This is a genomic window from Microbispora bryophytorum (genome assembly GCF_043197435.1).
In the GTDB taxonomy this organism is placed as follows: domain Bacteria; phylum Actinomycetota; class Actinomycetes; order Streptosporangiales; family Streptosporangiaceae; genus Microbispora; species Microbispora bryophytorum.
In genome coordinates this window covers 226,854-280,611 of the sequence record NZ_JBICTF010000007.1, presented here as the reverse complement: position 1 = coordinate 280,611, position 53,758 = coordinate 226,854, and the positions used below count along the sequence as shown (strand labels likewise).

Here is a 53,758-nt window from a genome sequence, read left to right as displayed (position 1 = left end):
GCTCAAGGTCCACCCGTCGAACTTCCGGGTCGAGGGCTTCACCGGCTCCGTCGAGGTGGCCGAGCTGACCGGGCTGGGCGTGCCCGTGGTCGTCGACATCGGCTCGGGGCTGCTCGACCGCGATCCCCTCCTGCCCGAGGAGCCCGACGCCGGGAGCGTGCTGCGGGCCGGCGCCGATCTGGTCAGCGCGAGCGGCGACAAGCTGCTCGGCGGCCCGCAGGCGGGCCTGCTGCTCGGCCGCCGCGACCTGGTCGAACGGCTCAGGCGGCACCCGCTCGCGCGGGCGCTGCGCGTGGACAAGCTGACGCTCGCCGCGATCGAGGCGACGCTGCGCGGCCCGGAGCCCCCCGTACGGCAGGCTCTCCACGCCGATCCGATCCTTCTCGGTGAGCGGGCCGAGGCGCTGGCCAAGGCGCTGTGCCAGGCGGGCGTGGACGCGGCGGCCGTGTCCACGGAGGCGACCGTGGGCGGGGGCGGAGCTCCCGGAGTGCGCCTGCCGAGCGTGGCTGTGAGCCTGCCGGAGCGGCTGGCCGCACCGCTGCGGCGGGGTGAGCCGCCGGTCGTCGGCCGGGTCGAGGGGGGCCGCCTGCTGCTGGACCTGCGCGCCGTGCCGCAGGACCGGGACGGTGAGGTCCTCGCGGCCGTCCTGACGGCGACCCCCTGATGGCCCCGCGCATGCACGTCGTGGCCACGGCCGGACACGTCGACCACGGCAAGTCGACCCTGGTGCGGGCGCTGACCGGGATGGAGCCCGACCGGCTGGAGGAGGAGCGGCGGCGCGGCCTCACGATCGAGCTGGGCTACGCCTGGACGACGCTGCCCTCCGGGGAGCGGGTGGCGTTCGTCGACGTGCCCGGCCACGAGCGGTTCCTCGGCACGATGCTCGCCGGGGTCGGCCCGGTGCCCGCCGTGATGTTCGTCGTCGCCGCCGACGAGGGGTGGATGCCCCAGTCGGAGGAGCATCTGGTCGCGCTGCGCACCCTCGGCGTACGGCACGGCCTGCTCGCCGTCACCCGCGCGGACCTCGCCGACCCCGCCCCTGCCCTGGAGGACGCGCGCGACCGGCTGGCGGAGGCCGGGCTGGGCGACGTGGAGGCCCTGGCGGTGAGCGGGCGCACCGGCGAGGGCCTCGACGGGCTGCGCGCCGCGCTCGACCGGCTGGTGGCGGCGCTGCCCGCGCCCGATCCGCGGGCACCGGTGCGGCTGTGGATCGACCGGGCGTTCAGCGTGCGCGGCAGCGGCACCGTCGTGACCGGCACCCTGCCCGCCGGCCGCGTCGAGGTGGGAGACGAGCTGGAGCTGGACGGCGAGCCGGTGCGGGTGCGCGCCCTGGAGTCGCTCAAGGAGCACGTCGAGTCGGTCGCCGGGGTCGCGCGGGTGGCGCTCAACCTGCGCGGGCGGATCGTGCCGCGCCGCGGGCACGCCCTCGTCACGCCCGGTGCCTGGACGGCGACGAGCCTGGCCGACGTGCGCGTGACGATGGCGGTGGGCGCCCGCGGGCCGCTGCCCGCGCGGCTCACCGCGCACATCGGGTCGGCGTCGGTGCCGTGCGAGGTGCGCCCGCTCGGCACCGAGGCCGAGGGGGCGGCGGCCCGGCTGCGCCTGGCCCGGCCGCTTCCCCTGCACCTGGGAGACGCGCTGCTGCTGCTGGACCCCGGCCGAGACCCGGGCCGAGACCCCGGCCGAGACCCCGGCCGAGACCCGGGCCGGGGCCGGGGCGAGCCGCGGGTGCTCGCGCGGGCGACGGTGCTCGACGTGCGGCCCCCCGAGCTGCGCCGCCGGGGAGCGGCCAGGGAACGGGCGAAGGCGCTGGCGGAGGCGTCCGCGGACGCGGCCTCCCTCCTGCGCACGCACCTGCTGCTGCGCGAGGCCGACCTGGCCGCGATGGGCTGCCCGCCCGGGGGACCGCCGGTGGCCGGAGACTGGCACGCCGATCCCGATCACTGGTCGGCGCTGTCCGCCCGGCTCCCCGAGGTCGTACGGCGGTACGCGGCCGATCACCCCTGGAGCCCGGCATGCCGGTGGAGGCCGTCCGCCACGAGCTGGACCTGCCCGACCGCAGGCTCGTGGCGGCGCTCGTACGGCCGCCGCTGACGGTGGCCGACGGGCGGATCACCACGATGGGCCGCGCCCCGGCCGGGACCGCGGGGCTGCCCGCTCCGGTCGCCGGGGCGGTGCGGTCCCTGCTGGACGACCTCGCCAAGGCCCCGTTCCAGGCGTCGGAGGCCGGGCGGCTGGCTGCGCTGGGGCTCGGGCCGCGCGAGCTCGCCGCCGCCGTACGGGCCGGGGCGCTGCTGCGCGTGACCGAGGGCGTGGTCCTCGCGCCGGGCGCCGACGCGCGGGCGGCGGCGCTGCTGGCCCGGCTGCCGCAGCCGTTCACGGTCAGCCAGGCGAGGAGCGCGCTCGGCACGAGCCGCCGGGTCGCGGTGCCGCTGCTGGAGCACCTCGACCGCAAGGGCCTCACCGAGCGGGTGGACGAGGTCCACCGCCGGTCACTGTGAGGCGACGTCGCGCTTTCCGGCGGCGGGGTTGCCGGGGCCGACACCGAAGCTGATGATCCGCTGCTGACGCACGCGGCGGCCGTCACGCCCGCAGCTCACCCCCGAGGGGTGAGGAGGGGTAGCCGGGGACCCCGCCGCGGACCTTCCACGGCTCGTGGACGAGGCCGCCGGGCAGCGACGCGAGCTCGGGGACGTAACGCCGCACATACTCGCCCTCGGGGTCGAACTTCTTGGCCTGCCGCAGTGGGTTGAGCATGCGGTAGGGCCGGGTGTCGTTGCCCGTCCCGGCGACCCACTGCCAGTTGCCGCAGTTGTTCGGCATGTCGCCGTCGAGCAGCCACTCGGCGAAGTGCTCCAGCCCGGCCCGCCAGTCGATCCCGAGCCGCTTGGTCAGATAGGAGCCGGTGACCAGGCGCAACCGGTTGTGCATCCAGCCCTCGGCGAGAAGCTGGCGCATGCCCGCGTCCACGACGGGAACCCCGGTGAGGCCCTCCCGCCAGGCGGCCTCGGCCTCCTCGTCGCGCCGCCACTCCACGTTTCTGGGCCGGTAGTCGCGCCGGCCCATCTCGGGGAAGGCGTTCACGACCTGGTAGTGGAAGTCGCGCCAGCACAGCTGCCTGACGTACTCCTCGCCGCCCGGCCGTTCGCAGGCGCGCTGCACCACCTCCAGGGGCGACAGGCAGCCGAAGTGGAGGTAGGCGCTGAGCATCGAGGTGCGCCCCGCCATCCGGTCGCGGGTCTCGGCGTAGGAGGCCAGGCCGTCGCCCACCCACCGCTCCAGCCGCCGCCGTGCCTCGCTCTCCCCGCCCCGCACGATCCCGTACGGCTCGGGGGACGCCTCGGGCAGGACGCCCGGATCGATGCCGGGCGGCAGGCACAGGCGGCGGGGCGCGCCGAGGACCGGCCGTCTCGCGGTGGCCGACCAGGCCCGCCAGTAGGGCGAGAAGACCCGGTAGTGGCTCCCGCCGCCGGGCCGCAGCGCGCCGGGGGGCACCACGGTCACGCCGGGGAAGAGGCGGAACTCCAGGCGGTGGGCCCGGCACTCCGCCGCCAGGCGCCGCTCCCGCCGCCGCGCCAGCGGGCTGACGTCCTCACTCGCCCAGATCGCCGACGCGCCCGCCTCCGCGGCGACCCGTACGGCGTGGGCCACCGGGTCGCCGTGCCGTACGACGAGGTCCCCGCCGAGTGCGCGCAGGGACGACCGCAGGTCGTGAAGGGACGCGCGGAGGAAGTCGCGGCGGTGCCTGGCCCCGATCGCGGGGTCGAACACGAACAGCGGAACGACGTGCCGGGCCACGGCGCACGCCTCGGACAGCGCTGGTTGATCACGAATTCGCAGGTCCCGGTTGAACAGCACGACGACGGTCTCCACGCGTACCTCTTCGCCGTCGATCACGCCGGTGGTTGCGGCTCCCGAGTAAATCAGGAGATCGTCTCGTCATACGGCGGAGGCTGCTTCACGCCGAGACGGGTCGTGCGCATGCTGTAATGCCGAAAAGGCATGAAACGCTGATTATTCCCCGGAAATATGAAGGCTATTCGCATCGGATGTGGCGAACGGATGGCGGGCGAAAGGCGGGCAGGGAAGCACGCCCGTCGCCGGTTGTGTCCGGTGCGCGAAAAGAGAATGAAATGCCAGGCCACCCGCCCTGTAGGGCGGTTAGATCGAGCATGATCCGCAAGTTCTCCAGACAAGTCCGGAGACGGTAACGGTGCTGCGACTGGGCCCCTTTCGGATGACCATATCGGTGTTATTTGCGGCTTATCCTCAACTCATGATTTCTCTGGTTCTTTTCCTTCCCAACACATCGCAGTCAGTCTAAGATCTCGTTCTATGTATCGGTATGCATCAAGATTTCCTGTTAGGCAAGTGCACTGCCTAAGTCGCAGGGATGCTCTGGCCGAACATGACGCCGTCGTCATCCCCACTCCGATCCGGTGCGCATGAACCCGCCCATCGGGGATGTGACGCTCGACCCCGGCCGGGGGATGGCATGGGTGGACGAGCACGGCGCCCACCTCGTCGACTACGCCTCCGGTCACCTCGACTCCGGCCCCATGCTCGCGGCGGTGATCGCGGCGCTGGAGTCGTGTGCCGCCCGCGAACGGCCCGGGAACGTTTCAGACCGGGCCTGGCTGCTGTCCGCGCTGCGCCGTGAGGTCGCCACCGGCCCGGGGCGGGGGTTCCTGCCCGGACCCGGTACCGGCGGGCCCGACCACCTCGCGGTGCGGCGCGCGTGGCGCCTGGCCGACCCCTTGGGCGCGGAGACGCTGCTCCTGCTCTACCGCCACGAACTCCCACTTCGGGATCTCGTGTACGTGCTCGCCCTGCCGTTGAAGGAGGCCGGCCGGCTCATCGCGCGTACCCAGGATGTGGTGGAGATCCTTGTGAGCGGACTGGACGGTCTCGCCCGGGGCCGGCCGATCTGCCCGGAGATCGGCCCGCTGGCCGCCGCCGTCTTCCCGGACGAGCGCGGCGAGGCGGCCGACTTCGGCGCCGCCCGTACGGCGCTGCTGCGGCACATCGTGACCTGCGTGGTGTGCAAGCGGCCCATCAACATCCGATACACCGTTCCGCAGATCCTTTCCCGACCTCCGGTCGCCGACCTCACGGCCGAGACCAGGCAGCGACTCCTGGACGCCCTGAGCAGGGAACGGTCCGCCCCGGCGGAGCGGGCGGGGCACCGGCCTCCCCTGTCGTTCGGCATGCCGCTGTCCGCTCCCGTGGACACGGCTCCTCCCGTGGACGTGGCGCCCGCTCCTGCTGTTCCCGCGCCGGCGTTCCCCGCGTCTCCGGCCGCCCCGCCGCCGGTGCCGCCCGGCCGATCGCCGGCCGTGTCCCATGAGGAGTCCCGTCCGCCGTTCCGGGAGGACGGGAAGGACAGGCAGGACACGAGACCCGGCCACCTGGTCCCGCCCGCACAGCCGGAGGCGCCGCGTCCCGCCGGCACTGTGGGGGGCACTGCGGCCGGTGCTGCGGGAGGCACTGCGGGAGGCACCGTGGGAGGCACTGCGGCCGGTGCTGCGGCGGGTACGGCGGGCACTGCGGCGGGCACTGCGGCGGGCACCGTTGCGGGTGCTTCGGCGGGCACCCTTGCGGATGCTTCGGCGGGCACGGTGGCGGGTACTGCGGCCGACACTGCGGCCGGCACCGTTGCGGGTGCTGCGGCCGGTGCTCAAGCGGCCGCTCAGGCCGGTGCTCTGGCGGGTGCCGGGCCCGAACTGCCGGAGCGCCCGGTGCGGGCCATCTCCCAGGAGGACACCCAGCCGAGCCTGCCGTGGACGCCGGGAGCGTTGAAGTCACGCGGCGCGCAACGGCCCAATCCGTTCCCCAGGGCGTCGGGCACGACCGGCTCACCGGGGTCGCGGGGCGCGACCGCGTCACCGGGGTCGCGGGGTGCGGACTCGACTGGTCCAGGCGGTCCAGGCGGTCCAGGTGGTCCAGGTGGTCCAGGCGGTCCAGGCGGCCAAGGCGGCCAAGGCGGCCAAGGCGGCTCGGCCCGCTACTCGGAAGCGGCAGGGGCGGAGCGAGGGGCGTACCCGGCTTCCGGAGAGGGCGCCGCGCTACCGCCGGGGCAGGACACGCCTCTCTACAACGCGCTGCTCTCGCAGATCAGGGCCAGGGAGGCCCTGGCGCACGCCGCCGAAGCGGTCCCCGCCCCCGCACTCGCTTACGTCGCCGATGCCGACGCTGTCGCCGACACGGCGGGGGAGATGGACCTCACCCACAGGGCGCCCGCCGGTGCGCAGATCAGGATCGTCGAGGTCCTGGCCCGGGTCGGCTCGCTGCTGCGGGCGACCGCCCTCCGGATCGTCATCGTCGTCATCGCGGGGGCGGCGGGGACCGTGACGGGAATCAACCTTCTCGCTCCTGCCCCCCAGTCCCACAAGGGGTCGCTGGAGGCGAGCGTCGCCCAGGCCTCCGCCGATCCGGCGGGAACGGGGACGGGCGCGAACTCCTCGGCGGCCGGCCAGACGGACGGCGCTGCGGCGGGCGAGGGCACCACGAGCACGGTCTCGGGCGCGCCGCAGGCCACGGTGACCGCGACCGCCGCAGGGGCCGCCACCGCCGGGGGCGCCGCGCAGTCCGGCGGGCAACAGGGCACCGCGGCTGGCGACACCGCGGACGGGGGCACTGCGGACGGGGGAGCCGCGAAGCCCGGCGGACAGGGCGCCGCTCCGGACACCTCCACATCTCCCGGCGCCTTCCTGATGGGGGCCTGGGGTGTGCAGGCGCCGTCCGTCGTCACACTCGACGCGTTCGGGAGGGGGACCCTCACTCTCTCGACGACCTCCGGAAAACCCGTGAAATGGCGGATATCGGCTCCCGGCCTGATGGTCGAGCCGTCCAGTGGAACGCTCAAGCCCGGGCACACCGACGTGCTCACCGTGCGCGCGTTGCGCGTCCGCTACTGGTGCGGGGTCCCCTCGCCCGTGACGGCGTCGCTCGAACTGCACGCCCCGAAAGGCAAAGGCACCGCCACCGTGCGATGGAGCACCTGCTGACCGCCTCCGTTTCCTCCCGTCCTCGGTGAAAGGACCCCCATGACCGAGATTCGCACTTCGGTGCCGACTCCCGCCGAGCAGTTCCCGGAGAGTGTGCCTCTCACGGCAGAACATCTGTTGACGAACCGCCGCATAGAGCCCACCGGCGGATGGCGGCGGCTCGTCTACCAGCTCTCCGGCGGCCGGATCATCCCCTCGGAGTCGGCGGCGGAGCTGGAACGGCGCACGCTGATCGCCCAGGCCCAGACGCCCGTCGCCAGCGGTCACCACAGGATCGCCGTCATGAGCCTGAAAGGCGGGGTGGGGAAGACCACGACGACGGCGGCGCTGGGCAACACCCTGGCCTCGCTGCGCGGCGACCGGGTGATCGCCATCGACGCCAACCCCGACAGGGGAACGCTCGGCATCAAGGTCAAGTCGGAGACCGCGGCGACGATCCGGACTCTGCTGGCCGAGGCGCCGCACATCGTCCGGTACGCCGACGCCCGCGCGTTCACCTCGCAGTCGTCCGCCCGGCTGGAGGTGCTCGCGTCCGACACCGACCCGGCCGTCAGCGAGGCCTTCGACGCCGAGGACTACCGTACGGTCGCCAATCTGATCGAGCGTTACTACTCGATCTGCATCACCGACTGCGGCACCGGGCTCCTGCACGGCGCCATGGGCGCCACGCTGGAGCTCGCCGACCAGATCGTGCTGGTCACCATGGTCGCCGTGGACGGCGCGAGCTCGGCCGCCGCGACCCTCGACTGGCTCACCGCCCACGGCCACGGCCACCTCGTCAAGAACGCCATCGTCGTGCTGAACGCGGTCGAGCCGAAGTCGCACGTGGACGTCGACCTGCTCGAACGCCACTTCGCCGGCCGCTGCCGCATGGTGGTGCGGGTGCCGTTCGACCCGCATCTCAAGGAAGGCGCGGAGGTCGACCTGGCCCGGCTGCGGCCCACCACCCGCGGCGCGTACCTGCGCCTCGCCGCGGCTGCCGGGCAGGCGTTCACGCAGCGGACGGACCGGAGCAAGTAGTGGGACCGGTCATCCCCGATCCGGCGCTCGACTGGGACCTGGGACCGCCGCGACGGTGGGATCCCCGGCACCTGGTCGTCGCCGTCGCGGGAGTCGTCACCGTCATCGCCGTCGCGGTGATCGTGCTGCAGACCCGGCACGCGGAGGCGCCGTCCATGCCGGCGCGCGTCGTCGCGCCGTCTGTCGCGCTGGCGGCGCCGACCGGTCACGAGGGCGACGGAGGCTATCCGGTCGGCTTCCCCCAGACCGAGATCGGGGCGGCGTCCGCCGCAGCCGCCGCCCTGGAGGCCGCCTGGACGCTCGACGTCGGCCAGGCGGAACAGGCGGCCGCGCTGTACGCCCCGCCGGACCAGCGTGAGGCGGCACGCGAGGGTGCTCGCGACGCCGTACGCGGCTGGCGGGAGACCCTCGGCCTTCCCCCCGAAGGCCGGCTTCCCGCCGGGGCGGCCCTGCGGACGCAGACGATCGGCGTCCAGTGGAAGGTCCGCTCCGAGAACCAGGTGCAGGTCGCCGTCCTGGTGCAGGTGACGGCGACCACGGGCGCCGGTGCCACCGGCCCCGTCTACTCCAGCCCCTACGCCATGAGCCTGCTGATGGCGTGGAAACCCGATATGCGCGGTGCGGACAAGGGCGACTGGGTGAACATCCCCGACCCGACGCCCCCGTCCGTGCCCGCAGCCGCTCTCCCAGGGACGCCCGAGTTCGCCGCGGCGGGCTGGAAGTCCCTCATCGGTCCCCGGCCCACTCCCTAGATCGAGGAAGAGCCTCATGACCCCCCGAATGTCCTCCCGGCGCGCCACCCTGGTCTCCGGCCTGCTCCTGGCCGCGGTATCCGCGACCGGTGGTGCCGTCGTCGCACAGCCCTGGGCCGCCGTGGCCGAGCCCGGCCGGGACGCCCCCCCACCGATAGACGGCGCCGCCCCCCTGGCCGCGCCCACCTCCGACGAGCCCGGCCACCTCTCGTCGTCCTCGTCTGATTCGGCGCCGGCTTCCTCGTCGGGCGGCTCCGGCGGCGTGCGTGACCGCGCGCGCGACGACGTTCGTGACGACGCGCGCGACGCCGCCCCTGACAGACAGACCTCGGTCGAGGCCGGCTCGGGTTCCTCCGGCGGCTCGTCCGACGTGGCCCACGACTCCTCCGACGCCCCGCACCGCTCCTCGCGTGGTTCCGATGGAACGTCGGATGCGGAGCGGAGCTCGTCAAACGGTCCGGGCGATTCGTCCGGCGCGGCGCACGACGACTCCTCCGAGCACACCGCGGACAGATCCGACGACACCACGATCCCGCCGCGCCGTGCCGCCGACGAGCCCGACGGTGCCAGGAACGCGTCGCGCGGCGCCGGGGGCGCGGCGGATGACGCCGCCCCTGACAGACGGACGACGGTCAAGGCCCACGCGGGTGCCTCCGGCGGCTCGTCCGATGCGGCCCGTGACTCCTCCCGTAGCTCTGACGGCTCGTCGGAGAGGTCGCACGAGTCCGCCGGATCCTCCTCCGGCTCGTCCCGCCGCACCCAGGGCACCGGTTCGGGCGGCACCTCCACCCGCGACAGGACGGCCCACGCGTCGCGTGATCAGGACCGCCAGGGCCGAAGCTCCGCTACAGGCGGCCGGGTGACTCGTGAGACCCGTGGACAGGGCCACCGGTCAGGGCGGACCAATGCCGACCGGCCGGCCGGCACCTCACGGCACACCGGCAACAGCCGCGCCGAGAGCTCCGCCCCGCCGCGTCCGGCCACTCCGCCTCCAGCCACTCCGCCTCCGGCCACTCCCGGTGGTACGGCGACGCCGCCGGTGTCCTCGCCGCCGGCTCCCCAGCGGCCCGTCCCCACCGCGAGCAGTGGTCCCATGATGAGGGCCCTGTCCGCGCCGGGGGCGCTGAGCAAGCCGGAGCCGAACGGCGGGCCGAGCGCGGCGGCGGCTCCGACGCCGACGGCGGGCGGTGCCACCGCGACTCCCGGCCCGACCGGACAGAGCAGCCAGACCGGCCAGGCCGGACAGAGAAGCCAGGCCGGACAGGCTGGTCAGGCCGGACAGGCTGGTCAGGGAGCGTCGGCGCCGACCGCGAGCAGCGCGCCCACCGCGACGGCGACGCAGAAGGCGGCGGCGCGAGACGCCGCTCCTGCGACTCCCGCACCCACCGCGAGCGGCGCGAGCGCGCCCAAGGCGGCCAGCGCGAGCCCGATACCGCAGGCCAGCCCCCAGGTGACCGTCTCGGTGGGTGTCTCGCCCACCCCGGGATCCACGGCGAGCACGCAGCCAAGCTCCACAGCCACAGACAAGCCGACCGACAAGCCGACCGACAAGCCGACCGATAAGCCGACGGACAAGCCGACCGACAAGCCGACCGATAAGCCGACGGACAAGCCGACCTCGAAGCCGCAGCCCACGGACAAGCCGACGCCGAGCGACAAGCCGACGCAGCAGCCTCCGGCGCCCAAGCCCAGCGCGACCGTCACCTCGACCGCGCTTCCCGCCGCCGATCCGCCCGCCGTCCCGCAGGCGGGCGGTACGCCGCCGACAGGGACGGCCCCTCCGCCCGTGACGCCCACGTCTCCGACGGTTCCCACGGTTCCCACGGCTCCCACCGGTGCCGCGTCCGTGCCGACGTCCTCGGGCAGCCCGGTGTGGGGGATTCCCGCGCCGTCGCTCACCGGCCCGTCCGGGACGGCGCCGCTTTCCGCGGGCGGGCAGCCGCCTACCGCGCCGATCGTGATCCCGGGGTATCTGCCGCTGCCGCCGCTGGTCGCCGAGGCGCACGACCGATGCGGGGACGACGGCACGGCCGGCTGCTGGAGCCTGGCGCCCTGGCGGAGCCGTACGTCCGGGCACTCCCACGAGTTCGGCGGCGGGCAGACGAGCGACACGGCGACGCCACGGTGGGCCTTCGCCCCGCCGAGTGCGAAGTCGGGTGTGCCCAGCCCGTCGGGCGTGCCCGGCGCGTTCAGCGCGCCGTTCGCCGGGTTCGCACTCGCGGCGGAGGAATCCGGCGCGGGCCGGGCCGGATGCTGGGCCTTCAGCCCCTCCGCCCACTGCGCGAGATGGGAATGACCGTGCGCCGTTGACCACGTGTTATGCCGTCGTCGTCCCGGGCAGGCTGCACCACATGGAGCACATGGCGGAGGACCCGGCCACGACGACGGCGGTCACGGTGACGCCCTGCGAGGACGGCCCGCTGCTGGTGCGCGGGCCGTTCACGCTCATGACGCAGGACGGCCGGCGCATCGATCCCGGCCGGGCCACGGTGGCGCTGTGCCGCTGCGGCCGGTCCTCGGCCAAGCCGTTCTGCGACGGCTCTCACAAGGCGGCCGGCTTCCAGGCGACGAGCGAGCCCGATCCGTCCGGCTGACGAGGCCCGGCCGTCGCCTGGGAAGGCCCGGCCCGGAAGGGCCGGACGTTCACAGCGCCCGGAGGCGGACACAGTGCCCGGCGGCGGATCTGGCGCGTCGAGTGCGCGGCGACCCGCAGGCGCCGCCCCGCGTACGGCACGCCGCCGCGCGCGAACCTGGCGGCCAGGGCCGCCCAGCTGCAGGTGGCGCGTTCGAGCACCCAGACCGGTGCGAACAGGCTGGTCGCGGCGGGGAAGATCCGGCGGCCTCCGGCGCGGCGGCGTCCGATCTCCGCCAGGCCGACCGCCGCCACCGCGCCCGCCGCGACCAACTCCGGCCGGCGTCGCCACAGAGCCGCGCCCACGCATGGGAGGACGGCGAGGAAGGCCGCCATCCGTACGGGTTGCGCCAGGTCGTCGTACGCCTGCCGGACCCGCTGGGACCAGAACCGGCGGGCGCCGGGTGGCAGGCGCCGGACATACAGGTCGAGCGGGCGGACTTCCCGGCCGCCGTGGGCACGGACCGTGCGGATGAGCTCCAGGTTCTCGAACAGCACGTCGCCGTCGTAGCCGCCCATCTTCTCGAACGTCGACCGGCGTACGCCGAAAGTCCCCGGATAGTCCGCCCCGAGGAGGCCGCGGTTGAGCAGGGTGCGGGCGCTGTCCCAGCGGGCGTGCCAGGGGAGCGGGTGGAAGTGGTTCTGCGGGCGGACGAGGTCGGCGTGGCCGAGCAGGGCGTGGACCCGGGCGAGCCCACCGGCGTCGTAACGCACGTCGTCGTCGGCGATCACGACGTGCTCGCTCCGGGCGCGGCGCATGCCGGTGAGCACGCCCGCCACCTTGCCGTTCGCGACCGTCAGGTCGTCGTCGGGCCGTACGTGCTCGGCGATGCCGCGCCACAGGCGCGCGTGCCTTTCGAACAGCGGCGACGGCGAGCCGTCGACCACCACGATCCGGGCGTGCCGGGACAGGCCGCGCAGGTAGCCGGTCAGCTCCGCCAGCCCGGCGTCGTCGTGCCAGCGCAGCGGCAGCACGTAGTCGATCCGCGCCGCGCCGGGGCCGGACGCGGTGGCAGGGCCGGGCGCGGTGGCAGGGCCCGGCGATGTGACGGCGCCCGGCCTTGTGACGGGGCCCGGCTCGGGCGGGCGGCGGCCGTGCGTGGTCATCGAGTCGTCACCTCGGCGTCGGCCCGCCACAGGGAGGTACGCCCCTCCCGCCACCGGCCCAGCAGGTGCTCCGCGAAGAGCCGGTCGAGGGTCAGCGCACAGGCGGCGCCGTACAGGATGTCGCCGGTCATGGCGGGGTGTTGCGCGGCGAACGCGCCGCACATGTCGTGCACGGCGATCTGCTCGTGTACGGCGTCGGCCTGCACGTGCTCGTCGTAGTAGCGGCGCGCGCCGGCGTCGCCGCCCAGCCGCCGCAGGCCCTGGCTGTAGCGGCGGTTGGGGAGCGACGAGGTCATCTCGAAGGCCGCGAGGTGCCCGAGGAGCGCGGCCCGGTGATGGCGGTGCAGCCCGAACAGCGACATGACGTTGCTGATCGCCAGCGTCACACCGGGGACGCTGCCCAGGTAGGCGCCGTAGGAGTCGTCGAGGCCGAGCCCCCGCATGGTCGCGCGGAACAGCTCGGCGTGCATGCGCTCCGGCCTGCCCCCGCCGTACTCGTCCGACTGGATCTCCACCAGCGCGGCCTTCGGCCGCCCGAGCAGGCGCGGGATGCCCCACGTGTGGGGGTCGGCCTCCTTGAGCTGGTAGATCGACCGGTGGACCACGAACTCGCGGAACTGCGCGGCGTCGCCTCTCCCGCGCAGGTAGGCCGACAGGGAGGGGCCGTCGTCGGCCGCCACCAGCGCCGCCAGGGCCCGGGGCACCTCCCGCGGCTGCGGAGCGGGCGGGCGGGGCACGCGCCGGGCCAGCCACCCCTCGAACCACGTCTCCAGGCGCTCCCGCAGGGCCAGCACCGACGGGTTCCACTCCCAGCGGTCGTCGACGCCGTCGAAGCCCTGGTAGTGCAGCTCGTAGCAGACGAACAGCGCGAGCTGCGCGTCCTCCTCGCTGCCGGATGAGCCGTCGCACGGGTCGCACGGGTCGTCGCACGGGTCGCCGGATGGGCCGCCGGATGGGCTGCACGGGCCGCCGTACGGATCGGCGGGCGGCGGGTCGAAAGCGTGCGGCGGCCGGACCAGCTCCGCGAAGAGCCGGTCGGTGAGCGGGCCTCTGGGCGCGGGCAACTGCATCAGCTCTCCATCGAGCGGTAGACGGACACGTGGGCACGGCTGTCGTCGGTGAAGGCGGCGCCGGACCAGTCGGCCCAGCGGTGCTCGCGCGCCATCCCCGCGAGGCGGGCCATGAGGTCCAGCTCGCACGGCCAGGCGTAGCGGTGGTTGGCCGGCAGCAGCCGAAGGCCGTCCGCGGTCATCCGCAGTTTCGTCGTGTGCATGAACTGCTCGGCCGGGCACAGCCGGGCGGCCTCGGCGACGACCTCGTCCTCGCCGACGGTCAGCAGTCGCAGCGACGTCCGGTCGCGGAAGATCGCGGGGTCCGGCACCCACGCCTCGATCACGAAGCGCCCCCCGGGCCGCAGGTGGGCCGCCGCGTTGTGGAAGCACCGCACCTGGGCCTCCTGCGAGGGCAGCGCGAAGACGGTGTTGAAGGCCAGCAGGACGAGCGCGAACCTCCCCTCCACCCGAACCTCGGAGAAGTCGCCTACCGTGACCGGAATGCGGTCACCGCCGGGCTTGTCGCGCAGGACCGCCACCATGTCGGGCGACCCGTCGACACCCGCCACGGCCAGGCCGCGGGCGGCGAGGGGGAGCGCCAGCCTGCCGGTGCCGATCCCGAACTCCAGGACGGGCCCTCCCTCGGCCAGCCGGAAGACGCGCTCGACCGCCGGGCCGGTCGGCAGGTGCTCCACCATCTCGTCGTAGACGTCGGCGATCGTCTGCCCGTACGCGGACGCATCGAACTCCCCCATACGCTCCCCCCAACACGACCGGCACGCGCTGTGGGCCTGCCGGTCGGGCCGTCACGCACCCAGGTCGCGGGCGATCGTGTCGAGCCGGTCCGCGAGCTCGCCGAGCCGCCGGTCGTCCACCGGGCCGTCGCCCAGCAGGCTCTCCAGGTCACGCCGGCCGACGATCACGACGCCCTCGGCGCGCGACTCCGGCACGACCTCACACCGCCCGCCCACCAGCACCAGCGTCGCGTCGGGCGACGGCGACTCCAGCAGCGCCCGGACCTCGTCACGGCCGACGACACTCATGACATCCCCTTCCGCCCCGATCGGTCCCCTCCGCCTACCCGGGCGACCTGGCCGTACACGCTCGCGCTCACGGTGCGTCGGTGGGCAGCAGCGTGCCGAGGGGCCCCAGGTCGAGGTTGAGGTCGGCCGGTGAGACGTCGAATCGCTCGCACAACTCGGTCATGGCCTCTTCCAGGCGCATCAGCGTCAGGCCGAGCGTCTCGACCTGCTCGTCGGACAGGTCGCCCTGGTCCATCCGCCGGATGGCCTGCCGTTCCACGAGCTGGCGCACCAGCTCGACGAGCGTCAGCACGAGACGGCTCAGGTCGCGCCGCACCGCCTCCGGGTCGGTGTTCATCCGCCAGGGGCTGCCCCTGCCGGCTTCCGCGCCCTGCTCCCACCGGTCCTGCTCCCACCGGTCTTTCTCCCGCCGGTCCTGCTCCCGCAGATCCGGGCCGCCCGCCTCGGTCTCCACGCCCATCCGCCAGGGCCCTGCCGCGGTGTCCCGCGGAGCGCTCCTGGCCTCACCACCGCTCATCGCCACCCTCCCTCCTGCCGTGGGCGCGATCGTCCGGTGCCCGCCCGCCCTCCGCGTACGGCTCGCCGAGCGGGTCGAACGGCTCGGTGCCGTGTACGGAGCCGAGCAGCGCCCGCAGGGAGATACGGACGAGGTCGATGTCGGCGATCGACAGCACGATGTCGCCGGTGATCACAACGCCGCCGGCGAGCAGCCGGTCGAGCAGGTCGACGAGCGCCACACGTTCGGGCGGCAGGCGGCCCTCGGCGGCGAGGGTCCCGCCCCGCGGCCGCTCCGGCAGGTATGCCGGGGTCCCGCCGGGCGTCATCGCAGGCCCCCGGCGCGGCCCGCCCCGAGGTCGATCGAGGTGAAGGAGTAGGGCGCCCACGGGCCCGTGAGCTCGACGTCCAGGAACCGGTCGCGGTAGCCGCCGAGCACCGCGGCGAACTCCTCCTCGCGGGCCGGATCCACCAGGTAGGCGCCGTTGAGCACCATCGACTCGCTCCGCCCGGACAGCTGGGGGTCCTGCGGGCGGTGGCGGCGGCTCGCCACGGCGACCTGTCCCAGCTCGGCGTGCAGGAGCTCGGCCCGCTCGGCCGCCGCGCGCCACAGGTCCTCCCTGTCGCGCAGGCTCTCCTTCTTCCGGCGCAGGTACGCCAGGCCGGGGCTCTCGCCACCGGAGGCGCCGGCGCTGGCGGTGGTCGTGGCGGCGGTGGCGGCGGGCGCGGGAGAGGGGGGCGGCGTGTCCCGGCGCAGGTAGGCCTTGACGCCCCACTCCCGCCGTCCCGCGACATGCGACAGGATCTCCGCGAAGTCGTCGTGCCGCCGGTCGAGGAGATCGCGGACCTGCTCCTCGCCGGTGTAGACGGTCACGAGGCGCACGGGTGCGGCCGGCCCGGCCGCCGCCAGCGCCTCGACGACCCGGTGGTGGGCGCGCGCGACCCCCTCCACCCATTCGAGGTCCTCCAGCGAGCGGCGCAGCGGTTCCTCGCCGAACCGGTCGAGGGGCACGTCGCTGACGTGGGCCACCAGCCCGCCGTGGGAGATGGTCCGCATGGGGCCGTCCATGACGCCGCGCAGGTCCCGAGGGGGCTCCCCTCCGGGCGTCACCGCGTACAGGTAGACCCCCTGGCCGGGGCCGCCCGGAGCGGCGGTCTCAGGGGTCGCGCGCGGGTCGTCAGGGGGCGCCTTCTGCGGCGGGGCGGCGGGAGCGGCGAGGCGACTCCCGCTCACGGCCGGGTGGCTCCCGCTCACGGCGGGGTGGTTCTCACTCACGGCGGGGTGCTTGTCATTCACGGCCGGGCTCCGTTTCGCCGAGGCGGCCGAGCCGCCGGGCGCGGTCCTCGGCCTGGCGGTCACCCCGTCGCTCGTGCGCGTGGTCGCCCGGGCGTTCTCCGGCGCGCTCGCCCGGTTCGAGTTCGGTCCGCTCCTCCCAGGCGAGCAGGCGCTCCTCGACCGCGTTCAGGCGGTCGCGGAGCCGGCGGTTCTCCTCGGCCAGTTCGCGGTCCCTGCCGCTGAGCCACGGGTCGCGCTCCCACCAGTCGATGCCGATCTCCCGCGCGGTGTCGACCGAGGCGATGACCAGCCGTAGCTTGATCGTCAGCAGCTCGATCTCCAGCAAATTCACCTTGATGTCGCCGGCGATCACGATGCCCCGGTCGAGCACGCGTTCCAAGATGTCGCCCAGGTTGGTCGACTCCCGGCCCACAACGGTCGACGGCGCGTACGACGACTCACGCAGGATGGGACGCGAGGGGGGATCGGTCATAGCCCACCGCCGTAGGCGCCCGCGCCGCGCCGGTAGGTCCGGGTGCGCCGGTAGGACATCAGATTTCCCTCGTCGTCCACCTGGCACTCGTAGATCGACAGCATGTCGCTGGTGGACGGGATCCTGCGGTCCTCGATGACCTCGATGTCCACCAGCCAGCCGTTCTCCACGGGTTCCACCGACGTGACCCCCTCCGTGTCCTTGGAGGTCAGGTCCGCGATGTAGCGCAGGCCGAGCCGTCCGGCGGACACCGCGTTCAGCGCGGCCCGGCGCCGGCGCGGCCCGGCAGCGCGGGCATCATCCCCGCGCGCATCCCCACGCTCACCGTTGCGCTCGTCCTCGTCTTCGCCCTCGGATTCGTCGTACGGCCCTTCCTCCTCGACGGGCATGCTCGAGGAGGTCCGCCGCTCGTACGGCGCGGCGTCCTTGTCGTAACGGGCTCTCCGCCGGGGAGGCATGCGACGATCACCCCCTCCGCGGGCCGCTCATGAGCCTGAGGACCTCTTCCACGGCCTGGGCCTCCTCCTCTTCGGAGATCTGGCCCGAGCGTCGGGCCTCCTCGATGGCCTCCAGCCGCCGCCGGACCGCCGCCGGATTCCGCAGCTCGTGCTCGACTTGCTGCTGGATCAGCTCGCCCAGCCGGATGACGCCATGGACCGGGGCGAGCGGCCAGGTGAACAGCATGCTGATCAGTCCCACGGCGGCCTCCTCCCATGAGTCAGGTGGTGACGAAGTCGTATGGCGCCATCGGCCCGAGCATCTGGACCTCGACCCGGTTTCCCCACTCGGAGCGCAGCTCCCCGACGGCGCGTTCGAAGTCGGCCTGGCGGTCGTTCTCCACGAGGAAGGCGACATGTGCGGCGTCCCGCTCGTGGCTGGGGTCCCGGACCACCGCGCCGGCGGTGAAGGGCTCGAAGCGCCCGACGACGGCCCGGGTGTCCGCCTCGCGCTTCGCGGCGATGATCTGCGTGATCAGCTCGCCGAGGCGGATCCGTTCGTTGCGGGTCACGTCTTCCGGCAACTGCCTGATCCGGTCGCGCAGCTGCCTGGCCTCGGCGTTCTCCGTCAGCACCTCGACCAGCACCGGCTGCTCGGCGTACCGCGCCTTGAGGACGAACTGGGTCCGGCCTTCGATCTGCTTGAGCGCGGCCGCGAACGAGTCGTGGTGCGGGGCCAGCAACTCCTCCACGACCGCTTCCGGCGTGGTCATCACGGCGCCGAACCGCATTGGGAGCACGGGGACCTCGGCCGCGGCCTCGTCGAGCAACTGCTCGTGGGCCACCAGGTCCGATGCGCGGCCGAGGGGGCGGTCCACGTCGATATCGCTCACCAGCGCGGCGATCTCACCGTGCCTGATGATTTTGACCCGGCCGGGAGGATCGCCCACCCCGATGGCGTCCTCGCTGATCTCCACGTCCTCCGGGAGGATGCCGTAGACGTAGCACGCGGTGTTGCGCGGGGGAGCCTCGGCCCGGTCGCCCGCCCTGGACTGCCTGGTGGAGCCCGTCATCTCAGTCCTCCTCCCGTCGACGCCGGCGGGCACGCGGGGCTGGTTCCTCCGCGGCGTAGCCCTCCCTCAGGTCCTGCAGCTTCTCTCCGGCAGCCTCCAGCACGCCCTGGACCACGCCCTTGGTCTTGCCGCGGGCGATGCTCTGGGGCGCGCTCGACAGGAGGCCGGGCAGCCCCGGCTGCTGGGACGCCAGGTCCAGCCGGTTCACCGCCTCGGCGAACCGGAGATAGGTGTCGACGCTCGCGATGACGACACGCACGTCGATGGTCAGAATCTCGATGCCGACCAGTGAGACCCGTACGTAGGCGTCGATCACGAGGCCCTTGTCCAGGATCGTGTCAATGACGTCGGCCAGGCCCGATCCCGACGACCGGCCCGGCAATCCGCCGCCACCCGCCGGTGGAACGGCTACCGTCATGCGCTTCCCCTCCTCGATTTCCCGTCGTGTTTCCGATCACTCGTTCCGCCCGGCGCCGTCCCGGGCGCACGGGCGGCTGCTCCATGTGTTGCTCGCTATGGCGTGCCTGCTCTCCGGCGCCTGCTCTTCGGTGTCTGCTCTTCGGTGTCTGCTATTCCGGGGATCGGCGGCGCCGGACCAGGGGACGGCGGCGCGCCGGCTGCTCCTCGGCCTCGCCCGTCTTCTCGGTCCCCTCGCCTCTGCGGGGCTCGTCCCTCCGGAGCTGTTCGCCTTCGCCCCGCTCGGCCTCCGCACCGCGCCGCCTGGCCGGTGCCCGCGCGCCGCGCTCCTCCGGCTCGTCTTCGCGCCCGCGGGTGGCCGACGGCCCAGTACGTCCGGTACGTCCGGTGCGTCCGGCCGCCTCGGCGCCCGCGTATGCGGGTCTGCGCGCCCGCTCGGGCTCCTCCTCTTCCTCTTCCTCTTCCTCCTCTTCGTACGGCTCCTCCTCGGCTTCCTCGTGCTCCTCGGGAGCCGCTTCCTCGGCTGCTTCCTCGTGCTCCTCGGGAGCTGCTTCCTCGCGCTCCTCGGGAGCCGCTTCCTCGCGCTCCTCGGGGGCCTCCTCGCCCCGCTCGCGGCCCTCACGTTCGCGCTCCTCGCGCTGCGCCGTCTCGTGGTCCTTGACGACCTCGCTGTCGCGGATCTCGCCCCGCCAGCCCTCGATCTCGTCGGGACGCAGCAGGGCGTTGGTCATGACGTGCCGTCTGAAGTGCTTGAACTCGAGCCGGACCCGGCGGCCCTGGGCTCGCCACAGGTTGCCGACACGCTCGAACAACCCCTGCGGGTGATACTCGACGACGAGCAGGACCCGGGTCAGTTCGGGAGTGATCTCGTGGAAGGTCACCGAGCCGTCCGGGAAGCCCTTCGGCCCCTGCGACCGCCAGACGATCCTGCTGTCGGGAACCTGCTCGACGATCGTCGACTCCCACGTGCGGTGCGACCAGAAGACCTGGGCCTTCCACCCGAGCTTCTCGTCGGACTTCTGCTCGACGGTCTCGACCTTCTTCATGAAGCTCGGAAAGTCCTCGAACTGCGTCCACTGGTTATAGACCAGGCGAAGCGGCGCGCCGATGTCGAGCGACTCGACGATGTTGGTGACCTTGAGCTTCTTGCCCTTGCCGCCCTTGCCTCCGCCGCCGAACAGGCCCTTGATCTTCTCCTTGCCGTACGCCATGATGGCCGCGCGTACGGGGTGGCCGCCCCCGCCGCCCTCGGTCAGAGCGCTGAGCAGGCCGCCTCCACCCGTCACGCCGAGCCGGTCGGTCACCGACTTGAGCAGTCCCCGGGCGTTCCGGCCGCGGGTGAGGCCGCCGAGCAGCCCGCCGAGCGCCTCCCGCCCGCCGCTCTCTTTCCCGGTGAGTGCGCTGAACAGCCCGGCGCCGCCGTGCTCCACGTAGTCGGTGAGACGGCCGGCGAGACCGTCGATCTTCTCGGTGACCCGGGACAGGGCGCGCTCGGCCACGGCCGTGGAGAGGTTCTGGAACTCCTGTCCGAGTCGTTGCGTGGGCAGCGCCCCTTCGTCCGGCGCCCGTGTGCCCTGTGCTCGCTCTGTCTGTGCTCGTTCCGTCTGGGCCCGTTCCCGCGTCTGTTCGGTCATCGGTCTCACCTCTTCCGAATCACGGGACGGCTGGGACGGATCCGGGGACGGCGTCGCTCCTCGGGTTCGGGCTCCTCGGCCTTTTCCTCGGACGGCTCCTCCTCGTACTCCTCTTCCTCCTCGTAGGCCTCTTCGGGCTCAGGCTCGCGCTGCGGTGGGCGGCGGCGGGGCACCCGGCGGCGGCCCTCCTCCGGCCGCTCCTCCTCCGCTTCCTCCTCCGCGGCCCGGCCCCGGCCCTTGGGCTGCCGGAGCGCCTCGGCGCGTTCGTGCAGCTTGTCGCTCAGGGAGTCGATCTGGCGGCTGGTGGCGCGCATGGCCGCCGCCTTGCCGACGTCCAGCAGGTCTCCGCGCACGCGCTCGGTGATTTTGCCGAGATCGGGGGCGGCGCCGCCCAGGATCTTGGGGACCTGTTCGAGCAAGGCGCCGGCCGCTCCCTCTCCCTTGAGGCGGGCGGCGAGGATGGCCAGCGCGAGCATCAGCGCCAGGCGCAGCTTGTGGTGCCGGCCGAGGTAGTAACCCGCGATGACAGCCAGGGCCACCTTCAGTCCGTCTTTCATGATCGCGCCTCCTACTGGCTGTCCCTAAGCGCCGTTCCGGTCATCCGCCCATCTCGCCGTCCGGCGCTGCGATCCGACTGAACGGTATGAATGCCCTAGACGTGCACAGAAAAACTCAATCCGGTATATAGCGGACAGTTTTGGCCAGACTTGATCCCGTTCTTAGGGCCGTCCGTTCCGACCCCCGCCGGGCTCGCCGGCCTTGGTGTGTTGGAGGGGTTTCAATAACCCAACCTCGCCTCACCTCGGATGATTACTGTGCGCAAACCGGGTATCACGGTCGTACATCGGCGTAAGCGGTGCGTACCGTGCGCTGGAAGCGGGGGAGTCACATGACCGAGACCAGAACGTCGACCGCGACCGTCGAGCCGGCACGCGGGCGGTCCCTTGGGACGCAGGGCGGCTCCGGCCTGATGACGGAGCGGGGCCGCACTACGATCGCCGACGAGGTGGTCGCCAAGATCGCCGGCATGGCGGCCCGCGAGATCGACGGAGTCCACGACTTCGGCACCGGCACGGCCCGCGCGTTCGGCGCCATCAGGGGCGCGCTCGGCGGGGAGGACGGCGTCACCCGGGGCATGTCGGTGGAGGTCGGCGAGCGGCAGGCCGCCGTGGACATCCACCTCATCGTCGAGTACGGCGTCGCGATCCCCGATCTCGCGCAGGCCGTGCGGAGCCATGTGATCCGCGCGGTGGAACGCATGTGCGGGCTGGAGGTCACCGAGGTCAACATCGCGGTCGACGACGTCCACCTGCCGAGGCAACAGGAGCCGCAGGCGCCCGAGGACGGGGAGCCGCGGGTCCAATGAGCGCCTTCCCGGAGAACGCGGGGGCGGAACGCGGCGGCCGGCGGGTCGCGGTGCCCGAGGGGGCCGGGACCGGCTCCCCGGGCGGCCCGCCGCCGGAGCGGGATGCCGGAGCGGACCGAGAAGGCGAGGAACTCGGGGTCTCCGCCCGCAGGATCGCGGACCGCGTGCTGTCGTGCCCCGACGTCGCCGACCTGTCCCGGGGACCGTTCGGCGTGGTCGCGACGTATCTGCCCGGGGGTCTCGTCCCGGGCGTCGCCATACGGGACGACGTCGTCGAGATCGACATCGTCGCCCGGTACGGCAGGCCGCTGCCGGAGATCGCCGACCTGGTCCGCGACGCGATCGGCGGCCTGGCCGGCGGTCGCAAAGTGGATGTGACGATCGCCGACGTGGTCACAGACGACGGCGGAAGGAAGGAATGATCATGCAAGGCTATCCGGTCTGGGGGATCGCGGGGCTGCTGTTCGGCACGGTGCTGGGGGTGGTCGGGGCCTTCGGCGGCCTCAGCGCGTTCATCATCGTCCTGGTCCTCGGCATCGTCGGGTTCCTCGTCGGCCTGGTGCTCGAAGGCGGCGTACACCTGCCGCAGATGCACCCGAGAAGACAATGAGCGTGCCCACCGCGCACGGGACGACGACGATCTCGGACCGCGCCTTCACGAGGATCGCCGAGCAACTGGCGAGCGAGGACGAGCACGTGACCGGCCTGCCGCATGTGTCGGCGTCGGTGTCCGGGGCGGTCTCGGCGGTCCACTGCGATCTGGCCGTGCGTTATCCGGCGCCGGTGCCGCGGCTCGCCGCGAAGATCCGCGAGCATGTCCGGCGGCGGCTGCGCGAGCTGACCGGCATCGCCGTGGAGAACGTGGACATCGAGGTCGTGAAGCTGGTGCCCGAGCGGAAGTCCGAGGGGAAGTCCGGTCGCAAGCACGAGCGGAGGGGTGGCGATGAGCGAAGGCCGAGGCCTGCCTGAGAGGGTGCCGCGCTTCGTCCCGATGCGAGGGTTCGCAGAGGGGGGAGCCCGCCGGGCCTTCCGGCCCAGCCGGGGGCTGCCGGCCGCGGTCGCCGCGCTCGCGCTGCTGGGGATCGGGGGTCTCACCGCCGTCCACGTGGTCTCCGCGCTGCTGGGGCTCCCCGTCAAGCTCGTGCCGTACGACCAGTGGGCCCGGTGGGCGAGCACCACGGCCTGGGACGACGGCCGGGTCCTCGCGGTGGCCTCCGCGCTGACCCTGCTCGGCCTGGTGCTGATCCTGATCGCGGCCGTTCCCGGCAGGGGCCGGATGGTCGCGCTGCGCACCGGGGACCCCGACCTGGTGGTCGGCCTGCCGCGCCGCGCACTGGCGCGGGCACTGAGAGCCAGGGCGAACGAGGTGGACGGCGTGCGCGATGCCGGGGCGCGGATGTACGGCTGGCACGCGGACGTTTCGGTCCGGACGGACCTGCGCGACACCGCGGCGCTCGGAGAGCGCGTGCGGGCGGCCGTGGAGGACGAGCTGGCCCGGCTCGCCCCCGCCCACCACGTCGCGCTGCACCTGCGCGTGCACGGCCCGTCCTAGACATAGACAGAGGTCAGGACCCGTGAGCGCGTGCACGGCCCGTCCCAGGCGAAGGAGGCAGGACCCGTGAAGACGAGATCGGGCAAGGGCAACCGGACGGGGCTGGCGCTGTTCGGCCTGGTTCTGCTGGCCGCGGGCGGCCTCGCGCTCGCGCGGGCGCTCGGCGCCTTCGGCGATGCCGCCGCGCGGGAGCCGGTGGTGGACGCCGGGGCGAGGAACCTCGCGACGACGGCGCCGTGGTTCTGGCCGGTCGTGGCCGCCATCGCGTTCGTGATCGGGCTCATCGGGCTGGCCTGGCTGCTGGCGCTGCTGCGGGTCGACCGGCCGCGGCGGCTGCGCCTGGAGTCGGGTACGACCGGGGTCACCGAGGTCGACGCGCATCCCGCGAGCGAGGCCCTGGCCGAGCAGGTCAGCGCTTACCCGGACGTGCGCAGGGCGCACGCCGTGCTGCGCGGCCCGTCCGACGACCCGCACCTCGACCTCGGCGTCTCCGCCGTGGAACCGGCCGACCTGGGGGCACTGGTCACCCGGTTGCACGAAGAGGCCGTCCCGGACCTGCGCACCACGCTCGGCCTGCACCGCCTCCCGGCGATGGTCCGGCTCAACCTCACCGGCGGCCGCCGCACCCGCGAGGTCCACTGAACGCGCCCGCCGCGGTGGGCGGCACGCCCATGGGACGCGGCGGCCCGGCCGAGCCGGATCACGGGAGCAGCGGATCACTGCGGCGGCGGATCACTGCAGCGGTTGATCCCAACGGCCGATCACTGCGACGAGCGGCCGGACAGGACCTCGGCGAGGACGGCGGCCTGGCTGTGCCCGGCGTCCCTGGTCGCGGTGAGCAGGGTCAGCGGGCCGCTCTCCATGAGCCGGCGCAGCCGGTCGAGGGCGGCCTGCCGCTCGGGATCGTCCAGCTCGGCGAGGTAGCGGGTGCGGAACTCGGCGAACCTCTCGGGGACGTGGCCGTACCAGGTGCGCAGGGCGCCGGACGGCGCGACGTCCTTGACCCATTCGTCCAGGTGCGCGGCCTCCTTGGTGAGGCCGCGCGGCCACACCCGGTCGACCAGCACCCGTGTGCCGTCCCCGGGCGCGGGATCCTCGTACACGCGGCGGACCGTTACGGACATGGCGCCCACCTCCTCCTGCCGCCATACTCCCCGGTGGAGGGTGCCGCACGCCGGTGTACGGCAGCCGGACAGCACGTGTGACTGAAAGTTTCACTTTCCGTAAGGGCATTGTCGCTGGTCGGGATTTCGTCCAAGTTGTCGATTAAATCCGCCCGTGTTGCCGTACTCGTCCCATGTCTATGGTCCGGGACATGAGGATGCGAATGATCACGGCGGGCCTCGCCTTACTCGGCTCGGTCGCCGCGTCGCTCGTCGTCGGTCAGGCGGCGCACGCGGACACGACGATCTGCGAGAAGTACGGCAGCACCACCATTCAGGGCGGCAAGTACGTCGTCATCAACAACGTGTGGGGGAGCAACGCCCCGCAGTGCATCAATGTCACGAACTCCGGCTTCACCGTGACGCAGGCGGGGCACAACAACACGGGCGGCACCCCGGCGGCGTACCCGGCGATCTACGCCGGCTGCCACTACGCCAACTGCTCCAGCGGCAGCGGCCTGCCCCTCCAGGCGAGCAACAGCCAGTTCAACACGGTCCAGACCAGCGTCAGCATGAGCTACCCCGGCTCGGGCGTCTACGACGCGGCCTACGACATCTGGTTCGACCCGACACCTCGCAAGGACGGCCAGAACACCGGCGCCGAGATCATGGTGTGGCTCAACCACACCGGCTCGGTGCAGCCCGTGGGCTCCCGGGTGGGCACGGCGAACATCGCCGGAGGCACCTGGGACGTCTGGGAGGGCAACATCGGCTGGAACGTCATCTCCTACGTCCGCACCTCGCCGACGAACTCGATCAACTTCGCCGTCCGCTCGTTCTACGACGACGCGGTGAACCGCGGGTACGCCCAGCGGTCGTGGTACCTCACCAGCGTCCAGGCGGGATTCGAGCCCTGGATCGGCGGCGCCGGCCTCGCGGTGAACAACTTCTCCTACAGCATCGGCGGCGTCGTCCAGAGCCCCTCGCCGACCCCCACCGCCTCGCCGACCGGCGGCAACGGCAACGGCGGCGGCGCCTGCCGGGTGAGCTACAGCAAGAACGAGTGGCAGGGCGGCTTCACCGGCACCGTGACCGTCACCAACACCTCCTCTAGCGCGGTGAACGGCTGGAACCTCGGTTTCTCCTTCCCGAACGGCCAGAAGATCACCGGCTACTGGAACGCCGACGTCACCCAGAGCGGATCGTCGGTGACCGCGAGGAACCTGTCGTACAACGGGTCGATCCCGGCGGGCGGGAACACCCAGTTCGGCTTCCAGGGCACCTGGAGCGGCTCGAACGGCGACCCGACCGGCTTCACGCTGAACGGCACCCGCTGCTCCTGACCCCCTGACACCCCCCAAAAAAGACGGCGCCGCCGGAGGGACGTCCCTCCGGCGGCGCCGTCACGTCATCAGGGGTTGACGTTGATCGTGAAGGTGGACGTCGTGTTCTTGATGTCCTGGTAGTTGTCGCTGAGCTTCAGGTTGTCGAAGGTCACCGACCCGACCGCCGGTCCCTGGTCGGGCTCCGGCAGCTCGTTCGCCCAGAGGCCGAAGCCCGACTTCGCGTCGAACGCGTCGCCGCTCTTGTGCGCTCCGGAGATCGAGATGTTGGTGAAGACGGTGTCCTTGATGGGGTTGACCGGCCGGCCGCCGAGGTACTGGGTCTGGAACATGATCCCCGAGTACGTCGGATCGACGATGTCCACGTTGCTGACCCGGATGCCCTGGAACACCTTCGAGGCGGAGAACAGCCAGATCGCCGGGAAGGTCTGCTGGCCCCAGAAGTGGCCGCCCGCGCGGATGATCGAGATGTTGTCGAAGACCGTGGGCGGGCTCGCGCCGAAGCCGTTCATCGGGTAGCCGAAGTCGAGCGAGCTGATCGTGATGCCGGAGTAGGTCAGGGTGTCCGCGATGTAGATGTTCCTGAAGGTGTTCGCGTACCCGCCGTACACCGCCAGGCCCGCCGCGCGCCACGGCAGGATCGCGGTCAGGTTCTCGTAGACGTTGTCCTTCTCGTCGGCGCCTCCCGCGTCGATGGCCGAGAACAGCGCGAAGCTGTCGTCGCCGGTCGTCCTCGCCTCGTTGTTCGCGACCAGGTTGCCGGTGCTGCCGTTGGTCATGTTGACGCCGTCGGCGAAGGTGTCGCGGATCCGCGAGTTCCTGATCGTGATGTTGTCGGTGTTCGCGCCCCAGTACATGCAGACCTGGTGCTCGACCCAGATGTTGTCGATCGTCATGTTGGCGACGTTCTGCCAGTCGAACACCTTGCCCGGCCCGTCGATGCGGCTGGTGTAGTTGCCGAAGTAGGCGAACCCGGAGAACGTCGAGCCGTTGGCCGACGACTCCGCCCGGAAGCCGATGTCGGTGTTCTCCTGCGCCGGCGGCGCGTGGAACCGGGTGAACCACGGCCCCGCGCCGACCACCTTGACCGCCTTGCCGTACACCTGGAACTTGCCCGACGTCTGGTAGTCGCCGGGCGGCAGGTAGACGCCCACGAGCGTGCCCGCGGTGTCCATCCGCACCTTGTCGAGCGCGTTCTGCACGTCCTGGTGGGTGAACCCGGTCGGTACGGCGTACGTCGCGGGGTCGAGGTTGGGGATCGCCGACACCTGCTCCAGGTTGACGAAGTCGATCGCGTACGTGGAGGTGTTGGCGGCGTCCTTCTGCAGCCGGATCTTGCTGCCCTTGGGGACGGTCGTCCCGAGCAGGACGTCGGCCTCGTCGTAGATGTGCCGCGGGGCGCCGGCGCCCGGCGAGTTGCCCGGGCCCGCCTCCGGGCCGTACAGCCACGCGTACTTCGAGGTCAGGTTGACCGCCTTGAGGAAGCTGCCGTTGACGTAGACGTTCAGCGTGGCGTCGGTGCCGCCGCCGCCCGCCGCGTCAGGGATGGAGAAGCGGGTGACCAGGGTGTTCGTGTCGGCCCTGGTCGTCCACTCCACATAGCTGCCGGTGGTGGTGAGCCGCACGGCCTTGCGGCCGGACGCCTCTCCGGCCAGGTCGCCGATGGTCCGGTTCGGGCCGACCACCGTCGCCCCGCCGCCGGTCACGCCGTCCTCGGCCTCGTACATGTCGTACGGCATGTTCGCGCCGCGGCCGACGAAGAACGGCAGCGTGGAGGTGTTGTCGGCCTGCTTGACCGGCAGCTCGTTCGCGTCGGTGGCGAGCACGGTCTTCACGGTGTACCTGCCGTTGGCGGCCGTCCACGTGCCCAGGGTGACCGGGCCGGTGGTGGACCCGGCCGCGATCGCGCCGCTGTAGGAGCCGGTCAGCGTCCTGACCACGGCGCCCGAGTCGTTCGTGATCGTGAGCGTGACGCCGTGGGCGCCGCCCGCCGAGGCGACCGTGCCCTGGTTCTTGATCGCGACGGTGAACGTCACCGTGCTGCCGGCGGCCGGGTTTCCGGGCGACCAGCTCACCGGTGAGGCCACCAGATCGGAGCTGTCCACCGGCTTCACGACCAGCGGCGAGGAGGCGGTGAAGGCGTTGTTGGTCTCGTTCTGCTCGATCACCGCGTTCGACTCGTCGACCTTGGCACTCAGCGGGTAGCTGCCCGCGTCGCGCTGGCCGATGTTCGCCGTCACGGTGGCCGAGGCGCCGGCCGCGAGCGCGCCGACCGAGGCGGTGCCCGCCTTGGTCCCGCCCAGGTAGAAGTTCACGGAGGTGGCGGCGGAGCCGAGGCTGCCCGCGTTGCGCACCGTCGCCGACAGCGTGACGGCGTCGGTCTCGGCCGGGGACGCGGGGGAGGCCGACAGGGAGGTGACGGTCAGGTCGGGGTTGGGCGCGGGGGAGCCGATCACCTGGAACTCGGCGACCTGCCCGGCCGGGGCCCCGGAGTTGGCGGTGAACCTGAGCTGCACGTCGGCGACCGTGCCGGAAACGGGGATCGTCACCGTGTTGCCGCTCGCCGGGTTGAAGGTGTAGGTCGCCGCACCGGCCAGGGTGGCGAACCCCGAGGTGCTCTGCTCGCGGCCCAGCACCTGGATCGTCTGCGTACGGGTGGACCAGGCGGCGTCGGGGTTGAGCTTGAGCACGACCGCGCTCACGACCGCGTTGGCCCCGAGCTGGACGGTCAGCGTCTGCGGGTAGGAGCCGCCCGCGCCCTCCCAGTAGGTCGCGACGTCGTTGTCGTTCGCGTTGGTCGCGACGTAGGTGAACGTGGAGGAGGAGGCGGTGATCGGCCTGCCGACGGCCATGTTCGAGCCGCCGCCCGAGCCGTTGCGGGTGACGGTGTTGCTGGTGATCGACTCGTTGCCGGCCGCGTCCCTGGCCCGCACGTAGTACGCCACGGTGGCGCTGGTGGGCTGGCTGTCGGTGTAGGTCGTGGTGTTTCCGGCGACGCTGCCGCGCAGCACGTTGTTCGCGTAGACGTCGTAGCCGGTGACGCCGACGTTGTCGGTGGAGGCGGTCCAGGTGAGCCTGACCTGCCCCGGCGTGGTCTCGCTGTAGGCGAGGTTCGAGGGGGCGGTGGGGGCCTGGGTGTCGCCGGTCGCTCCGTTGCGGGTGACCGTGTTGCTGTTGGCCGACTCGTTGCCCGCGGCGTCCCTGGCCCGCACGTAGTAGGTCACGGTGGCGCTGGTGGGCTGGGTGTCGGTGTAGGTCAGGACGTTCCCGGCGACGCTGGTGCGCAGCACGTTGTTCGCGTAGACGTCGTAGCCGGTGACGCCGACGTTGTCGGTCGAGGCCGACCAGGTGAGCCTGATCTGGTTGGAACCGGGCTCGGTGTAGGCGAGGTTCGAGGGCGCGGTCGGAGCTTGGGTGTCACCGGTGGGGGCCGGGCCGTACACCTCGAACTCGGAGATCTGCGCGGCCGGCCAGGCGGTGTTGGCGGTGACGTTGATCCGGACGTACCGGACGCTGGCGGTGGAGAAGGTGATGGTGACCGTGTTGCCGCTCGCGGGATTGAAGGCGCGGCCCGCGGAGGCGGCGAGGGTGGAGAAGTTCGTGCCGTCGGTGCCGCCCTGCACTGCCAGCGTCTCGGTGCGGGCCTCCCAGGTGGGCGGGAGCTTCAGCACCACCTTGTTCACCGCGGTCGAGGCGCCGAGGTCCACCTGGAGCCATTGGGGGAAGGCGTTGTTGGCGCTCTCCCAGTAGGTGGCCTGGTTGCCGTCGTTGGCGTTGCCCGCGCCGTAGACGTCGGCGTGCGCGCTCTCCTTCATGGTCTTGCCGAGCGCGAGGTTGCCGGAGGCGGTGGCCGCGCCGTACACCTCGATCTCGGACAGCTGCGCCGCGGACCAGCCCGTGTTGGCGGTGACGTTGATCCGGACGTACCGGGTCGTGGTCGCGGTGAAGCCGATCGTCACCGCGTTGCCCGAGCCGGGGGCGAAGGAGCGGCCGGCCGAGCTCACGATCGTGCTGAAGGAGGACCCGTCGGTGCTGCCCTGCACCGACAGCGTCTGGGTGCGGGCCTCCCACGCCCCCGGCAGTTTGAGCACGACCTGGTCGATGCTCGTCGCGCTGCCGAGGTCGATCTGCGCCCATTGGGGGAAGGCGTTGTTCGAGCTCTCCCAGTAGGTGCCCTGGTTGCCGTCGTTGAGGTTGCCCGCGACGTACGGGCTGTTGCCGCTGCTCGCGGTCGCGGTGCGGCCGGCGGCGAGGTTGGGGCCGCCGGCGGCGGAGGCGGGGGAGAGGGGCGCGGCCACGGCGAGCAGGCAGGCCGTGGCCAGCACAGCGATCAAGCGCAATAACGGGACATGCGTTTTCGACATTTGCGTTCCTCTGTCCGGCAGGAACCGACCGGCGAATCATCCGATCCGCGGTCGCGGGGGGATTTCGGAGATCGGGGCTCGCTGGGGTCGCGGCGGCGACCGGTTGCCCACTGCCGTGGCCGACATCACCTCGTGTCCTTTCACGCGAAAGGTGACGGTGGCGGGGCGCACGGACGCAGTGCTTCCTGCCGGAACTTGCGGAGAACCGCAAACTCTCGATTTAGAGCTGCAAATTATTCACATCAGGTTGCCCAGATGTTACATAGGGGCCATCGTGCCGTCAACGGGTCGGTAAAGCCGAACGGAAGGTGACAGGTCTGTCCCGTCCCCGACCGGGGTTTACCTGGGGATACTTCAAGCAGGCGCCGGTCCGGAACCGGTCCTGCGCCCACCCGCGGGTCCCCCAACTCGCGAAAGGAACCCGGCAGAGGAGCCCTCATGTTTCTGCCCCCCAAGCGCTCGCTCGCGGTGTTGGCCGTGCCGCTGGTGAGCCTGCTGGCGGCCCCGGCCGCCGCGACACCCGTCCCGTCGCACGCGGCCGTGCGCACGGCCATGCGCACCGCCGTGCACGCGGCGCCGCGCGTGGCGACCCTGGTCGACGTGCGCGCCTCGCATCACCCCGGACTCGACCGGGTCGTCTTCGAGTTCCGCGGGCCGCTCCCGGCGCGGCGAAGCGCCGGCTACGTGTCCCGGCTGATCGCCGACGGCTCGGGCCGCACGGTCCCGGTGGCCGGCGACGCGATCCTCGGGCTGCGCTTCGGCGGCGCGGCCGGCCACGACGACAAGGGGCGGCCCACCTACGGGCCCACCCGCGAGACCTTCGCGCTGCCCGGCGTGCTCCAGGTCGTCAACGCGGGCGACTTCGAGGCGGAGCTCACGTTCGGCATCGGGCTGAGCAGGAAGGCGTCCTACCGCGTCTACACCCTCACGCATCCGAGCCGGGTGGTCGTGGACGTCAAGACGCCCTACCGGACGGTGCCGGTGCGCACGTACTTCCTCGACTCCCGGGCGTACGCGGCCGGGCGGCGGCCGTACACGGCGGCGGTGTCGCGGCCGGTGATCCCGCCGTCCACTGCGCGCGGCGCCCTCCAGCGGCTGTTCGCCGGGCCCACGCAGGCGGAGCACGCCAAGGGGCTGCGCTTCGTCGCCTCGGGGGCCACGGGCGTCCGTTCGGTCGTCGTCCGCGACGGGGTGGCCCACGTGCGGCTCACCGGGTCCCTCCGCAGCGGCGGCTCGGCGTTCACCGTCGCCGACGAGATCACGCCCACGCTCAAGCGGCTACCGGGCATCCGCTGGGTGAAGATCTACGACGCCCGCGGCCGGACCGAACGCCCGAAGGGGCACTCCGACTCCGTTCCGGAGAGCCTCGAACCATGACAACACGAGGGCCGGGCTCGGGAGCGAGCCCGGCCCTCGACCCCGTGTTCCGGGGCCACCGCCCGAGACCACGGCGGACATGACGGCCGTGGTCATGCGGCGGGGGCGCGGTACGACGCGGAGGCCGTCAGCTGAGTGGCTTCTCTCCCTGAAACTTTCGGGCCTTACTGTGCTTGTTATCTGCTCTCCGATGGCGTTTCTGCTGGTAGTTCAGGGATTTTTCCTGCGGTCTTGACTCAGGACGGGTCAATTTCCTAGGGTACGACGACAGAAAGTTAGGGGATTGTTTCGAAAAGTTTCGACTCGCGAAGCATTCCCGGCATGTGCATCTGGACGTCCGACCACGTACCCCCGACCGGAGGACCTTCCTCATGCCGCACAGATTCGCCGCCGCCCTCGCCGCGGCCGGGCTTGTCACCGCGATCGCGGCGACCCCCGCCGCCGCCCACCCCGGCCCGCACCACGACACGACCCTGGGTGAGCTGGCCGCCGCGTCGCATCGCTACCTCGGCTCGGCCACCGACAACCCCGAGTTCTCCGACGCGGCGTACCTCAAGATCCTCGGCAGCGAGTTCAACTCCACCACCGCGGGCAACGCGCTCAAGTGGTATGCCACCGAGCCGCAGCAGGGGGTGTTCGACTTCACCCAGGGCGACCAGGTGCTCGACTTCGCCCGCAAGCACCACATGTCCTTCCGGGCGCACACGCTGGTCTGGCACAACCAGCTCCCCGACTGGCTGAACAACGGCACCTTCACCGCCGCACAGCTCCGGGCGATCCTCAAGAACCACATCCTCACGGAGGCCCGCCACTACCGGGGCAAGGTCTACTCCTGGGACGTCGTGAACGAGGCGTTCAACGAGGACGGCACCTACCGCGACACGATCTTCTACCGGACGCTCGGCCCCGGCTACATCGCCGACGCGCTGCGCTGGGCGCGTGAGGCCGACCCGCACGCCAAGCTCTACCTGAACGACTACAACCTCGAAGCGATCGGGCCGAAGAGCGACGCGTACTACACCCTGGTCAAGCAGCTCAAGGCCCAGGGCGTGCCGATCGACGGCGTCGGCTTCCAGGGGCACCTCGCGCTGCAGTACGGCTATCCGGACACGCTCCAGCAGAACCTGCAGCGCTTCGCCGACCTCGGCCTGGACGTGGCCATCACCGAGCTGGACATCCGCATGTACGTGCCGGCCGACGAGGCCAAGCTCGCGACCCAGGCCGATTGGTACGCAAGGGTGACCAAGGCGTGCCTCGCCGTCCGCCGCTGTGTCGGCATCACGATCTGGGATTACACCGACAAATACTCCTGGATCCCCGCCGTCTTCCAGGGTGAGGGCGCGGCCCTGCCGTACGACGAGAACCTCCAGCCCAAGCCGGCCTACGACGCGATCCGCGACGCCCTGCGCGACGCCGGAAGGCCCGGAAGGCACTGACCCTCCCGCCAAACGGTGCCCGCGCCCATCGGGGCCGGGCACCGTCTCGTTTGGATGAGTTCGAGAAAGCGCTGAGCTAATTGGAGCCGCTGAACCGGGGCCAGATGTAACAGTTCACCTTCGACAGAAGGCTGGGTGGTTCGGTAAACGGGACGTACCATGGGCCGGTCGGTTGTCATGATGGTGCGTGGCACGTGGATTCGGTCGTCTGGAGGGTTCCATGACGCTTCGCCTGCGGCTTATCGTCCCGATAACCCTGGCGGCCGGGCTGATGATGTCCGCATGCAGCGAATCGGAACCAACCCCAGCCGAAGCCGGCCAGGTCCTCAAAAACCATATCGACCAGACTGTGAAGCATGCCTTCGGCACGGACATCGAGGTGATCGATCCTGGGGGCAGGGACATTCCGTGCGGGAACGGTGACTTCAAACGCAGCTACGCAGTAAAGGCAAGAGCGAGAGTTGGATCAGGAGATTCTGAGGGCATAACCCTCGCGCTGGTAGGCACGCTGGACGCTATCGCTGACTACAAGTTGGTCGAGGCCGGCATGACTCCGACCTATCAGCAGGCCGTGAGTGACCAATACCATACACGGATTGTGCTTTCCTCCCCGAGCGAGGGCAGGATAGAGATGCGGGGCGAAACGGAATGTCTGCCGTTGAAATGAGGCGGACAATCACTCGTATGGTGATGAGCCCCGGGTTTCTGCGATTTTCCTCGCCCCCGCAAATCGCTCCTCGAGGGATGTCTGTGCTTCGCCGAATTGGGTTTCGTTCGTCCCGCCGGAGCCGTTGGCGATGAGCCAGTTGTCGAAGTTGCGTACGGCCTCCTTGTTCTTGGCGATCTCGGCGTAGGGCAGCAGCTTGCCGTCGGTTCCGGTGATCGGCGCGTTCGAGAGCCGGGGGTCGTTGGGCGGGACCTTGGCCGTAAAGCCGTTGGACATCAAGATGTTCGCCAGCCACGTCTCGCGGGCCATCCAAGCGGCGTGATTCTTCTCGTCCAGCCCGCTCACCCGGCTCTTGCCCGGAGTGATTCCGGGTTCTACCCCCAGCGGCGACAGGCTGGACACCCCCAGCCACAGAAGCTGTCCAGCCATGCCCGGAACGGCCAGTCCGACGATGCCGAGCCCGAGGCCGTACGCGAACATCTCCGCCTTGACGCGGGCCTGGTCCTCGGCGTCGAGCTTCCCCTGCACGTCGCGTTCCGTCGCAAACTGCATTCCAGCGACGTAGCCGAGCGCACGCATCGCGCGTTCGAGGTGGTCGGTGCTCTTGCCCTGGTCCATTTTCGCGGCGGCGTTGACGATCCTGTCGGTGAGGTTGCCCATCCCCTCTTCGAAGGGCTTGATGTGCGCAGCCGTATCAGCGAACGTTCTGACGAATTCTCCGGCGTCCTTCGGGCTGAGGCGGAACACCGGGTTGAGGCCGGGCACAATTGTCTTGACCGGTTCGAAGGCGCTGGGCTGGGTGCGGTTGGCATCACTAAGGTTGGCGCCCTCGGTGAACTCGGTGGCGTAGGAGCCCGCGATCTCGGCCATCGACGTCCGCATCGGCTCCGGGACGCCGAGCTTCGGCATCTCTCGGATCACGTCGAAGGCGAACTTCGCGGCTTCGGTCGAATGGGCCCCGTCCTTCTCGTCGTACGCACCCGAGGCCGTGGCCAGCACCCTGCCGAAGGCATCGGCGATGTCGTAACCCGAGGCGACGGATCTGCTGGAGTCCAGGAACCGCTTCATCTTCTCGACCTGGGTGAGCTTGACCCCGGCACCGCCCATCTGGGCGAAGGCGGCCCGTGCGGCCTTGCCGTCCCCGACGAGGACCTCCAGCGCGAGGGCGACGGTGTCGGGGGAGTAGCCGTACGTCCTGGTCTCGTCCAGGCCGACGCCGGTCCTATCCTGGCGAGGGTTCTTCACGAAGTCGTCCAGGGCGAGAGAGCGGGCGGCGGCCACGCGCACGCTCGTCGGCGCCTTCGCTCCGGCGAGCAGCGCGAGCCGGTTCCACGCCGTCTCGCGGCTACCGGGTCTGCTCAGCATCTCGGCCTTCACCTTCTCGAATGCCGGGATGCCGCCGGGGGCGCGCAGCGCGGCGCCCAAGGCGGCGCTGAAGGCGGCGAGATCCTGCTTGGCCGTCTTGCTGCCGGTGTTCATGAGCAGGTTGGGCAGCGCGTCGCGCACCTTTGCCGGCAGCGTGGCGAAGAACGCCGCGGCCGCTGCGGGGTCCTCGGCCAGGGCGGCGATCTCCTTGATGTGCTGGTGGGCCAGCTCACCCTTGGTCTCGACACTGGTGGCGGGGTTGGTGAGGATGTCCGTGCCGTACATGAGACCCAGGCCGCGGCCGGCCGCGAAGCTGTCGAGCGCGTCGGGCAACCGGGCGAAGGCGTGGTCGCCGCTCCCGTTCAGCGCCTTGATCAGCTCGGCCCGCTCGGACAGCGTGGGGGCCTGGCTCCTGCCCCAGTCGGCGATGGCGGCGATCTGCGCGAGTGGCGTGGTGCTCACCCCGTTGGCCCGGAAGAGTCCCTCGAAGTCGGTGGCGAAGGAGGTCAGCCGGTCGGACGCCTGGCGCAGGTCTGCCGCCATCGCGTTCATCGCCGCCGGATCGATGCCGCAGAAGTCGCCGCTGGGGGTCGTCATCGCGTCCTTCCTCCCGTGGCTGCCTGGCTCAGGGGCGTCCGGTGAGCTGACGGCGGATGAGCTCGGCCTGGGAACGGGTCACCATCGCCGGATGCCGGTGCAGTTCCTCCTCGATCGCGTGAGTCATCTGCCGTACGAGCTGCGCCAGGCGGTGATGCCGGTCCGCGATCTCGGTCGTCCATTTCACGGCGGTCGGTCCCGTCCAGACCTTGCCCGACTGCATCGACGCGTGGACGCGCTGGTATGCCTGCCCGACCTCCTGAGATCGGTTGTGCACCTCTTTCAGAAGTTCCACCAGCTGTGCGTGGCGAGGGTTGGGCACCATCTCTTCCGCCACACCGCCCCCTGCTGCCGCCCGCTGCTCGCCCCCGAGTCACATTTGATGTTAAAGGTAGACATCGCCCTATAGCATCGGCAACCCCGAAATAGCTGGTATATCGAGAGCGAATTCGCTGACGCTTTTCTTGTCGTGAAGGCGAAAAACGTCCTCCCGAGCGGGAACTTATCCCCGCCTCCCTCTCGGCGCCAGCGAGAACAGGCAACTACTTGGAGCAGCAACCGACGCCCGCACCCGCTCCTGCCTGCGGCCTTTTCGGTCGTGTCGACCGCGTGAGCGCCCGGCTACGCAGGCATTCCCATTTGGTAATCGGGCCGTAACGAAGAGTGTCGATCATTGTTGGCAACGAGGTCGCGCACACGCGGGAGGAAAGCGCTATGGCGTCCATCTTCGATCGGGTCGGTGGTTCGGACGCGGTCGCGGCCGTGGTCGACGAGTTCTACGCGCGGATCGTCGCCGATCCGATGCTGCGGGGCTACTTCGCGGACGTCGACATGGCCAAGCTCAACGCGCACCAGCGCAGCTTCGTCGCCGCCGCGCTCGGTGGCCCTCGGGAATACCGGGGCAAGTCGATGGACGAGGCGCACGCCGGGCTCGGCGTCACGGCGGAGGAGTTCGAGCAGGTGGTCTCCCACCTGGTGGGGGCGTTGGAGTCGTGCGGCATCGACACCGAGACGATCGGCTCCGTCGCCGGAGCACTGGCACCGCTGAAGGTGCAGGTCGTGCAGAGCACCGTCGCGGCCTGAACGGTCCTCGGCCCGGAGACCACCTGTCGCCCGGCGCGTGGGTGTGCGGCGTCAGGGGACGAGTCTCAGCTGGGGGCGATGGGTGGGCAGGCCGACCAGCTCGCGTACGCGCGCCATGGGCCAGGCGAGCTCCCGGGCGAGCGCGGGCACGGTCAGCCCGGTCTCGGCCGCCGCCATCTCGAAGGCCTGGGCGAGCAGGACCGGCTGCTCGCCGGGGTAGCCCGACACCGGTTCGGTGGCGAAGCCCGGCTGCCCGCGCAGCGCGGCAAGGCGCTGGTAGGCGCGGCCGGCAGCGGAGTCGGACAGCAGGCCGACCTCCCGGCACCGGTACAGCAGGGAGTCGACCGACACGCCCCAGACGCGGCGCAGCTCCGCCAGCCGCCGCAGGTCCGCACGGGCGGGCAGGCGGGGCAGGATGCTGTCGCGCGGGGTGAGGAACTCCGCGGCGAAGGAGTCGGCCTCGCGCTCCTGCTGGCTGTCGCCGGCCGCCGCGTCCCCGTGCAGCACCAGGTGCCCCAGCTCGTGGGCGGCGGTAAAGCGGTGCCGGTAGACGTCGTCGAAGCGGTTGGGCGTCAGGACGACGATGGGCCGCGGCAGGCTGGAGGTGGAGAAGGCGTCCACGGTGACCGCGTCCTCGTCGGCCTGGGGGAAGACGACGACGATCCCCCGGGACTCCATGTGCCGCACCAGGTGGCTGATCGGCCCGGCGCCGAGCCCCCAGTGGGCCCGCAGCGCGCGGGCCGCGCCCCCGGGATCGCGGGGCAGGGCGCTGCCCGAGTGCACCTCGCCCCAGGCGAAGCCGGGCAGATCCACGAAGGGGAGCCGCACCCGCTTCTCCAGCGCGTACGTCAGCTCCCAGACCTGTTCCACGAAGGCCACGGCCTTGGCGCGCTGGTAGGCCCGGGTGGAGCGCAGGCTGCGGAAGTGTGCCATCGAGCCGTCCAGCTTGCCGTGCGGGCGGCCCGGCAGGAAGAAGGCCGCGGGCACCGCGAGCACCTCGGCCAGGAACGGGACCAGATCGGGACGCGGCCGGGTCACCCCGGCCTCGTACTGGCCGACCGCGGCGGGTGACACCCCGATGCGCTCGGCCACCTCCTTCTTCGTCAGCGCCGCCAGCCGTCGGGCCTGGGTGAGGCGGGTTCCGTCGAAGGCGTCCGCCACGGCCTGCGGGCTGGGTGCCGTGTCGCCGGATTCGGAGGAGACGGTCTCCTCGACCAGGCGCAGCCGGTCATCGTCCTTCATCGGCGGCGGCGTCCGGTGCGTACGGCGCCTCGCTCATGGGAGGCAGGGCGGCCGCGCGCTCGTACGCCGGGCGCGGATTCAAGGCCGGGGTCGGCATCGCGCCCCGGGCGAACGCGGACGCCTCGCCGACGGGGGTCGTCACCCCGGGCAGCTCGGCCGCGGGGGCCTGCCCGGCGAGCGGGATCGGCTCGCAGTGGTGCCAGCGCAGGCTGCCGGTGCGGTCGAGCAGCTCGGCCTCGCCCCACCACACGTCGAGCAGACCGGCCCTGGCGTTGCACGCGTACGCGATGAGCACGAGGCGGGTGCCCTCGGGCAGCCGGGTGAGCGCGCGGGCGGCCGGAGTCGCGGGCGCCGGCAGGGCGGCCTCGACGCCGCCGAGCGTGAGCTGCTCGGCCCAGGGCCGCGGGCCGAACCTGGTGAACAGCGCCTGCACCAGCCCGGACGGCCTGCCGTCGCCGATCCTGGCGTTGACCACGCTGACCGAGCGGTCCTTGGCGTAGCGGAAGGGAAACAGCAGGTTGCCGCCGAGCACGACGAGCTCGTGCTGGGAGCCCGGCGGCTTGACGGTCTCGACGTCGGGCATGTCCGCGAACGTGCTGGCCAGAGCCTCGAACTTGCGGGACATGAGCGTGAAGCCGAACGGGTGCAGGAGCTCGGTCCGCGCCGTCTTCTGGGCGTCCTGGGCGTTGTCCAGCGCGAGCGCCAGCGCCTCGGTCACCCCCTGGCGGATCTGCTCGGCGCGCGGGCCGAACGTCTCCATGGCCCAGGTCGACAGCATCGCCACCTCCGGTGTGCTCCGCGCAGTGCTGGTTTCCAGTGCTGGGTTTCGGTGCTGGTTTCCGGTGCTACGTGGACCATTGGCCGCGAGACCAGCCGCGAGACCAGCCGCGAGACCAGTGGCCACCGGACACCGGGGGCACTTTATTTTCCGACATCATAGTCCCGCGAACGCTTCACAGGTCACGTACGTCACACCCCTTCTGGCCGTCGGAGACGCCCGAATGTGACCGAAGACATGGCTATAGTGCGAAATGTCATGATCGGGGATGGGGAGCGTGGCCGGCGTGTGCCCGCCGTACTTCCCAGCCGTACGGCCGGCTGCCGGAGTGCGTGCCGCGTACGGCACGCACAACGGGAGAACGATGGCACATCCCCCACCTACCGGCCCATATTCGGGCCGGCCTCCCGTCGATCCCTACGGTCTAGGGCAGCATGGCCCCGGGCAGCCGCCCGCAGCGCCGCACCATCCGTGGCCGGGCTACCCGCCCCAAGGTCAGCCGCCCCAAAACCAGCCGCCGCAAGGTCAGCCGCCACAAGGGCGGCCCCCCCAGAACCAGCCGCCGCAAGGTCAGCCGTCACAGGGCCGGCCGCCGGGCCCATATCCGCCGGCCGGGCCGGGGCCGCAATTCCCGCCCGCCGGACAGCCGTGGCCGGGGCAACCGGCGCAGGCCCCGGCGTTCCTGCCGGGGCAACCGCCGCAGGCCCCCGGGTTCATGCCGCAACAACCGGTGCAGGCCCCCGGGTTCATGCCGGGGCAACCGCCGCAGCCGGGTCAGTGGCCCGCGCCCGGCGGGCCGTACGAGCCGGGTGGTCCGTACGAGCCCGAAGACGACGGCAGGCCGCGGAGGGGAGCCGGGCGGGTCTTCGGCGGGGTCCTGTGCGGGGGTCTCGGCCTGGTGCTCCTGCTCGGCGGGGGCGCCGTCGTGGCGCAGGCCGTGTCGAACAGCCACCAGGAGATCCGCAACAAGGAATACGCGCGCAACCTGTGGCGCAACGAGCCCGCCGAGACATTGTTCCCCGCGGCGCTCGGCCTGCAGGACCCGGAGAAAAGACAGGGCGACCCGAACACCGAGCGCGGCTGGACCAGGGTCGCGATCTCCCCGGAGACCTCCTGCGCGAAGGCGCTGAGCGGGGCCGTGGCGAAGGAGGCCGCCAGGCGCGGCTGCGTCGCGGCCCTCCGCGCCACATATGTGGACGACACGGGTGGCACCGCCGCAACCGTCGCCATCGTGGTGTTCCGCGACCCGAAGGTCGCCCTCGATCTGGGCGACCTCGTCCACGACAAGGGGGACGCCGACCGGCCCGACCAGGCCGTGCACGCCCTCGCCGCCCCGGGGATCACCTGGAGCGACGCCGTACGGGCGGGCAGCGGGGGCGACAAGGTGCTGGACGTCTACGCGCCGTGCGCGGTGGTCGCCTCGGCGGGACCGGCGGACGGCAGGAAGACGGGCCGGCTCCCGCGGCCCTGGGGCGTGCGAAGCGAGGATCAGCGTATCGACCGCAAGCCGTGGAGCGCGGTGGCGGAAGGGCTGGCCAAGTCCCTCGCCTGGCGGCTGGCGGATCTGACCTCCAAGGGGGGAGCATGACCGGGCGCGGGCTCCGCGCCGCCCTTGCCGCCGTCGCCGCGGCGGTTCTCGCGGTGGTCGTCTCGGCGGCGGGCACAGTGGTCGTCTCGGTGGTGGGCACGGCGCTTCCCGCGTGGGCGGACGCACCAAGGAACTGGGACGTCGCGGCGCTGCGGCTGCCCGAGGCGCAGCGGACGGCCCAGGGAGACGGCGTCCTGGTCGCCGTGCTCGACACCGGTGTGGTGGCCAAGCATCCCGCGCTGGCCGGCCGGGTGACGACCGGCCCGGACCTGATCGGAGGCGGTGCCAGGCCGGGCCAGTCCTACTGGGGCGAGCACGGCACCGCGATGGCGTCCGACGTGCTCAAAGTGGCGCCGAAGGCCCGCATCCTGTCGGTGCGGGTCCTGTGGGACGACGAGGACCCCGCGCGGCGGCGGGCGCTGAAGATGACGCAGGACGCGCAGAGCGAGAAGGCCGCGCACGCCCTGGCCAACGGCATCAGGTATGCCGTCGGCAAGGGGGCGAAGGTCATCTCGATGTCGCTCGGCACCGACGAGTGGGCGATCCTCTCGGGCTACGAGGAGGACACGGCCGCCGCGGTGGACTACGCGGTGAGCAAGGGCGTCACGATCCTGGCCAGTTCCGGCAACGGTGGTTCGACCGACCCGCTGGAGGTGGACGCCAACAACAGCGTGTCCTACCCGGCCGCCTATCCCGGGGTCATCGGGGTGGCGGCGCTGGGGCCGGACGGCCGCCGGGCGGACTTCTCCCAGGTGCACACCTACACCGCGATCGCGGCCCCCGGCGTCGGCATCTACAGCGCCAGGAACACCGGCGGCTACGAGTCGGTCTCCGGCACCTCCCCGGCCTGCGCCCTCGCCGCCGGGGTGGTCGCGCTGGCGCTGTCCCGCAACCCGAAGCTCACACCGGGACAGATCCGGGGCATCCTGACCAGGACCGCCCGGCATCCGGCGGGCGGGTACGACCCGCTCGTGGGCTTCGGTCAGGTGGACGCGGCCGCCGTGGTCGCGGCGGCCGGCTCTCCCGGGAAGCCCGCGGTCAAGCCCGTTCCGTACAAGGGGAAGAAGTACTTCGGCAACGGCCCCACCGACGCGCAGATGACCCACCCGTCCATCGACACCGGTTATCTGGTCATCGGCGGGGGCGCGGGAGCGGTCGGCCTGCTGTTCCTGTTCGTCGCCTTCCTCTTCTTCCGCCGCCCCAAGGCCTCAGCCCCGCGGCCGGAAGGCCTGCCCCCGCCGCCGTGACACCGAGCCCCGGCGACGGCCGGGGCGGGCCGGGCTCCTTATCGTGAGGTATGGGGGAGATCCTGGTCGGCACGGCGTCGTGGACCGACAAGACGCTGCTGGAGTCGGGGTGGTATCCGCCCGGCGTCACGACGCCGGAGGAACGCCTGCGCCACTACGCGAGCGTGTTCCCGCTGGTGGAGGTCGACTCCACCTACTACGCGCCGCCCGCCGAGGCCACCGTGCGGCTGTGGGCCGAGCGCACGCCCGCGGAGTTCGTCTTCGACGTCAAGGCGTTCTCGCTGCTCACGCGGCATCCGACCCGCCCGGCCGCACTGCCGAAGGACCTGCGTCCGAGCGGCGGCGGCAAGAACCTGTACGCCGGAGACCTCGACCCGAAGGTCGTGGACCAGGTCTGGGAGCGGTTCCTCGGCGCCCTGCTGCCGCTGCGGGAGGCGGGCAAGCTCGGGGCGGTGCTCTTCCAGTTCCCCCGGTGGTTCCCGATCGGCCGGGCGAACAAGCACTACATCCTGGAGTGCAGGCGGCGCTGCGAGCCGCTGCGGATCTCCGTCGAGTTCCGCAACCACACGTGGATGAGCGAGGACAACCAGGCCGAGACCCTCGACTTCCTCCGCTCGTACGCGATTCCGTACGTGTGCGTGGACATGCCGCAGGGCTATCCGGACTCGATCCCGCCGGTCGTCGCGGCCACGTCCGACCTGGAGGTCGTGCGGTTCCACGGGCACAGCGACAAGTGGACAAGCCACGACATCCACGAGCGCTTCGGCTACCGCTACTCCCTCGACGAGCTGAAACAGTGGGCACCGAGGCTGCGCGAACTCGGCGGCCGGGCGTCCACGACCCACGTGCTGATGAACAACTGCTACCGCGACTACGCGCAGACCAACGCCCGCCAGCTCGCCGGCGTGCTCGCGGGTTTGCCAGACTGCGACGTACGCCCCCGGCCGGACGGCGACCGGACACACGAGGAAGGGACCCGATGACGGACCTGCCCAAGATCGGCGCTCCGGCCACGCGAGCGCTCGCGAACGCCGGCTACACCGACCTGGAGAACCTCGCGCAGGCGACCGAGGCCGAGCTCCTCGCGCTGCACGGCATGGGACCGAAGGCGATGTCCATGCTCCGCCGGGCCCTGGAGGAGCACGGCCTGTCCTTCCGCGATCAGGCCACCGCATAGTAGGAGTCCACCGCCCCCTGGCCGGTGTAATTGGGGCCCGCGCGGTCGTCGGCGCCGAGATAGGACCAGGGCAGGTCGATCTCCCTGCGGCCACGGCAGCTCACGCGTTTGTTCCTGGCGTCGTAGACGAGACCGTTCGCCCGCAGCGCCGCCGTCAGTCGTCGTCCCACGGGCGTCCCGTCCGCACGCCGGACGCTGTGTACGTCGAAGTTGGCGGCGAACAGTCCGTCGTCGGTCAGCCAGGAGGCGGCCCGGGCGATCACTCCGAGCTTGTCGCCGACATAGTGCAGCCCATGGACGCAGGTGATCAGGTCGAACGCGGCATCGGGGGCCCACGAGGTCACCGACGTTGTGACCAGCCGCAGCCGCGGCGGCCGCGGCGGCCCGGCGAAGTAGCCGACGAGGTCCACACCGACGATCTCCGCCCGGTCTCCCAGCGCGTGTGCGGCCTCGAACAGCGCGCTCGCCGTGCCGCAGCACAGGTCGAGCCACCGGACGACCCGATCGGCGCCGTGCAGGAGGGCGAGGACGTCGACGCCGAGTTCCCGCCGGTAGGCCGGCAGCCGGCGCTCGCGATTCATGTCGCTGTTGGCCACGACCGGGGACCGCTCCAGAGCGTCGTCGTCCAGGAGCCGAAGATTACGATGGTCCATCCCCGTTTCCTAGCATTCCTGCAGAGTCCGCGGCGTACCAAGCGCGGTGCTGCCGACGCCGTATTTCGCCTAAAGTCACCTGAATGGCAGCAAACCGCACCCGGCTGGCGTGGCTGGACGCCTTACGCGGGATCGCCGCTCCGGCCGTGGCGCTGCACCACTCGGCCTGGACCTTCGTCCCGGCCGTCTGGGCGGAGGTGGACCGCAGGGTCGACGTCGGCACCTGGGGCGTCTTCGTCTTCTTCCTGGTCAGCGGATACATCATCCCGGCCTCGCTGGAACGGCGGGGCGACCTGCGGGCCTTCTGGACCGGCCGGGTCTTCCGGCTCCTCCCGCTGCTGCTCGCCGCGCTCGCCCTCGCGCTGCTCCTCGCGTACGCCGGGGTGTTCGCGATGTCGCCGGGCATCGACCGCCGGCCGCCGCCGCTCGTCGCGCTGGCGAACCTCTCGATGCTGCAGGAGCTCCTCGGCGTCCCCTCGGTGATCAACGTGATGTGGACGCTCTCCTACGAGATGGCGTTCTACCTGATGACGGCGGGGCTGTTCGCCGTACGGCAGGCGCACAGGTCGGCGCCGATCGCCGTGGTCCTGGCGGTCGCGGCAGTGCCGCTCGGCCTGCTCATGCCCGGCGCGACGATCAACGGCGGCGCGGACCTGGTCGCCGCGCTCATGGGTGTCGCGGCGATCCTGGTCATCGTCGTGACCGTGACCGCGAACGGCCGCCTCAGGACGGCCGCCGCGGTGATCGGCGGCCTGCTCGGCCTGGCGCTGGTGATCCTCGGCAGCCGGATCGGGGCGGGGGAGGGCCTGGTCATCACGGCGACGATGTTCGCCGGAACCGCCGTGTGGCGCGCCGAGCAGGGCACGCTACGACCTGTCTGGGCCGTCGCCGCCCTGCTCACGGTGCTCGTCTGCGGTGTCCTGGTGGCCGATGAGCCCGCCTGGGCCGCGGCGGTCGCGTTGGCGGCCGGCGTGTTCGCGCTCGCGTTCCGGCTGCGGCACCGGCCGTTCCCCCGGTGGCTCGCCCACCTCGGAGTGATCAGTTTCTCTCTGTATCTGCTGCACCCGCTCCTGTTGCGGGTCGTCCCGAATCTTGCGGTGTTCTTCCTCGTCCTGCTGCTGCTCGGTCACGTGGCGTACCGGCTCGTGGAGGTCCCCGGGCAGCGTCTCGGCCGCCGCCTGAACGCGCACGGAAAGTTCAGGTCAACTTCGACGGGCGGCCGTGTGGGCGGCGCGTCCGCGGGGACCAGCGGCTCTGACGCCGGTACGCAGGAGATTCGCAGGAGGGGACGGGTCATGGGTGAGGACCAGGACCTCCACGACCCGGGCCGGCCGTGTCCTCCGGTCAGCCGGCGTCGGAGAGCGCGTCCAGGCGGGCCATCTCCTCGTCCGTGAGACGCAGCGTGGCGGCGGCGACGTTCTCGGTGAGGTGATCGGGATTGCCGGTGCCCGGGATGGCCAGCACGTGCGGCCCCTGCTGGAGCGTCCAGGCCAGTCGCACCTGCGCGGGGGTCGCGCCGTGCGCGCGGGCCACGGCGAGCACCTCCTCACGGTCCGTGCCGCTCGCCCCCTGGTCGCGGCCCTCGCCGGCGATCGCGAAGAACGGCACGAAGGCGATGCCCTGCTCGCCGCAGGTGCGCAGTTGCCCTCGGCTGCGGGTGGCGCCGACGCCGTACAGGTTCTGCACGCTCACCACCGGCGCGATCGCCTGGGCCTGCGCGAGATGCCCTGGCCGGACGTTGGAGATCCCGAGGTGCCGGATGAGACCGGCCTCGCGCAGCTCGGCGAGCGCCCCGAAGTGCTCGGCGATCGAGTCGAGCCCCGGCTGGCGCAGATAGACCAGGTCGAGGTGGTCGCGGCCGAGCTGGCGCAGGTTCTCCTCGACCTGGCCGCGCAACTGGTCCGGCCGGGCGAACGGCAGCCACTCGCCGGACGGGTCCCGTCCGGGGCCCACCTTGGTCGCGATGACCAGGTCGTCCGGATATGGCGCGAGCGCCCGGTTGATCAGCTCGTTGGCCGAGCGCAGTCGCGAGAAGTAGAACGCCGCCGTGTCGATGTGGTTCACGCCGAGGTCGACGGCGCGCCGCAGCACCGCGATCGACCGTTCGCGGTCGCTCGGCGTGCCGAGGTCGAAGGCGGCGCTTCCTGTCAGGCGCATCGCGCCGAACCCCAGCCGGTTGACCGTGAGGTCGCCGAGCTTCCAGGTCCCCGCGGCCGCTGCGTTGATCGTTTCTTCACTCATCGTTCCAGGATGCCCGTTGAAGGCCCATGCTGTCGGCGAGGGCGTCCATGACGGCGTCGAGCAGGGTGGCACCGCTGTGCCCCATGCCGGCGCACTGCCCCTGAACATCCAGGCTCACCACGCCCTGGAGCTGCGCCCAGGCCATCACGGTGCCGGCCAGGGCGGTCGCCGGATCCCCCTCCGGGGCGAACGCGCGCACCCACTCGGCGACCACCGGGGTCTCCTCCACCCACCGCCGCATCTGCTCCCGCAGCGGTTCGGTCCCCGGGCGGCAGTGCCCTCCGGCGAACACCGGAAGGAAGGGCCCGAGCACGCTCCGGGCCCGCAGCACGCTCTCCGGGGGAGCGTCGTAGCCGGGCGAGGACGTGCCGGCCAGCAACTGGAACAGGTGCGGATTGGCCACCGCCCATCCGTGGAAGGCCCGGGCCAGCGCGTGCAGCCGCTCCCGAGGCGCGCCCTCGCCGGCGGCGGCCCGTACGGCCGCGGCGACCTCGTCGAAGCCCTCCAGGATCAGCTCGGTCAGCAGGTCGTCGCGGCTGCGGAAGTACTTGTACAACGCCGGGCCCGTGACGCCGAGCTGTTTCGCCACGGCGTTCAGGCTCAGCGCCGCCGCTCCGCCTTCGCCGATCTGCACGAGGGCGATCTGCTTGATCTCCGAACGGACCTGGTCCCGGTAGCGCTGCCGCGGCGTTGACATCCTCTCATTATGGTGAGTGCCTCTCATCGGCGTCTCCGGCTCGTCGCGGCGATCGTCAGGCGATGACCGGCCCCCGCGTCGTCGGCCGAAAGTGGCGCCGACGGCGAGGCCGCCGCGCCTGCGCGCGGAGGAGGCGCGCACGAAAAGGGCCGGACCTCCGGGGAATGGGAAGTCCGGCCCTGTGCCGAGCGATGCCGGGTGACCGGCGGTCTTTCAGGTGCTCAGGGGGTGTAGATCTCCTGCACCTTGACGATCGCGCCGCGATAGACGGTGATGAGCGCCGGGCGATGCTTGGACTTCATCCGGGAGATCAGCTCACTGCGGGAGCACCGCTTCGACCCGAGGCCGCCGCTCTTCACGGTCACCGTGGTGCCCTTGCACCCGGTGGCGCTGTAGAACACGACGTTCTTCGCCACGGGAGAGGCGTAGGCCGTCACGTCACCCTCGGGCGGGCCCGCGAAGTGGCCCTCCGTGTGGCCGGTCCTGTCCTTCACCCACCTGATCGGCTCGTATTCCGCCACCCCGGACCGGTAATACGTGACCCAGCCCCGCAGGATGCCGTCGTGTCGCGGCGAGATGTGCCTGGTGAAGTCATGGTGGGGGTCGCTCTGGAACGACGTGCCGTACGCCTTGGGCGCGGCGAACTTCGGCATGGCGGCGGCGTCGGCCGGGAGCGCCGCCGCGGAGAGCAACGCGGCGGCCGCGGCGGCGGGAAGAACGACGCGGAGCGAGAGGGTGAGCTTCATGCCTTGTTGGAGTCCGGGCCTCGCGGGGAAGTTCGCGCGATCTGGGCGAATCTCCGCACGCACCCATGCATGGGCCCCACGACGCCCGTGTCTGTCGCCCGGGACGCCGAGCGCGGTGCTCGCCGTTCGCCGGCTCTTGGCATGCGGCGCCACCGGCAGGGCGCCGAGAACGCCTCAGCGGACCTCGGGCTCGTCCCGCCGCGCGGCGTCCGCCGCCACTCTGAGCCGGGCGTTCTCCGCTTCGAGCGCTCGTAGCCGCTCCTCGGCGTCCGGGGAGACCGGTGCCGTACGGGCCCGGGCGGCCGGGGCGTCGTCCTCGTCGCCGAGCCTGCCGGTCTCCCTCTTGAGGATCCGCAGCGACTGCCCGACGGCCTTCGCGGTGTCCGGCAGCTTCTTCGCGCCGAAGAGCAGCACGAGCACCACCAACACGATCATCCAGTGAACAGGGCTGAGCGAACCCATGGCGGGGTTCTCCTCTGGTCGTCGTTTTACCTGCTCAAAGGCTATGTCATCGACTGCGCGGGTCGACGCGCGGCCGGTGACCCGCGTCGCCCGCGTCACGCCGGGCAGTGGAGATCGCCCTCGGCATGCAGCGGAGAGGCGAAACGCGAGGGGAGGAAGCGCGGAACCAGCCGCCTGCTGACGCAGCCGGTCCCCCGTGCGACTCCTGGCCGACCTGCTCGACGAGCGGGGCGCCGACGTCGTCAGGCCGTCCGCCGGAGCGCCGCGAGACGTCGCCGCAGCTCAGACGATCACCGGTTGCTGAAAGTTTCGTGAGTATTTCGGAAAAATCTTCGCGAGAGTAGCGGTAATCCTGCCGCGAACAGCACTGTCGTCCCCCCTCATTCTGTGGCGAAGACCCTCTCTGATTTGGGCCTTGCGATGCCGCAACGTTTCATTGATGCTTCGAAAACATTCGTCTCCATTCGGCTTGCGGTTCTCTCCGGACCCATCACAGGGCCGGGACCCCTCGGGAGGAAGGACGCACTGTGTCAAGCACCGTGTTGCAAGATCTCAAGGACTCGGGAGCAACACCGGCGAGCCCGGTGCAGGCCGGGCCCGCACACGCCGACGCCGGTCGGCCCTCCCACGGAGGCGGCCGATGATCGGCGACGTCACTCCCGGCGGCGGGAGCCGCACCCCGGGTGTCCGCCGCGCGCTCGTCATCGGCGCCGTGGCGGCGCTTTCGCTGGGTCTCGCGGTGGTCGAGATCCCCGGTGGCAACGCCGGTGTGGGCGCGCTCGCGCCCTGGACGGCGCAGGCGGCCGCTGCCGCCGCCGGCGTCGAGGACGAGGGCGCCGACTGCGCGGTGTCCGACCTCGGAAGTCTGACGGCCAACTCCAGGCTTCCTGATCCCTTCAAGAAGATCAACGGGCAGCGCATCACCTCCAAGTCGGAGTGGCGGTGCCGCCGTGAAGAGATCAAGAAGCTCGCCGAGCGGTATGTCTACGGTGACAAGCACGGCAAGCCGGCCAACGTGACCGGGACGGTCTCGCGAACCGGCATCACGGTCAACGTGTCCGACAGCGGCAGGAGCGCGAGCTTCTCGGCGAGCGTGGACCTGCCGAGCGGCACCGGGCCGTTCCCGGCCGTCATCGTCTACGGAGGATTCGGCGCCGACACGGCCACGATCAAGGCGAGCGGCGCCGCCGTCATCAGCTACGACCCCTTCACGGTCGGCAAGGAAGGCACCGCCCGCAACAACAAGCAGGGTGCCTACTACAGCATCTACGGCTCTTCGAGCAGCACCGGACTGCTCGCCGCCTGGGCCTGGGGCGTGAGCCGCATCATCGACGTCATCGAGCAGTCGGGGGGCGGCATCCTCAAGGCGGATGCGACCGGTGTCACGGGCTGCTCCCGGTTCGGGAAGGGCGCCTTCGCGGCCGGAGTGTTCGACCAGCGCATCGCGTTGACCATGCCGATCGAGTCGGGCAGCGCAGGCGTTCCGATCCTGCGCGGCGTCGCCCAGGAGTCCGGCGCGCAGCCGCTGAGCAGCGCCTACTCCGAGCAGCCGTGGCTGGGAGACGCGTTCGGCTCCTTCACCGGCAATCCCGCCCAACTGCCGGTGGACACTCACGAGATGGTGGGCATGATCGCCCCGCGCGGGCTGTTCATCATGGAGAACCCGCACGTCGACTGGCTGGGCGCCCAGTCGGGCAGCGTGGCCGCGCTGGCCGGAGCCGAGATCTACAAGGCGCTCGGGGCGGGAGACAACATCAGCTACTGGTCTGACGTGCAGGACGGCACCCACTGCGCCACCCGGTCCGAATGGCGTACTCCGCTGCAGCAGAACATCCAGAAGTTCCTGCTGAAGACGGGCAACGCCTCCGCCGTGTTCCGGGTCTCGTCCAGGAAGTCCGGCAACCTGTCGCAGTGGAGAGACTGGACGACTCCGGTCCTGACCGACTCCAGCCCGTCTCCCAGCCCCAGCCCCAGCCCGAGTTCCTCGCCGCGTCCGCCCGTGAGCCCGAGCCCCTCACCCAGCGGGAGCCCGGACACCAGTCCGAGCCCGCCGGTGAGCCCGAGCCCCTCGCCGTCCGGCGGGGTGAGCGGAGCGTGCTCGGCGACGGTACGGGTGATCAACTCCTGGTCCGGCGGCTGGCAGGGTGAGGTCACGGTGCGCGCGGGGAACTCCGCCGTCAACGGCTGGACCGTGGACTGGACCTGGCCGGGTTCGCAGACGATCACCCAGATTTGGGGTGGCGTACGGTCGGGCTCCGGCTCGAACGTGACGGTGCGCAACGAGTCGTGGAACGGCTCGGTCGCCGCCAACGGGAGCACGACCTTCGGCTTCCTCGCCGGAGGGTCCTCGGCCACCCCGGCGGCCACCTGCACCAGCCCGTGACCCACGGGTGACCGGACTCCGACGATCGGGGCCCGCGGCCGCCGCGCCGCGGGCCCTCGGCATATGCGCCGGGCGCGATGTCTCATGATCCCGCCGGAGCCGGCCGAGCCCCGCAGCGGGGCGCCGCCTCGGTCAGTGACCGAAAATCATGACGACGCCGACGATGATGAAGTGGACGAGCACCGCGAACACCAGGACGCTGGCGAATATCCACTTGGCGGGTCCGTGCTCGAAGTTCTTGCTCTCCTTCATCGGCGGGCGCTGGGCGACGCGGTCGGCGATGCGCTCTTCGAGACTCTTCCTACGGGCCATGACACTTCCTGTGTTCTCGGCGCTGCTTAGTGCACTAATAGTTAGTGTACTAAGCTTGTAGCATGGCGGTGGAGGTGCACATGAGTGACGTTGGCGACATCGTCGACCCTCTGGCTCTGGAGAACCAGGTCTGCTTCGCCCTGGCGGTCGCCTCGCGGTCGGTCATCGGCCTCTATCGGCCTCTGCTCGAACCGATGGGTCTGACCCACCCGCAGTATCTGGTGATGCTGGCCCTGTGGCAGTACGCGCCGCTGTCGGTCAAGGACCTCAGCCGGCTGCTGCAGTTGGAGCCGGCCACGCTGTCGCCGTTGCTCAAGCGCCTGGAGACCGCCGGTCTCGTCGAGCGCCGCCGCGCCAGCGACGACGAGCGTTCCCTGGCGATCGTGCTGACCGGCGAGGGACGCGCGCTGCGTGAGCAGGCCGAGAAGGTGCCCGTCGCGATCGTCGAGCGGCTGGGGATGGAGCTGACCGAGCTGCGGAGCCTGCACCAGGCGTTGACCCGGGTGATCGGCGCGGCCAACGGCGTCCACCTCGCCGCTCAGTGACCGCACCCGCACCCGGGGGTCATCCCTGAGAGATGACCCGCTCTCCTCCCCGATCCGGGGTCGTCGGGAATGCCGGCCATATTCCGGCCATGTCCCGGCCGTATGTCGCCGGGCCCGGGCTGTCGCCCGCCGCGTCAGGCGTTGCCCGCGACGTTCTGGACCGCGCGGGCGAGGCGGGCGAGATCGACGCCTTCGAGGTGGTCGAGAAAGTGCCGGCGCAAACTGGCCAGGTTGCTGGGCCACGCCCGTTCCAGGCGGGCGAGGCCGGCGTCGGTGAGGACGGCGTTCAACCCGCGGGCGTCGGCGTCGCATCTGAGTCGTTCGACCCAGCCCTGCCGCTCCAGGACGGTGACGATGCGGGTCATCCCACTCAGGGAGAGCTCGCAGGCGACCGCGAGCTCGCCCATCCTCATCCGTCGCTGCGGCGCCTCCGACAACCGCATCAGGGTGATCCACTCAATGAGCGGCAACTGTTGTTCGCGCACCATGTCGGCGTCGATCGCGCGGGGCAGCGCGTAGATCAGGCGAGGCAGCGCGCGGATCAACGCCTCCTCGTCGGCGGTCAGCGGCTCCGGCTGCGCCGGTGGCACCGGCGGCACCGGCGGTGGTGTGGTCATAGTCACAGATTACTTGCTTCACGAACGAAGTATCCATACTCTTCCAACGCGACGAATTATGCCCTGACCAGAATTGGAGATTGTCATGACCAGAATCGGGATCATCCTCGGCAGTACCCGCCCCGGACGCAACGGCGAGGCCGTCGCCCGCTGGGTGCACCAGATCGCCACGCAGCGGACCGACGCGGAGTTCGAGCTCGTGGACCTGCTCGACTACAAACTCCCGCACCTCGACGAGACGCTGCCGCCGTCGCTCGGCCAGTACGCGCAGCCGCACACCAGGGCGTGGGCCGACAAGATCGCGTCGTTCGACGGGTTCGTCATGGTGACCCCCGAATACAACCACTCGACGTCGGGCGCACTGAAGAACGCCATCGACTTCCTGTACGGCGAGTGGAACAACAAAGCCGTCGGTTTCGTCAGCTACGGCTCGGTCGGCGGCACCCGTGCGGTGGAACACCTGCGCCTGATCGCCGGCGAGCTCCAGATGGCCGACGTGCGGGCCCAGGTGGCGCTGTCCCTGCTCACCGACTTCAAGGACTACAGCGTGTTCACGCCCAACGAGGGCCATGTCGGGCCGCTCACCACGATGTTGGACCAGGTCGTGGCATGGAGCGTGGCACTCGCACCGTTGCGCGCCCGCTGAAGTCCGCGCGAGACACGGGGATCAGGAGGGGCTCCACGGGAACGCCCGACGGCAAGGTGGTGCCGATCACCGGCACCACCGGGTGCCGCTAGGGAGCGTCTGACACGACCTAGCCCCCCATACAGATCACATAGATGGTGCCGGTCACGCTCTTGCCGTAGAGCCTCCAGCCGACCGCCTTGCCGTTGATGAGGTAGGGCGCGTTCGTGATGATGTAGGGCGCGCTCGGGGTGGTGCCGGCGATGAAGCCGCCGCCCGTGGCGACCATGTCGTCCGGGCACATGATGTTGTCTTCGCCGCCGTTGGCCGGAAGGTAGAGGGCCTCCGCTTTGGTGATGACGTTGGCGGAGCCACCCCCGGAGCCCGCGGGGCCCGCAGGTCCGGCTGGCCCCGCGGGACCACGCGCGCCGGTCTCGCCCTTCTCACCCTTCGGGCCCTGGGGACCGGTGAGGCCGCGCGGACCGGTGTCGCCCTTCGCGCCCGCGGCGCCGGCGGGGCCGCGGTCGCCGTCCTTGCCGTCCTTGCCCGGGGCGCCGTCCTTGCCGGGGGCGCCGTCCTTGCCCGGGGCGCCGGGCTCGCCCTTGAGGCCCTGCGGACCGGCCGGGCCGCGCAGGCCCTGCGGACCCCGCAGACCCTGAGGACCGCGCAGACCGCGCGGGCCCTGCTCCCCGGTGTCACCCTTCGCGCCGGTGCCGCCGATACCCACCGGACCCTGCGGACCGGTCTTGTTCCACGACACCTTCGTCTCGGTCGCCTTACACCTCGTCGTGGCGTTGACCAGGCGCATATACCGCGTGCTCTTGTTCACACACGCGTAGAAGGCGGCGTCGCCCGCCGACGAAGCGGTGGCCGCGCCACCCAGAACCAGGACCGACCCGACCAGGGCGCCGGCCGTCACTAGGCCGATGCTCCGCCCGCCCGGCAACTTGATAGCCACGGACTTCCCTCTCTGAGGCATAAGGGGCAACTGACGCGCAAGAGGCGCGAGTGATACACGTCCGAGCGGAAGCGGCGGTTGTCCTTCCGTAGATCACGTATGCGCATCACCGCTCCATGTCAGCCACCTTGGTCAGAAGCCGCCCGAACCCGTTGCAGCGGGGGATTCTCAGGGGCGCGACGAGCGCCGGTAAGAGGGGCCCGGCGCGGCCGGCGGCGGCCGGGACTCCACAGGCGCCGCTCATCCGGACACCCCCTCCTGCTCGGGACCGGGACGGTCACGCCCGGGGACGGCGGGCCGTGAAGTCGTCCGCGATGGCGTCGAACGTGGACCACCGGACGCCCTCGTGCTTGTTGATGTGCTCGATCAGGCGCTCCAGCATGAGCAGGACCTGCGGGCGGCCAGAGACGTCCGGGTGGATCGTCATGGTGAAGACGGCGTACTCCGACTCGCGGTAGACCCAGTCGAACTGGTCGCGCCACATCTCCTCGATGTCGCGAGGGTTGACGAAGCCGTGGCTGTTCGGGCTGGTCTTGATGAACATCATCGGCGGCAGGTCGTCGAGGTACCAGCTCGCCGGGATCTCGACGAGGTCGGTCTCCTCCCCGCGCACGAGCGGCTTCATCCACTCGCGGGCGTCCCTGCCGTAGTCGATCGTCGACCAGGTGTCGCCCACGCGCACGTAGTACGGCTCGAAGTCGCGGTGCATGAGCGAGTGGTCGTACGTGATGCCGCGTTCGAGCAGCAGTTCGTTGGTGACCGGCGAGAACTCCCACCACGGCGCGACATACCCCGT

At 71.5% G+C, this 53,758-nt stretch carries 58 protein-coding genes (2 of these 58 only partly in view); 27 read left to right on the top strand and 31 right to left on the bottom strand.

Going from position 1 to position 53,758, the window contains the following annotated elements; translation table 11 throughout:
• The 3 genes in view from selA to ACGFIB_RS25475 are tightly spaced (each overlapping or abutting the next) and all read left to right on the top strand, a layout consistent with a single transcriptional unit that may run on beyond the window.
• Positions 1–664, top strand: the 3' portion of a protein-coding gene (gene selA, locus ACGFIB_RS25485) for an L-seryl-tRNA(Sec) selenium transferase (RefSeq protein WP_393375482.1). It extends 626 nt beyond the left edge of the window; only the last 664 of its 1,290 coding nucleotides appear in the window; the start codon falls outside the window, past its left edge; the stop codon is at positions 662–664.
• Positions 664–2,094, top strand: a complete 1,431-nt coding sequence (gene selB, locus ACGFIB_RS25480) for a selenocysteine-specific translation elongation factor (RefSeq protein ID WP_393375480.1) — start codon at positions 664–666, stop codon at positions 2,092–2,094. The genes selA and selB overlap by 1 nt, the downstream gene beginning before the upstream one ends.
• On the top strand, positions 2,016–2,501 hold the full coding sequence (locus ACGFIB_RS25475; protein WP_393375477.1) for a SelB domain-containing protein: 486 nt from the start codon (positions 2,016–2,018) through the stop codon (positions 2,499–2,501). Before selB ends, ACGFIB_RS25475 begins: the two co-directional genes overlap by 79 nt.
• An 82-nt stretch (positions 2,502–2,583) precedes the next feature.
• On the opposite strand, the gene ACGFIB_RS25470 is transcribed toward ACGFIB_RS25475, so the two are convergent.
• Positions 2,584–3,897, bottom strand: coding sequence for a cryptochrome/photolyase family protein (locus ACGFIB_RS25470; protein WP_393375475.1), 1,314 nt, complete (start codon positions 3,895–3,897; stop codon positions 2,584–2,586).
• A 548-nt stretch (positions 3,898–4,445) separates the two neighbouring features.
• Here ACGFIB_RS25470 and ACGFIB_RS25465 point away from each other — a divergent pair.
• The 3 genes from ACGFIB_RS25465 to ACGFIB_RS25455 are packed head-to-tail and all read left to right on the top strand — an operon-like array spanning position 4,446 to position 8,779.
• Positions 4,446–7,007 carry a hypothetical protein gene (locus tag ACGFIB_RS25465; protein WP_393375472.1) on the top strand — a complete coding sequence of 854 codons (2,562 nt, stop codon included), beginning with the start codon at positions 4,446–4,448 and terminating at the stop codon, positions 7,005–7,007.
• Between the two features lie 39 nt (positions 7,008–7,046).
• Positions 7,047–8,027 (top strand): MinD/ParA family ATP-binding protein, encoded by a 981-nt coding sequence (locus tag ACGFIB_RS25460; RefSeq protein ID WP_357245354.1) that lies wholly within the window; start codon positions 7,047–7,049, stop codon positions 8,025–8,027.
• Entirely contained in the window at positions 8,027–8,779 is a 753-nt protein-coding gene (locus ACGFIB_RS25455) for a hypothetical protein (RefSeq protein ID WP_142574739.1), read from the top strand. Before ACGFIB_RS25460 ends, ACGFIB_RS25455 begins: the two co-directional genes overlap by 1 nt.
• Positions 8,780–10,066: 1,287 nt before the next feature.
• Here ACGFIB_RS25455 and ACGFIB_RS25450 read toward each other — a convergent pair.
• Entirely contained in the window at positions 10,067–10,576 is a 510-nt protein-coding gene (locus tag ACGFIB_RS25450; RefSeq protein ID WP_393375469.1) for a hypothetical protein, read from the bottom strand.
• A 49-nt stretch (positions 10,577–10,625) separates the two neighbouring features.
• Here ACGFIB_RS25450 and ACGFIB_RS25445 point away from each other — a divergent pair, with 49 nt between their 5' ends.
• On the top strand, positions 10,626–11,075 hold the full coding sequence (locus tag ACGFIB_RS25445; protein ID WP_393375466.1) for a hypothetical protein: 450 nt from the start codon (positions 10,626–10,628) through the stop codon (positions 11,073–11,075).
• Positions 11,076–11,085: 10 nt separating this feature from the next.
• Entirely contained in the window at positions 11,086–11,373 is a 288-nt protein-coding gene (locus ACGFIB_RS25440) for a CDGSH iron-sulfur domain-containing protein (RefSeq protein WP_393375463.1), read from the top strand.
• On the opposite strand, the gene ACGFIB_RS25435 is transcribed toward ACGFIB_RS25440, so the two are convergent.
• The 14 genes from ACGFIB_RS25435 to ACGFIB_RS25370 all read right to left on the bottom strand — a co-directional run bounded on the left by ACGFIB_RS25435 (position 11,322) and on the right by ACGFIB_RS25370 (position 20,995).
• Complete coding sequence (locus ACGFIB_RS25435) at positions 11,322–12,518, bottom strand: glycosyltransferase (protein WP_393375460.1); 1,197 nt, start codon at positions 12,516–12,518, stop codon at positions 11,322–11,324. The genes ACGFIB_RS25440 and ACGFIB_RS25435 overlap by 52 nt on opposite strands.
• The gene (locus ACGFIB_RS25430) at positions 12,515–13,588 is read right to left on the bottom strand and encodes an iron-containing redox enzyme family protein (RefSeq protein WP_393375458.1); all 1,074 of its coding nucleotides are present in this window, start codon (positions 13,586–13,588) and stop codon (positions 12,515–12,517) included. The genes ACGFIB_RS25435 and ACGFIB_RS25430 overlap by 4 nt, the downstream gene beginning before the upstream one ends.
• The gene (locus ACGFIB_RS25425) at positions 13,588–14,325 is read right to left on the bottom strand and encodes a class I SAM-dependent DNA methyltransferase (protein ID WP_142574742.1); all 738 of its coding nucleotides are present in this window, start codon (positions 14,323–14,325) and stop codon (positions 13,588–13,590) included. Before ACGFIB_RS25425 ends, ACGFIB_RS25430 begins: the two co-directional genes overlap by 1 nt.
• Before the next feature lie 51 nt (positions 14,326–14,376).
• A complete protein-coding gene (locus ACGFIB_RS25420; RefSeq protein ID WP_142574743.1) occupies positions 14,377–14,613 on the bottom strand; it encodes a hypothetical protein in 237 nt (78 codons plus the stop codon).
• 67 nt (positions 14,614–14,680) lie between these two features.
• Positions 14,681–15,130, bottom strand: coding sequence for a gas vesicle protein K (locus tag ACGFIB_RS25415; RefSeq protein WP_357262378.1), 450 nt, complete (start codon positions 15,128–15,130; stop codon positions 14,681–14,683).
• Entirely contained in the window at positions 15,117–15,437 is a 321-nt protein-coding gene (locus ACGFIB_RS25410; protein ID WP_142574744.1) for a gas vesicle protein, read from the bottom strand. The genes ACGFIB_RS25415 and ACGFIB_RS25410 overlap by 14 nt, the downstream gene beginning before the upstream one ends.
• On the bottom strand, positions 15,434–16,405 hold the full coding sequence (locus ACGFIB_RS25405) for a GvpL/GvpF family gas vesicle protein (protein WP_357245367.1): 972 nt from the start codon (positions 16,403–16,405) through the stop codon (positions 15,434–15,436). Before ACGFIB_RS25405 ends, ACGFIB_RS25410 begins: the two co-directional genes overlap by 4 nt.
• Positions 16,398–16,877 (bottom strand): gas vesicle protein, encoded by a 480-nt coding sequence (locus ACGFIB_RS25400; protein WP_357245369.1) that lies wholly within the window; start codon positions 16,875–16,877, stop codon positions 16,398–16,400. Before ACGFIB_RS25400 ends, ACGFIB_RS25405 begins: the two co-directional genes overlap by 8 nt.
• A complete protein-coding gene (gene gvpO, locus ACGFIB_RS25395; RefSeq protein ID WP_357245371.1) occupies positions 16,874–17,335 on the bottom strand; it encodes a gas vesicle protein GvpO in 462 nt (153 codons plus the stop codon). Before gvpO ends, ACGFIB_RS25400 begins: the two co-directional genes overlap by 4 nt.
• A 7-nt stretch (positions 17,336–17,342) precedes the next feature.
• On the bottom strand, positions 17,343–17,576 hold the full coding sequence (locus ACGFIB_RS25390) for a gas vesicle protein GvpG (RefSeq protein ID WP_142574746.1): 234 nt from the start codon (positions 17,574–17,576) through the stop codon (positions 17,343–17,345).
• Positions 17,577–17,595: 19 nt separating this feature from the next.
• On the bottom strand, positions 17,596–18,387 hold the full coding sequence (locus tag ACGFIB_RS25385) for a GvpL/GvpF family gas vesicle protein (protein ID WP_142574747.1): 792 nt from the start codon (positions 18,385–18,387) through the stop codon (positions 17,596–17,598).
• A 1-nt stretch (position 18,388) separates the two neighbouring features.
• A complete protein-coding gene (gvpJ, locus tag ACGFIB_RS25380; RefSeq protein WP_142574748.1) occupies positions 18,389–18,805 on the bottom strand; it encodes a gas vesicle protein GvpJ in 417 nt (138 codons plus the stop codon).
• Positions 18,806–18,956: 151 nt separating this feature from the next.
• Complete coding sequence (locus ACGFIB_RS25375) at positions 18,957–20,438, bottom strand: SRPBCC family protein (RefSeq protein ID WP_393375451.1); 1,482 nt, start codon at positions 20,436–20,438, stop codon at positions 18,957–18,959.
• Positions 20,439–20,443: 5 nt separating this feature from the next.
• Positions 20,444–20,995, bottom strand: coding sequence for a hypothetical protein (locus tag ACGFIB_RS25370; protein WP_357245375.1), 552 nt, complete (start codon positions 20,993–20,995; stop codon positions 20,444–20,446).
• A 332-nt stretch (positions 20,996–21,327) separates the two neighbouring features.
• Between ACGFIB_RS25370 and ACGFIB_RS25365 the strand changes: the two genes are divergently transcribed.
• From ACGFIB_RS25365 to ACGFIB_RS25340, 6 genes are all read left to right on the top strand, one after another.
• Complete coding sequence (locus ACGFIB_RS25365) at positions 21,328–21,804, top strand: Asp23/Gls24 family envelope stress response protein (protein ID WP_191053592.1); 477 nt, start codon at positions 21,328–21,330, stop codon at positions 21,802–21,804.
• Entirely contained in the window at positions 21,801–22,226 is a 426-nt protein-coding gene (locus ACGFIB_RS25360) for a hypothetical protein (protein WP_357245377.1), read from the top strand. Before ACGFIB_RS25365 ends, ACGFIB_RS25360 begins: the two co-directional genes overlap by 4 nt.
• Positions 22,227–22,228: 2 nt before the next feature.
• Positions 22,229–22,414: a hypothetical protein gene (locus ACGFIB_RS25355; RefSeq protein WP_142574752.1), complete on the top strand. Its 186-nt coding sequence runs from the start codon at positions 22,229–22,231 to the stop codon at positions 22,412–22,414.
• The gene (locus ACGFIB_RS25350; RefSeq protein ID WP_357245379.1) at positions 22,411–22,773 is read left to right on the top strand and encodes an Asp23/Gls24 family envelope stress response protein; all 363 of its coding nucleotides are present in this window, start codon (positions 22,411–22,413) and stop codon (positions 22,771–22,773) included. The genes ACGFIB_RS25355 and ACGFIB_RS25350 overlap by 4 nt, the downstream gene beginning before the upstream one ends.
• Positions 22,748–23,356, top strand: coding sequence for a DUF6286 domain-containing protein (locus tag ACGFIB_RS25345; protein WP_357245381.1), 609 nt, complete (start codon positions 22,748–22,750; stop codon positions 23,354–23,356). The genes ACGFIB_RS25350 and ACGFIB_RS25345 overlap by 26 nt, the downstream gene beginning before the upstream one ends.
• Before the next feature lie 66 nt (positions 23,357–23,422).
• Positions 23,423–23,998 carry an Asp23/Gls24 family envelope stress response protein gene (locus tag ACGFIB_RS25340; RefSeq protein WP_357245383.1) on the top strand — a complete coding sequence of 192 codons (576 nt, stop codon included), beginning with the start codon at positions 23,423–23,425 and terminating at the stop codon, positions 23,996–23,998.
• 119 nt (positions 23,999–24,117) lie between these two features.
• Here the strand turns inward: ACGFIB_RS25340 and ACGFIB_RS25335 are convergent, their stop codons facing one another.
• Positions 24,118–24,480, bottom strand: a complete 363-nt coding sequence (locus ACGFIB_RS25335; RefSeq protein WP_142574756.1) for a DUF488 domain-containing protein — start codon at positions 24,478–24,480, stop codon at positions 24,118–24,120.
• 191 nt (positions 24,481–24,671) lie between these two features.
• Here ACGFIB_RS25335 and ACGFIB_RS25330 point away from each other — a divergent pair, with 191 nt between their 5' ends.
• Complete coding sequence (locus tag ACGFIB_RS25330; protein WP_393375445.1) at positions 24,672–25,802, top strand: GH12 family glycosyl hydrolase domain-containing protein; 1,131 nt, start codon at positions 24,672–24,674, stop codon at positions 25,800–25,802.
• A gap of 68 nt (positions 25,803–25,870) precedes the next feature.
• Here ACGFIB_RS25330 and ACGFIB_RS25325 read toward each other — a convergent pair whose 3' ends face one another.
• Positions 25,871–30,127 carry a discoidin domain-containing protein gene (locus tag ACGFIB_RS25325; RefSeq protein ID WP_393375640.1) on the bottom strand — a complete coding sequence of 1,419 codons (4,257 nt, stop codon included), beginning with the start codon at positions 30,125–30,127 and terminating at the stop codon, positions 25,871–25,873.
• 477 nt (positions 30,128–30,604) lie between these two features.
• Between ACGFIB_RS25325 and ACGFIB_RS25320 the strand changes: the two genes are divergently transcribed.
• The 3 genes from ACGFIB_RS25320 (at position 30,605) to ACGFIB_RS25310 (ending at position 33,646) form a co-directional block, all read left to right on the top strand.
• Positions 30,605–31,543, top strand: coding sequence for an AMIN-like domain-containing (lipo)protein (locus ACGFIB_RS25320; RefSeq protein WP_393375442.1), 939 nt, complete (start codon positions 30,605–30,607; stop codon positions 31,541–31,543).
• A gap of 371 nt (positions 31,544–31,914) precedes the next feature.
• Positions 31,915–32,979 carry an endo-1,4-beta-xylanase gene (locus tag ACGFIB_RS25315; RefSeq protein ID WP_393375439.1) on the top strand — a complete coding sequence of 355 codons (1,065 nt, stop codon included), beginning with the start codon at positions 31,915–31,917 and terminating at the stop codon, positions 32,977–32,979.
• A gap of 220 nt (positions 32,980–33,199) precedes the next feature.
• Positions 33,200–33,646, top strand: a complete 447-nt coding sequence (locus tag ACGFIB_RS25310) for a hypothetical protein (protein WP_393375437.1) — start codon at positions 33,200–33,202, stop codon at positions 33,644–33,646.
• Positions 33,647–33,655: 9 nt separating this feature from the next.
• Here ACGFIB_RS25310 and ACGFIB_RS25305 read toward each other — a convergent pair whose 3' ends face one another.
• Together ACGFIB_RS25305 and ACGFIB_RS25300 are read right to left on the bottom strand one after the other, a co-directional pair.
• Positions 33,656–35,608, bottom strand: coding sequence for a hypothetical protein (locus tag ACGFIB_RS25305; RefSeq protein WP_393375434.1), 1,953 nt, complete (start codon positions 35,606–35,608; stop codon positions 33,656–33,658).
• A 28-nt stretch (positions 35,609–35,636) separates the two neighbouring features.
• A complete protein-coding gene (locus ACGFIB_RS25300) occupies positions 35,637–35,903 on the bottom strand; it encodes a hypothetical protein (RefSeq protein ID WP_142574762.1) in 267 nt (88 codons plus the stop codon).
• Between the two features lie 419 nt (positions 35,904–36,322).
• Here ACGFIB_RS25300 and ACGFIB_RS25295 point away from each other — a divergent pair, with 419 nt between their 5' ends.
• Complete coding sequence (locus ACGFIB_RS25295; RefSeq protein WP_142574763.1) at positions 36,323–36,691, top strand: group I truncated hemoglobin; 369 nt, start codon at positions 36,323–36,325, stop codon at positions 36,689–36,691.
• 51 nt (positions 36,692–36,742) lie between these two features.
• Here ACGFIB_RS25295 and ACGFIB_RS25290 read toward each other — a convergent pair whose 3' ends face one another.
• Together ACGFIB_RS25290 and ACGFIB_RS25285 are read right to left on the bottom strand one after the other, a co-directional pair.
• Entirely contained in the window at positions 36,743–37,933 is a 1,191-nt protein-coding gene (locus ACGFIB_RS25290) for a helix-turn-helix domain-containing protein (RefSeq protein ID WP_393375431.1), read from the bottom strand.
• Complete coding sequence (locus ACGFIB_RS25285; protein ID WP_142574764.1) at positions 37,920–38,711, bottom strand: hypothetical protein; 792 nt, start codon at positions 38,709–38,711, stop codon at positions 37,920–37,922. The genes ACGFIB_RS25290 and ACGFIB_RS25285 overlap by 14 nt, the downstream gene beginning before the upstream one ends.
• A gap of 715 nt (positions 38,712–39,426) precedes the next feature.
• Between ACGFIB_RS25285 and ACGFIB_RS25280 the strand changes: the two genes are divergently transcribed.
• Genes ACGFIB_RS25280 through ACGFIB_RS25265 form a run of 4 tightly spaced genes read left to right on the top strand, consistent with a single transcriptional unit; the run spans position 39,427 to position 42,723 of the window.
• The gene (locus ACGFIB_RS25280) at positions 39,427–40,299 is read left to right on the top strand and encodes a hypothetical protein (protein WP_393375428.1); all 873 of its coding nucleotides are present in this window, start codon (positions 39,427–39,429) and stop codon (positions 40,297–40,299) included.
• Positions 40,296–41,546, top strand: coding sequence for a S8 family serine peptidase (locus ACGFIB_RS25275; RefSeq protein ID WP_393375426.1), 1,251 nt, complete (start codon positions 40,296–40,298; stop codon positions 41,544–41,546). The genes ACGFIB_RS25280 and ACGFIB_RS25275 overlap by 4 nt, the downstream gene beginning before the upstream one ends.
• Before the next feature lie 50 nt (positions 41,547–41,596).
• Positions 41,597–42,529, top strand: coding sequence for a DUF72 domain-containing protein (locus ACGFIB_RS25270; protein ID WP_357245403.1), 933 nt, complete (start codon positions 41,597–41,599; stop codon positions 42,527–42,529).
• Positions 42,526–42,723, top strand: coding sequence for a helix-hairpin-helix domain-containing protein (locus tag ACGFIB_RS25265; protein WP_142574768.1), 198 nt, complete (start codon positions 42,526–42,528; stop codon positions 42,721–42,723). The genes ACGFIB_RS25270 and ACGFIB_RS25265 overlap by 4 nt, the downstream gene beginning before the upstream one ends.
• On the opposite strand, the gene ACGFIB_RS25260 is transcribed toward ACGFIB_RS25265, so the two are convergent.
• On the bottom strand, positions 42,708–43,376 hold the full coding sequence (locus ACGFIB_RS25260) for a class I SAM-dependent methyltransferase (RefSeq protein WP_393375422.1): 669 nt from the start codon (positions 43,374–43,376) through the stop codon (positions 42,708–42,710). The two genes, ACGFIB_RS25265 and ACGFIB_RS25260, sit on opposite strands and share 16 nt — an antisense overlap.
• An 83-nt stretch (positions 43,377–43,459) precedes the next feature.
• On the opposite strand from ACGFIB_RS25260, the gene ACGFIB_RS25255 reads away from it, so the two are divergent.
• Positions 43,460–44,770, top strand: a complete 1,311-nt coding sequence (locus ACGFIB_RS25255) for an acyltransferase family protein (RefSeq protein ID WP_393375419.1) — start codon at positions 43,460–43,462, stop codon at positions 44,768–44,770.
• Here ACGFIB_RS25255 and ACGFIB_RS25250 read toward each other — a convergent pair.
• From ACGFIB_RS25250 to tatA, 4 genes are all read right to left on the bottom strand, one after another.
• Positions 44,721–45,617, bottom strand: a complete 897-nt coding sequence (locus tag ACGFIB_RS25250) for an aldo/keto reductase (RefSeq protein ID WP_357245409.1) — start codon at positions 45,615–45,617, stop codon at positions 44,721–44,723. The two genes, ACGFIB_RS25255 and ACGFIB_RS25250, sit on opposite strands and share 50 nt — an antisense overlap.
• Positions 45,610–46,314, bottom strand: coding sequence for a TetR/AcrR family transcriptional regulator (locus ACGFIB_RS25245; protein WP_393375416.1), 705 nt, complete (start codon positions 46,312–46,314; stop codon positions 45,610–45,612). Before ACGFIB_RS25245 ends, ACGFIB_RS25250 begins: the two co-directional genes overlap by 8 nt.
• A 221-nt stretch (positions 46,315–46,535) precedes the next feature.
• Positions 46,536–47,060 (bottom strand): hypothetical protein, encoded by a 525-nt coding sequence (locus tag ACGFIB_RS25240; RefSeq protein WP_393331862.1) that lies wholly within the window; start codon positions 47,058–47,060, stop codon positions 46,536–46,538.
• Between the two features lie 174 nt (positions 47,061–47,234).
• Complete coding sequence (tatA, locus tag ACGFIB_RS25235) at positions 47,235–47,522, bottom strand: Sec-independent protein translocase subunit TatA (protein WP_393375413.1); 288 nt, start codon at positions 47,520–47,522, stop codon at positions 47,235–47,237.
• 640 nt (positions 47,523–48,162) lie between these two features.
• On the opposite strand from tatA, the gene ACGFIB_RS25230 reads away from it, so the two are divergent.
• Positions 48,163–49,905, top strand: coding sequence for a glucuronyl esterase domain-containing protein (locus tag ACGFIB_RS25230; protein WP_393375410.1), 1,743 nt, complete (start codon positions 48,163–48,165; stop codon positions 49,903–49,905).
• Positions 49,906–50,037: 132 nt separating this feature from the next.
• On the opposite strand, the gene ACGFIB_RS25225 is transcribed toward ACGFIB_RS25230, so the two are convergent.
• Positions 50,038–50,217: a hypothetical protein gene (locus tag ACGFIB_RS25225; protein ID WP_142574775.1), complete on the bottom strand. Its 180-nt coding sequence runs from the start codon at positions 50,215–50,217 to the stop codon at positions 50,038–50,040.
• A gap of 80 nt (positions 50,218–50,297) precedes the next feature.
• Here ACGFIB_RS25225 and ACGFIB_RS25220 point away from each other — a divergent pair, with 80 nt between their 5' ends.
• Complete coding sequence (locus ACGFIB_RS25220) at positions 50,298–50,762, top strand: MarR family winged helix-turn-helix transcriptional regulator (protein ID WP_142574776.1); 465 nt, start codon at positions 50,298–50,300, stop codon at positions 50,760–50,762.
• 134 nt (positions 50,763–50,896) lie between these two features.
• Here the strand turns inward: ACGFIB_RS25220 and ACGFIB_RS25215 are convergent, their stop codons facing one another.
• Positions 50,897–51,379, bottom strand: coding sequence for a MarR family winged helix-turn-helix transcriptional regulator (locus tag ACGFIB_RS25215; RefSeq protein ID WP_142574777.1), 483 nt, complete (start codon positions 51,377–51,379; stop codon positions 50,897–50,899).
• 85 nt (positions 51,380–51,464) lie between these two features.
• Between ACGFIB_RS25215 and ACGFIB_RS25210 the strand changes: the two genes are divergently transcribed.
• Entirely contained in the window at positions 51,465–52,025 is a 561-nt protein-coding gene (locus tag ACGFIB_RS25210) for an NADPH-dependent FMN reductase (protein ID WP_142574778.1), read from the top strand.
• A gap of 109 nt (positions 52,026–52,134) precedes the next feature.
• Here ACGFIB_RS25210 and ACGFIB_RS25205 read toward each other — a convergent pair whose 3' ends face one another.
• Both ACGFIB_RS25205 and ACGFIB_RS25200 read right to left on the bottom strand, forming a co-directional pair.
• The gene (locus tag ACGFIB_RS25205) at positions 52,135–52,962 is read right to left on the bottom strand and encodes a collagen-like domain-containing protein (RefSeq protein WP_393375406.1); all 828 of its coding nucleotides are present in this window, start codon (positions 52,960–52,962) and stop codon (positions 52,135–52,137) included.
• 277 nt (positions 52,963–53,239) lie between these two features.
• Positions 53,240–53,758, bottom strand: partial view of a polysaccharide deacetylase family protein gene (locus ACGFIB_RS25200; protein ID WP_393375403.1) — the 3' portion only. It continues 360 nt past the right edge of the window; the window shows 519 of its 879 coding nt (coding positions 361–879); its start codon lies beyond the right edge, outside the window — the gene reads right to left on this strand; its stop codon occupies positions 53,240–53,242.

Coding starts and splice junctions, on each gene's coding strand:
- ACGFIB_RS25475 (WP_393375477.1), top strand. CDS start 2,016: ATGCCGGTGGAGGCCGTCCGCCACGAGCTGGACCTGCCCGACCGCAGG.
- ACGFIB_RS25275 (WP_393375426.1), top strand. CDS start 40,296: ATGACCGGGCGCGGGCTCCGCGCCGCCCTTGCCGCCGTCGCCGCGGCG.
- ACGFIB_RS25245 (WP_393375416.1), bottom strand. CDS start 46,314: ATGTCAACGCCGCGGCAGCGCTACCGGGACCAGGTCCGTTCGGAGATC.
- ACGFIB_RS25420 (WP_142574743.1), bottom strand. CDS start 14,613: ATGAGTGTCGTCGGCCGTGACGAGGTCCGGGCGCTGCTGGAGTCGCCG.
- ACGFIB_RS25415 (WP_357262378.1), bottom strand. CDS start 15,130: ATGAGCGGTGGTGAGGCCAGGAGCGCTCCGCGGGACACCGCGGCAGGG.
- ACGFIB_RS25250 (WP_357245409.1), bottom strand. CDS start 45,617: ATGAGTGAAGAAACGATCAACGCAGCGGCCGCGGGGACCTGGAAGCTC.
- ACGFIB_RS25315 (WP_393375439.1), top strand. CDS start 31,915: ATGCCGCACAGATTCGCCGCCGCCCTCGCCGCGGCCGGGCTTGTCACC.
- ACGFIB_RS25265 (WP_142574768.1), top strand. CDS start 42,526: ATGACGGACCTGCCCAAGATCGGCGCTCCGGCCACGCGAGCGCTCGCG.
- ACGFIB_RS25335 (WP_142574756.1), bottom strand. CDS start 24,480: ATGTCCGTAACGGTCCGCCGCGTGTACGAGGATCCCGCGCCCGGGGAC.
- ACGFIB_RS25225 (WP_142574775.1), bottom strand. CDS start 50,217: ATGGCCCGTAGGAAGAGTCTCGAAGAGCGCATCGCCGACCGCGTCGCC.
- ACGFIB_RS25430 (WP_393375458.1), bottom strand. CDS start 13,588: ATGCAGTTGCCCGCGCCCAGAGGCCCGCTCACCGACCGGCTCTTCGCG.
- ACGFIB_RS25465 (WP_393375472.1), top strand. CDS start 4,446: ATGAACCCGCCCATCGGGGATGTGACGCTCGACCCCGGCCGGGGGATG.
- selB (WP_393375480.1), top strand. CDS start 664: ATGGCCCCGCGCATGCACGTCGTGGCCACGGCCGGACACGTCGACCAC.
- ACGFIB_RS25385 (WP_142574747.1), bottom strand. CDS start 18,387: ATGACGGGCTCCACCAGGCAGTCCAGGGCGGGCGACCGGGCCGAGGCT.
- ACGFIB_RS25375 (WP_393375451.1), bottom strand. CDS start 20,438: ATGACCGAACAGACGCGGGAACGGGCCCAGACGGAACGAGCACAGACA.
- ACGFIB_RS25260 (WP_393375422.1), bottom strand. CDS start 43,376: ATGGACCATCGTAATCTTCGGCTCCTGGACGACGACGCTCTGGAGCGG.
- gvpJ (WP_142574748.1), bottom strand. CDS start 18,805: ATGACGGTAGCCGTTCCACCGGCGGGTGGCGGCGGATTGCCGGGCCGG.
- ACGFIB_RS25280 (WP_393375428.1), top strand. CDS start 39,427: ATGCCGCAACAACCGGTGCAGGCCCCCGGGTTCATGCCGGGGCAACCG.
- ACGFIB_RS25220 (WP_142574776.1), top strand. CDS start 50,298: ATGAGTGACGTTGGCGACATCGTCGACCCTCTGGCTCTGGAGAACCAG.
- ACGFIB_RS25460 (WP_357245354.1), top strand. CDS start 7,047: ATGACCGAGATTCGCACTTCGGTGCCGACTCCCGCCGAGCAGTTCCCG.
- ACGFIB_RS25425 (WP_142574742.1), bottom strand. CDS start 14,325: ATGGGGGAGTTCGATGCGTCCGCGTACGGGCAGACGATCGCCGACGTC.
- ACGFIB_RS25295 (WP_142574763.1), top strand. CDS start 36,323: ATGGCGTCCATCTTCGATCGGGTCGGTGGTTCGGACGCGGTCGCGGCC.
- ACGFIB_RS25345 (WP_357245381.1), top strand. CDS start 22,748: ATGAGCGAAGGCCGAGGCCTGCCTGAGAGGGTGCCGCGCTTCGTCCCG.
- ACGFIB_RS25255 (WP_393375419.1), top strand. CDS start 43,460: ATGGCAGCAAACCGCACCCGGCTGGCGTGGCTGGACGCCTTACGCGGG.
- ACGFIB_RS25370 (WP_357245375.1), bottom strand. CDS start 20,995: ATGAAAGACGGACTGAAGGTGGCCCTGGCTGTCATCGCGGGTTACTAC.
- ACGFIB_RS25210 (WP_142574778.1), top strand. CDS start 51,465: ATGACCAGAATCGGGATCATCCTCGGCAGTACCCGCCCCGGACGCAAC.
- ACGFIB_RS25355 (WP_142574752.1), top strand. CDS start 22,229: ATGCAAGGCTATCCGGTCTGGGGGATCGCGGGGCTGCTGTTCGGCACG.
- tatA (WP_393375413.1), bottom strand. CDS start 47,522: ATGGGTTCGCTCAGCCCTGTTCACTGGATGATCGTGTTGGTGGTGCTC.
- ACGFIB_RS25330 (WP_393375445.1), top strand. CDS start 24,672: ATGAGGATGCGAATGATCACGGCGGGCCTCGCCTTACTCGGCTCGGTC.
- ACGFIB_RS25215 (WP_142574777.1), bottom strand. CDS start 51,379: ATGACCACACCACCGCCGGTGCCGCCGGTGCCACCGGCGCAGCCGGAG.
- ACGFIB_RS25400 (WP_357245369.1), bottom strand. CDS start 16,877: ATGACCGATCCCCCCTCGCGTCCCATCCTGCGTGAGTCGTCGTACGCG.
- ACGFIB_RS25320 (WP_393375442.1), top strand. CDS start 30,605: ATGTTTCTGCCCCCCAAGCGCTCGCTCGCGGTGTTGGCCGTGCCGCTG.
- ACGFIB_RS25290 (WP_393375431.1), bottom strand. CDS start 37,933: ATGAAGGACGATGACCGGCTGCGCCTGGTCGAGGAGACCGTCTCCTCC.
- ACGFIB_RS25305 (WP_393375434.1), bottom strand. CDS start 35,608: ATGACGACCCCCAGCGGCGACTTCTGCGGCATCGATCCGGCGGCGATG.
- ACGFIB_RS25285 (WP_142574764.1), bottom strand. CDS start 38,711: ATGCTGTCGACCTGGGCCATGGAGACGTTCGGCCCGCGCGCCGAGCAG.
- ACGFIB_RS25435 (WP_393375460.1), bottom strand. CDS start 12,518: ATGACCACGCACGGCCGCCGCCCGCCCGAGCCGGGCCCCGTCACAAGG.
- ACGFIB_RS25365 (WP_191053592.1), top strand. CDS start 21,328: ATGACCGAGACCAGAACGTCGACCGCGACCGTCGAGCCGGCACGCGGG.
- ACGFIB_RS25230 (WP_393375410.1), top strand. CDS start 48,163: ATGATCGGCGACGTCACTCCCGGCGGCGGGAGCCGCACCCCGGGTGTC.
- ACGFIB_RS25270 (WP_357245403.1), top strand. CDS start 41,597: ATGGGGGAGATCCTGGTCGGCACGGCGTCGTGGACCGACAAGACGCTG.
- ACGFIB_RS25360 (WP_357245377.1), top strand. CDS start 21,801: ATGAGCGCCTTCCCGGAGAACGCGGGGGCGGAACGCGGCGGCCGGCGG.
- gvpO (WP_357245371.1), bottom strand. CDS start 17,335: ATGCCTCCCCGGCGGAGAGCCCGTTACGACAAGGACGCCGCGCCGTAC.
- ACGFIB_RS25350 (WP_357245379.1), top strand. CDS start 22,411: ATGAGCGTGCCCACCGCGCACGGGACGACGACGATCTCGGACCGCGCC.
- ACGFIB_RS25240 (WP_393331862.1), bottom strand. CDS start 47,060: ATGAAGCTCACCCTCTCGCTCCGCGTCGTTCTTCCCGCCGCCGCGGCC.
- ACGFIB_RS25310 (WP_393375437.1), top strand. CDS start 33,200: ATGACGCTTCGCCTGCGGCTTATCGTCCCGATAACCCTGGCGGCCGGG.
- ACGFIB_RS25410 (WP_142574744.1), bottom strand. CDS start 15,437: ATGACGCCCGGCGGGACCCCGGCATACCTGCCGGAGCGGCCGCGGGGC.